The organism is Alphaproteobacteria bacterium (assembly GCA_017308135.1).
In the GTDB taxonomy this organism is placed as follows: Bacteria; Pseudomonadota; Alphaproteobacteria; order CACIAM-22H2; family CACIAM-22H2; genus Tagaea.
In genome coordinates this window covers 250,760-306,464 of sequence record JAFKFM010000007.1, presented here as the reverse complement: position 1 = coordinate 306,464, position 55,705 = coordinate 250,760, and the positions used below count along the sequence as shown (strand labels likewise).

At 65.5% G+C, this 55,705-nt stretch carries 57 protein-coding genes (2 of these 57 cut by a window edge); 30 read left to right on the top strand and 27 right to left on the bottom strand.

Features of this window, described 5'->3' with window-relative positions; all coding sequences use genetic code 11:
• The 8 genes in view from J0H39_05930 to J0H39_05895 are tightly spaced (at most 56 nt apart) and all read left to right on the top strand, a layout consistent with a single transcriptional unit that may run on beyond the window.
• Positions 1–644, top strand: partial view of an ABC transporter ATP-binding protein gene (locus J0H39_05930; GenBank protein MBN9496272.1) — the 3' portion only. 136 nt of this gene lie to the left of the window's left edge; the window shows 644 of its 780 coding nt (coding positions 137–780); its start codon lies off the left edge, out of view; its stop codon occupies positions 642–644.
• Position 645: 1 nt separating this feature from the next.
• Positions 646–1,473: an ABC transporter permease gene (locus J0H39_05925; GenBank protein MBN9496271.1), complete on the top strand. Its 828-nt coding sequence runs from the start codon at positions 646–648 to the stop codon at positions 1,471–1,473.
• A gap of 12 nt (positions 1,474–1,485) precedes the next feature.
• Positions 1,486–2,835, top strand: a complete 1,350-nt coding sequence (locus J0H39_05920; GenBank protein MBN9496270.1) for an FAD-dependent oxidoreductase — start codon at positions 1,486–1,488, stop codon at positions 2,833–2,835.
• 56 nt (positions 2,836–2,891) lie between these two features.
• Positions 2,892–3,986, top strand: a complete 1,095-nt coding sequence (locus J0H39_05915) for a CoA transferase (GenBank protein ID MBN9496269.1) — start codon at positions 2,892–2,894, stop codon at positions 3,984–3,986.
• The gene (locus J0H39_05910) at positions 3,986–4,762 is read left to right on the top strand and encodes an enoyl-CoA hydratase/isomerase family protein (protein MBN9496268.1); all 777 of its coding nucleotides are present in this window, start codon (positions 3,986–3,988) and stop codon (positions 4,760–4,762) included. Before J0H39_05915 ends, J0H39_05910 begins: the two co-directional genes overlap by 1 nt.
• Positions 4,762–5,088 carry a ferredoxin family protein gene (locus tag J0H39_05905; GenBank protein MBN9496267.1) on the top strand — a complete coding sequence of 109 codons (327 nt, stop codon included), beginning with the start codon at positions 4,762–4,764 and terminating at the stop codon, positions 5,086–5,088. Before J0H39_05910 ends, J0H39_05905 begins: the two co-directional genes overlap by 1 nt.
• Positions 5,089–5,097: 9 nt before the next feature.
• On the top strand, positions 5,098–6,003 hold the full coding sequence (locus tag J0H39_05900) for a LysR family transcriptional regulator (GenBank protein ID MBN9496266.1): 906 nt from the start codon (positions 5,098–5,100) through the stop codon (positions 6,001–6,003).
• Positions 6,000–7,424 carry an amidohydrolase family protein gene (locus tag J0H39_05895; GenBank protein MBN9496265.1) on the top strand — a complete coding sequence of 475 codons (1,425 nt, stop codon included), beginning with the start codon at positions 6,000–6,002 and terminating at the stop codon, positions 7,422–7,424. The genes J0H39_05900 and J0H39_05895 overlap by 4 nt, the downstream gene beginning before the upstream one ends.
• A gap of 9 nt (positions 7,425–7,433) precedes the next feature.
• Here J0H39_05895 and J0H39_05890 read toward each other — a convergent pair whose 3' ends face one another.
• The 3 genes from J0H39_05890 to J0H39_05880 are packed head-to-tail and all read right to left on the bottom strand — an operon-like array spanning position 7,434 to position 9,595.
• Positions 7,434–8,666, bottom strand: coding sequence for a CoA transferase (locus tag J0H39_05890; GenBank protein ID MBN9496264.1), 1,233 nt, complete (start codon positions 8,664–8,666; stop codon positions 7,434–7,436).
• Between the two features lie 24 nt (positions 8,667–8,690).
• Positions 8,691–9,155: a MaoC family dehydratase gene (locus J0H39_05885; protein ID MBN9496263.1), complete on the bottom strand. Its 465-nt coding sequence runs from the start codon at positions 9,153–9,155 to the stop codon at positions 8,691–8,693.
• On the bottom strand, positions 9,155–9,595 hold the full coding sequence (locus J0H39_05880) for a hypothetical protein (protein ID MBN9496262.1): 441 nt from the start codon (positions 9,593–9,595) through the stop codon (positions 9,155–9,157). Before J0H39_05880 ends, J0H39_05885 begins: the two co-directional genes overlap by 1 nt.
• 257 nt (positions 9,596–9,852) lie before the next feature.
• Between J0H39_05880 and J0H39_05875 the strand changes: the two genes are divergently transcribed.
• Complete coding sequence (locus J0H39_05875) at positions 9,853–10,809, top strand: LysR family transcriptional regulator (GenBank protein ID MBN9496261.1); 957 nt, start codon at positions 9,853–9,855, stop codon at positions 10,807–10,809.
• Here the strand turns inward: J0H39_05875 and J0H39_05870 are convergent.
• Together J0H39_05870 and J0H39_05865 are read right to left on the bottom strand one after the other, a co-directional pair.
• Positions 10,784–11,737 carry an aldo/keto reductase gene (locus J0H39_05870; protein ID MBN9496260.1) on the bottom strand — a complete coding sequence of 318 codons (954 nt, stop codon included), beginning with the start codon at positions 11,735–11,737 and terminating at the stop codon, positions 10,784–10,786. The genes J0H39_05875 and J0H39_05870 overlap by 26 nt on opposite strands.
• A gap of 13 nt (positions 11,738–11,750) precedes the next feature.
• The gene (locus J0H39_05865) at positions 11,751–12,353 is read right to left on the bottom strand and encodes a glutathione S-transferase N-terminal domain-containing protein (GenBank protein ID MBN9496259.1); all 603 of its coding nucleotides are present in this window, start codon (positions 12,351–12,353) and stop codon (positions 11,751–11,753) included.
• 342 nt (positions 12,354–12,695) lie between these two features.
• On the opposite strand from J0H39_05865, the gene J0H39_05860 reads away from it, so the two are divergent.
• The 5 genes from J0H39_05860 to J0H39_05840 all read left to right on the top strand — a co-directional run bounded on the left by J0H39_05860 (position 12,696) and on the right by J0H39_05840 (position 17,314).
• Positions 12,696–13,730, top strand: coding sequence for an extracellular solute-binding protein (locus J0H39_05860; GenBank protein MBN9496258.1), 1,035 nt, complete (start codon positions 12,696–12,698; stop codon positions 13,728–13,730).
• Positions 13,731–13,792: 62 nt separating this feature from the next.
• Positions 13,793–14,869, top strand: a complete 1,077-nt coding sequence (locus J0H39_05855) for an ABC transporter ATP-binding protein (protein MBN9496257.1) — start codon at positions 13,793–13,795, stop codon at positions 14,867–14,869.
• Between the two features lie 4 nt (positions 14,870–14,873).
• Positions 14,874–15,713, top strand: a complete 840-nt coding sequence (locus J0H39_05850; GenBank protein MBN9496256.1) for an ABC transporter permease — start codon at positions 14,874–14,876, stop codon at positions 15,711–15,713.
• Positions 15,710–16,531: an ABC transporter permease gene (locus tag J0H39_05845; protein ID MBN9496255.1), complete on the top strand. Its 822-nt coding sequence runs from the start codon at positions 15,710–15,712 to the stop codon at positions 16,529–16,531. Before J0H39_05850 ends, J0H39_05845 begins: the two co-directional genes overlap by 4 nt.
• Before the next feature lie 36 nt (positions 16,532–16,567).
• Positions 16,568–17,314 (top strand): SDR family oxidoreductase, encoded by a 747-nt coding sequence (locus tag J0H39_05840; GenBank protein MBN9496254.1) that lies wholly within the window; start codon positions 16,568–16,570, stop codon positions 17,312–17,314.
• A gap of 12 nt (positions 17,315–17,326) precedes the next feature.
• Here J0H39_05840 and J0H39_05835 read toward each other — a convergent pair whose 3' ends face one another.
• Positions 17,327–18,490, bottom strand: a complete 1,164-nt coding sequence (locus tag J0H39_05835; protein ID MBN9496253.1) for a beta-lactamase family protein — start codon at positions 18,488–18,490, stop codon at positions 17,327–17,329.
• A gap of 144 nt (positions 18,491–18,634) precedes the next feature.
• Between J0H39_05835 and J0H39_05830 the strand changes: the two genes are divergently transcribed.
• The 5 genes from J0H39_05830 (at position 18,635) to J0H39_05810 (ending at position 23,558) form a co-directional block, all read left to right on the top strand.
• Entirely contained in the window at positions 18,635–19,759 is a 1,125-nt protein-coding gene (locus J0H39_05830; GenBank protein ID MBN9496252.1) for a Gfo/Idh/MocA family oxidoreductase, read from the top strand.
• A gap of 117 nt (positions 19,760–19,876) precedes the next feature.
• Positions 19,877–20,728: an aldo/keto reductase gene (locus J0H39_05825; GenBank protein ID MBN9496251.1), complete on the top strand. Its 852-nt coding sequence runs from the start codon at positions 19,877–19,879 to the stop codon at positions 20,726–20,728.
• Between the two features lie 31 nt (positions 20,729–20,759).
• A complete protein-coding gene (gene dctP / locus J0H39_05820) occupies positions 20,760–21,779 on the top strand; it encodes a TRAP transporter substrate-binding protein DctP (GenBank protein ID MBN9496250.1) in 1,020 nt (339 codons plus the stop codon).
• Entirely contained in the window at positions 21,776–22,261 is a 486-nt protein-coding gene (locus J0H39_05815) for a TRAP transporter small permease subunit (protein ID MBN9496249.1), read from the top strand. Before dctP ends, J0H39_05815 begins: the two co-directional genes overlap by 4 nt.
• A gap of 1 nt (position 22,262) precedes the next feature.
• Positions 22,263–23,558 (top strand): TRAP transporter large permease, encoded by a 1,296-nt coding sequence (locus J0H39_05810; GenBank protein ID MBN9496248.1) that lies wholly within the window; start codon positions 22,263–22,265, stop codon positions 23,556–23,558.
• On the opposite strand, the gene J0H39_05805 is transcribed toward J0H39_05810, so the two are convergent.
• Together J0H39_05805 and J0H39_05800 are read right to left on the bottom strand one after the other, a co-directional pair.
• Entirely contained in the window at positions 23,537–24,694 is a 1,158-nt protein-coding gene (locus J0H39_05805) for a CoA transferase (GenBank protein ID MBN9496247.1), read from the bottom strand. The two genes, J0H39_05810 and J0H39_05805, sit on opposite strands and share 22 nt — an antisense overlap.
• A 7-nt stretch (positions 24,695–24,701) precedes the next feature.
• Positions 24,702–25,133: a nuclear transport factor 2 family protein gene (locus tag J0H39_05800; GenBank protein MBN9496246.1), complete on the bottom strand. Its 432-nt coding sequence runs from the start codon at positions 25,131–25,133 to the stop codon at positions 24,702–24,704.
• Between the two features lie 269 nt (positions 25,134–25,402).
• Here J0H39_05800 and J0H39_05795 point away from each other — a divergent pair, with 269 nt between their 5' ends.
• The 3 genes from J0H39_05795 to J0H39_05785 all read left to right on the top strand — a co-directional run bounded on the left by J0H39_05795 (position 25,403) and on the right by J0H39_05785 (position 28,424).
• Positions 25,403–26,380, top strand: a complete 978-nt coding sequence (locus J0H39_05795) for a tripartite tricarboxylate transporter substrate binding protein (GenBank protein MBN9496245.1) — start codon at positions 25,403–25,405, stop codon at positions 26,378–26,380.
• Between the two features lie 80 nt (positions 26,381–26,460).
• Complete coding sequence (locus J0H39_05790; GenBank protein ID MBN9496244.1) at positions 26,461–26,916, top strand: tripartite tricarboxylate transporter TctB family protein; 456 nt, start codon at positions 26,461–26,463, stop codon at positions 26,914–26,916.
• A 20-nt stretch (positions 26,917–26,936) separates the two neighbouring features.
• Entirely contained in the window at positions 26,937–28,424 is a 1,488-nt protein-coding gene (locus J0H39_05785; GenBank protein ID MBN9496243.1) for a tripartite tricarboxylate transporter permease, read from the top strand.
• Between the two features lie 15 nt (positions 28,425–28,439).
• Here the strand turns inward: J0H39_05785 and J0H39_05780 are convergent, their stop codons facing one another.
• From J0H39_05780 to J0H39_05770, 3 genes are all read right to left on the bottom strand, one after another.
• Positions 28,440–29,195 (bottom strand): SDR family oxidoreductase, encoded by a 756-nt coding sequence (locus J0H39_05780; protein MBN9496242.1) that lies wholly within the window; start codon positions 29,193–29,195, stop codon positions 28,440–28,442.
• A 3-nt stretch (positions 29,196–29,198) separates the two neighbouring features.
• Positions 29,199–30,284: a Gfo/Idh/MocA family oxidoreductase gene (locus J0H39_05775; protein MBN9496241.1), complete on the bottom strand. Its 1,086-nt coding sequence runs from the start codon at positions 30,282–30,284 to the stop codon at positions 29,199–29,201.
• A gap of 103 nt (positions 30,285–30,387) precedes the next feature.
• Positions 30,388–31,146, bottom strand: a complete 759-nt coding sequence (locus J0H39_05770) for an enoyl-CoA hydratase/isomerase family protein (protein ID MBN9496240.1) — start codon at positions 31,144–31,146, stop codon at positions 30,388–30,390.
• 147 nt (positions 31,147–31,293) lie between these two features.
• On the opposite strand from J0H39_05770, the gene J0H39_05765 reads away from it, so the two are divergent.
• Genes J0H39_05765 through J0H39_05750 form a run of 4 tightly spaced genes read left to right on the top strand, consistent with a single transcriptional unit; the run spans position 31,294 to position 35,363 of the window.
• Positions 31,294–32,064 (top strand): enoyl-CoA hydratase/isomerase family protein, encoded by a 771-nt coding sequence (locus J0H39_05765; protein MBN9496239.1) that lies wholly within the window; start codon positions 31,294–31,296, stop codon positions 32,062–32,064.
• A gap of 4 nt (positions 32,065–32,068) precedes the next feature.
• Positions 32,069–34,018 carry an enoyl-CoA hydratase/isomerase family protein gene (locus J0H39_05760; GenBank protein MBN9496238.1) on the top strand — a complete coding sequence of 650 codons (1,950 nt, stop codon included), beginning with the start codon at positions 32,069–32,071 and terminating at the stop codon, positions 34,016–34,018.
• A gap of 26 nt (positions 34,019–34,044) precedes the next feature.
• On the top strand, positions 34,045–34,323 hold the full coding sequence (locus tag J0H39_05755; protein MBN9496237.1) for a hypothetical protein: 279 nt from the start codon (positions 34,045–34,047) through the stop codon (positions 34,321–34,323).
• 53 nt (positions 34,324–34,376) lie between these two features.
• Positions 34,377–35,363 (top strand): tripartite tricarboxylate transporter substrate binding protein, encoded by a 987-nt coding sequence (locus J0H39_05750; protein ID MBN9496236.1) that lies wholly within the window; start codon positions 34,377–34,379, stop codon positions 35,361–35,363.
• Positions 35,364–35,431: 68 nt separating this feature from the next.
• On the opposite strand, the gene J0H39_05745 is transcribed toward J0H39_05750, so the two are convergent.
• From J0H39_05745 to J0H39_05715, 7 genes are all read right to left on the bottom strand, one after another.
• Positions 35,432–36,937 carry a tripartite tricarboxylate transporter permease gene (locus J0H39_05745; GenBank protein MBN9496235.1) on the bottom strand — a complete coding sequence of 502 codons (1,506 nt, stop codon included), beginning with the start codon at positions 36,935–36,937 and terminating at the stop codon, positions 35,432–35,434.
• Positions 36,938–36,945: 8 nt separating this feature from the next.
• Entirely contained in the window at positions 36,946–37,410 is a 465-nt protein-coding gene (locus tag J0H39_05740) for a tripartite tricarboxylate transporter TctB family protein (protein ID MBN9496234.1), read from the bottom strand.
• A gap of 25 nt (positions 37,411–37,435) precedes the next feature.
• Entirely contained in the window at positions 37,436–38,374 is a 939-nt protein-coding gene (locus tag J0H39_05735) for a hypothetical protein (protein MBN9496233.1), read from the bottom strand.
• Between the two features lie 151 nt (positions 38,375–38,525).
• Positions 38,526–39,275, bottom strand: coding sequence for an SDR family oxidoreductase (locus J0H39_05730; GenBank protein MBN9496232.1), 750 nt, complete (start codon positions 39,273–39,275; stop codon positions 38,526–38,528).
• A gap of 25 nt (positions 39,276–39,300) precedes the next feature.
• On the bottom strand, positions 39,301–40,797 hold the full coding sequence (locus J0H39_05725; GenBank protein MBN9496231.1) for a tripartite tricarboxylate transporter permease: 1,497 nt from the start codon (positions 40,795–40,797) through the stop codon (positions 39,301–39,303).
• 9 nt (positions 40,798–40,806) lie between these two features.
• Positions 40,807–41,259 carry a tripartite tricarboxylate transporter TctB family protein gene (locus tag J0H39_05720; GenBank protein ID MBN9496230.1) on the bottom strand — a complete coding sequence of 151 codons (453 nt, stop codon included), beginning with the start codon at positions 41,257–41,259 and terminating at the stop codon, positions 40,807–40,809.
• Between the two features lie 28 nt (positions 41,260–41,287).
• Positions 41,288–42,253: a tripartite tricarboxylate transporter substrate binding protein gene (locus J0H39_05715; protein MBN9496229.1), complete on the bottom strand. Its 966-nt coding sequence runs from the start codon at positions 42,251–42,253 to the stop codon at positions 41,288–41,290.
• Positions 42,254–42,404: 151 nt separating this feature from the next.
• On the opposite strand from J0H39_05715, the gene J0H39_05710 reads away from it, so the two are divergent.
• Positions 42,405–43,070, top strand: coding sequence for a GntR family transcriptional regulator (locus J0H39_05710; protein ID MBN9496228.1), 666 nt, complete (start codon positions 42,405–42,407; stop codon positions 43,068–43,070).
• A gap of 23 nt (positions 43,071–43,093) precedes the next feature.
• Here the strand turns inward: J0H39_05710 and J0H39_05705 are convergent, their stop codons facing one another.
• From J0H39_05705 to J0H39_05695, 3 genes are read right to left on the bottom strand one after another with little or no spacing between them, the layout of a single operon-like run.
• Entirely contained in the window at positions 43,094–44,569 is a 1,476-nt protein-coding gene (locus J0H39_05705; protein MBN9496227.1) for an NAD-dependent succinate-semialdehyde dehydrogenase, read from the bottom strand.
• Between the two features lie 16 nt (positions 44,570–44,585).
• A complete protein-coding gene (locus J0H39_05700; protein ID MBN9496226.1) occupies positions 44,586–45,812 on the bottom strand; it encodes an iron-containing alcohol dehydrogenase in 1,227 nt (408 codons plus the stop codon).
• A 22-nt stretch (positions 45,813–45,834) separates the two neighbouring features.
• Positions 45,835–46,845, bottom strand: coding sequence for an Ldh family oxidoreductase (locus tag J0H39_05695; protein ID MBN9496225.1), 1,011 nt, complete (start codon positions 46,843–46,845; stop codon positions 45,835–45,837).
• A 234-nt stretch (positions 46,846–47,079) separates the two neighbouring features.
• Here J0H39_05695 and J0H39_05690 point away from each other — a divergent pair, with 234 nt between their 5' ends.
• A complete protein-coding gene (locus J0H39_05690; GenBank protein ID MBN9496224.1) occupies positions 47,080–47,991 on the top strand; it encodes a 3-keto-5-aminohexanoate cleavage protein in 912 nt (303 codons plus the stop codon).
• A gap of 140 nt (positions 47,992–48,131) precedes the next feature.
• Positions 48,132–49,058 (top strand): helix-turn-helix domain-containing protein, encoded by a 927-nt coding sequence (locus J0H39_05685; protein MBN9496223.1) that lies wholly within the window; start codon positions 48,132–48,134, stop codon positions 49,056–49,058.
• A 22-nt stretch (positions 49,059–49,080) separates the two neighbouring features.
• Here J0H39_05685 and J0H39_05680 read toward each other — a convergent pair whose 3' ends face one another.
• Genes J0H39_05680 through J0H39_05670 form a run of 3 tightly spaced genes read right to left on the bottom strand, consistent with a single transcriptional unit; the run spans position 49,081 to position 51,512 of the window.
• Positions 49,081–49,542, bottom strand: coding sequence for a nuclear transport factor 2 family protein (locus J0H39_05680; GenBank protein ID MBN9496222.1), 462 nt, complete (start codon positions 49,540–49,542; stop codon positions 49,081–49,083).
• 19 nt (positions 49,543–49,561) lie between these two features.
• Positions 49,562–50,344: an aldolase gene (locus tag J0H39_05675; protein ID MBN9496221.1), complete on the bottom strand. Its 783-nt coding sequence runs from the start codon at positions 50,342–50,344 to the stop codon at positions 49,562–49,564.
• Between the two features lie 10 nt (positions 50,345–50,354).
• A complete protein-coding gene (locus J0H39_05670) occupies positions 50,355–51,512 on the bottom strand; it encodes an exo-alpha-sialidase (GenBank protein ID MBN9496220.1) in 1,158 nt (385 codons plus the stop codon).
• Between the two features lie 182 nt (positions 51,513–51,694).
• On the opposite strand from J0H39_05670, the gene J0H39_05665 reads away from it, so the two are divergent.
• Positions 51,695–52,225 carry a gamma carbonic anhydrase family protein gene (locus J0H39_05665; protein MBN9496219.1) on the top strand — a complete coding sequence of 177 codons (531 nt, stop codon included), beginning with the start codon at positions 51,695–51,697 and terminating at the stop codon, positions 52,223–52,225.
• A gap of 259 nt (positions 52,226–52,484) precedes the next feature.
• On the opposite strand, the gene J0H39_05660 is transcribed toward J0H39_05665, so the two are convergent.
• The 3 genes from J0H39_05660 to J0H39_05650 all read right to left on the bottom strand — a co-directional run.
• Complete coding sequence (locus J0H39_05660; GenBank protein ID MBN9496218.1) at positions 52,485–53,705, bottom strand: alpha-hydroxy-acid oxidizing protein; 1,221 nt, start codon at positions 53,703–53,705, stop codon at positions 52,485–52,487.
• 72 nt (positions 53,706–53,777) lie between these two features.
• A complete protein-coding gene (locus J0H39_05655) occupies positions 53,778–54,803 on the bottom strand; it encodes an alcohol dehydrogenase catalytic domain-containing protein (protein ID MBN9496217.1) in 1,026 nt (341 codons plus the stop codon).
• Positions 54,804–54,814: 11 nt separating this feature from the next.
• Positions 54,815–55,705, bottom strand: the 3' portion of a protein-coding gene (locus J0H39_05650; protein MBN9496216.1) for a dihydrodipicolinate synthase family protein. 69 nt of this gene lie beyond the right edge of the window; 891 of the gene's 960 nt are visible here — the last part of the coding sequence; the start codon falls outside the window, past its right edge; its stop codon occupies positions 54,815–54,817.

Here is a 55,705-nt window from a genome sequence, read left to right as displayed (position 1 = left end):
GGCCGTCGGGTTGCGGCAAATCCACGCTGCTGCGGGTCGTCGCCGATCTCGTCAACGCATCGGAAGGGGCGTGCGACGTGCTCGGCGGCAGCCCGGAAGCCGCCCGGCGCGAGCGCAAGCTCGGCTTCGTGTTCCAGGATGCGGCGTTGCTGCCCTGGCGCACGGCGATTCAGAATGTCGAACTGCCGCTGGAAGTCGGCGGCGGCATCAAACGCGGCTCGTCACCAACCCCGCGCGAATTGCTGCGTCTCGTCGGCCTCGAAGGCTGGGAGAACGCGTTTCCGCACGAACTTTCGGGCGGCATGCGCCAGCGCGTGTCGATCGCGCGCGCCTTGCTGGGCTCGCCCCAAATCCTGCTGATGGACGAACCGTTCGGCGCGCTCGACGAGATCACGCGCGACCGTTTGAACGAAGAACTCCTGCGTATTTGGCAGGAGACCAAGACGACGATCCTGTTCGTGACCCATTCGATCTACGAAGCCGCGTTCCTGGGCCAGAAGGTCCTGGTCCTCGCCGCCAATCCCGGCCGCGTGCGCGAAATGGTCGATATCGACCTGCCCGCCGACCGCAATCTCGCGATGCGCGACAGCGAAGCTTTCGTACGCATCGCCGCCCATCTGCGCGCGTTGTTGGGGAGCTGCTGACATGGCCGACGGCACGATCCCCAATGCCGGCGTCGCCGCCGCCGAAGCGGCCTTCCGCGCCGCACAGCAGCGCAAGAAATGGCGCCGCCGTTTGCTGCCGCTTGCCGGTGTCGCCGCGTTCCTGCTGAGCTGGGCCTTCCTGGTCGAAGTGCTGCAAGTGCCGCCCTTCGTGGCGCCCTCGCCGCAAGCGGTGATCGCCACGCTGGTCGCCAAATTCGACATGCTGATGCGCAACCTCGCCGTCACCGCGATGGAAGCGCTGGCGGGTTTCGCGCTCGGCAATCTCGCGGCCATCGCCATCGCCACGGTGTTCGTCCACAAAAAATCGGCCGAAGAAGCGTTCTTCCCCGTCGTCGTGCTGATCAACACCGTGCCCGTCGTCGCCAAGGCGCCGATCCTGGTGCTGTTGCTGGGCAACGGCATGGAACCCAAGATCGCCATCGCCGCGCTGATCTGCTTCTTCCCCACGCTGGTCAACATGGTGCGCGGCCTCGAATCCGTGAACCCGCAAGCGATGGAGTTGATGCGCGTGCTGTCGGCCAGCCCGCGCGAGATCTTCTTCAAACTGCGCGTCCAGAACTCGCTGCCCTATCTTTTCTCGGCCCTCAAAATCGCCGCGTCGACCGCCGTGATCGGCGCCATCGTCGGCGAATGGATCGGGTCGACCGTGGGCATCGGCGCGCTGATCATCCAAGCGACCTATAATTTCGACACGGCGTTGCTTTACGCGACCGTCGTCGTCGGGTCGTGCTTCTCGGTTCTGTTCTTCTTCGCGATTTCGCTGCTCGAAAGAATGGTCGTGCGCTGGCAAGCGCCGGTCGTCGGTTAAGGGAGGTTGCCCATGTCCACCGAACGCATCGCCGAATCCGGCGGCAGCGTGCCCGTCGCGGCGCGCGCCGACGTCGTCGTCGTCGGCGGCGGCCCGGCCGGTTTCTCGGCCGCCGTGTCCGCCGCGCGTATGGGCGCGAAGACCGTCCTGCTCGAACGCTACTCCTATCTCGGCGGTCTCGCGGCCGGCGGCATGGTCCTCGTCCTCGACGACATGACCAACGGCCAGGAAATCACCGTCACCGGCACCTGCATGGAAATGATCGACCGCATGGCCAAGCGCGGCCACGCGATCTATCCGCCCGAGGAAGACCGCGTGGCGAGCTGGGAAGCGTGGCGCAAATGGTCGCGCTGGGGCGCCCAGGATTTCCGCGCGCAATCGAAGCCACAGCCGATCGTCTTCGCCGCCGCCTTCGATCCCGACGGCTGGAAGCGCGCGTCCAACGAAATGGTCGCCGAGGCCAAGATCGACGTGCGCCTGCATTCCTGGTTTTCGCGCGCGATCGTCGAGGACGGCCGCGCCAAGGGCGTGGTCTGCGAAACCAAATCTGGCCGCGAGGCGATTCTGGGCGACGTGATCGTCGATGCGACCGGCGATCTGGACGTCGCGGCGTCGGCGGGTGCGCCCTTCACCAAGGGCAATTACATCGTCACGACCGTGTTCCGCCTGGGCGGCGTCGACACGGTCGAGGCCGAGCGCTTCCAATACGAGGAGCCCGAAGCCTTCGCCAAGATCGACCGCCAAGCCAAGCGCGTGATGGGCGGCAGCTGGGATTATTGGTGGCTGAAAACGCCGCTGCCCGGCATCGTCTGGTGCAATTGCCCGCATATGCCGGGCTTCGACGCGCTGTCGGTCGTCGACCAAACCCGCGCCGATTTCGAAGGCCGCAATCGCATCTACGCGCTGGTCGATTTCGTGCGCGCCAATATGCCCGGCTTCGCCAATTGCTTCGTCGTCGACGTCGCCCCGCAGCTCGGCGTGCGCACCACGCGTCTGCTCGACGGCGAATATGTCGTGACGAAGGAAGACGTGATGGATCGCGTCCACTTCGCCGACACGGTCGCGCGCGGGCGCGACTACTACACGCCCTATCGTTCCATGCTGCCCAAGGGCGTCGACGGATTGATCGTCGCCGGCCGCCATTATTCGGCGACCGAGGCCGCGCAGAAGCTGTCGCGTGAAATCCCGCCTTGCATGTCGATGGGCCAAGCAGCCGGCGTCGCCGCGACCTTGTCGCTCGATCGCGGTGTCGCGTTGCGCGATGTCTCGCCCGCCGAAATCTGCCGCGCCGTGCGCGCGCAAGGCGGCGACCCCGGCGACAAGCCGTCGGCCAACGCCCGTATGTTGGAGGTCCAGTCTTGAGCCCGAAGTCCCCCCTGCCGCTCGACGGCATTCGCGTCATCGACTTCACCCAGGTGATGATGGGCCCGTGTGCCACGCAGATGCTGGGCGATTACGGTGCCGACGTGATCAAGATCGAACGCCCGGGTGCGGGCGATCTGTCGCGCACGGCCTTCCCCAACGATCCCGCCGGCCTGCAAGGCCCGGTCTTCTGCTCGCTCAACCGCAACAAGCGTTCAATCGCGCTCGATTTGCGCAAGCCCGAAATGCGCGAGGTCGTGCTGCGCCTGATCGACGGCGCCGACGTCGTCGCCAACAACTTCCGTGCGGGCGTGATGGAACGCATGGGCTTCGGCTATGAAGACCTCGCCAAGCGCAATCCGCGTTTGATCTACGCGGTGGGCACGGGCTACGGCCTGACCGGCCCTTATGCGCATAAAGGCGGCCAGGACGTTCTGGCCCAGGCGATGAGCGGCACAATGATGCGCCGCTCCGATGAATCGCTGCCGCTGTCGATCTACCCGACGACCTTCGCCGATTATTCGGCCGGTATGCATATGGTCCAAGGCGTGCTGCTGGCGCTGCTGCAGCGCGCGCGCACCGGGCGCGGCCAGCTCGTCTCGGTCTCGCTGCTCGATTCGATGATCGCCGCCCAGATGCAGGAAGCGACGGCGCATATGATGCGCGGGCGCGAAGTGAATTGGGGCGCGATGCCGCTCTCGGGCGTGTTCCCCACGACCGACGGCGCCGTGGTGCTGGTCGGCGCGTTCAAGGCCGATCCGCTGCGCGACATCGCCAACGCGCTCGAAATTCCGGCCCTCGCCGACGATCCGCGCTTCGCCACCCACGAATTGCGCGTCGCCAATAAGGCGGCCTTGCACGACATCTTCCGCAAGCGCTTCGCGAGCTATACGACCGCACGCTTGTTGGAGCGGTTGGAAGAACAGGATCTGCTCTGCGCGCCGGTGCGCACCTTGGCGACGGCGCTCGCCGACGAGCAAACGGCGATCAACGGCATGGTGCTGGAGGCGCAAGGTCCGACCGAGAAGATGCGCGTCGTCGGTTCGCCCGTGCATCTCTCCGATGCGCCGGTGACGATCCGTATCGTGCCGCCGGGCTTGGGCGAGCATACCGACGAAGTTCTCGCCTCGCTCAAGGCGGAAGCGGTCTGATGCCGATCCGCTTCGACCTCGCCGATCACGTCGCGCGCGTCACGATCGACCGGCCGGAAGTCCTCAACGCCATCGACGCGGCCGCCGAGGCCGAGTTGCAGGCGATCTGGGCGCGCATCGAAGCGGACCGGAACGTGCGCTGCGTCGTGCTGACGGGTGCGGGCGATCGCGCCTTCAGCGCCGGCGCCGACATGAAAGGCAATTCCGGCAAATCGGGCCTGGAATATTGGGCGCAGGAACGGCCCGGCGGTTTCGGCGGCATCGCATTGCGTCAAACTTTGGACGTGCCGGTCATCGCGCGGGTCAACGGCCATGCGCTGGGCGGCGGATTCGAGATGGTGCTCGGCTGCGATATCGTGGTTGCGGCGGCGGAAGCGAGTTTCGGCCTGCCCGAAGCGCGCGTCGGGCGCTTGCCGCTCGACGGCGGCATGACGCTGCTGCAACGCCAAATCCCGTTCCGCCAAGCGATGGGCGTATTGCTCACGGGGCGGCGCATTCAAGCGGCCGAAGCCTTGAGCATGGGTATCGTCAACGAGGTTGTGCCGCGCGCGGAACTCGACGCGGCCGTCGAACGCTGGATCGCCGAAATTCTGGTTTGCGCGCCGTTGTCCGTGCGCGCGATCAAGCAAACCGTGCGGCGGGCTGCGCATCTCACGGCCGTCGAGGCGCAGGCGCTGCGTCTACCCGCCGTCGTCGAGGCGTTGACCTCCCAGGATAGCGAAGAAGGTGTCGCCGCCTTCCGCGAAAAGCGCAAACCGGTCTGGAAAGGCCGCTGATGCCCTTCGTCATCGCCTCGCCCTGCATCGACGTGAAGGACAAGGCCTGTTTGAAGGTCTGTCCGGTCGATTGCATCTACGAAGGCGGGCGCACGCTCTATATCCACCCGACCGAATGCATCGATTGCGGGCTGTGCGAGACCGTGTGTCCCGCCGACGCGATCCATGCCGACGACGCGCTGCCGGAGGCCGAGAAGCCGTTCCTGGCCGTAAACGCCGAGTTCTTCGGCGCGGAAGTCACCGGCTGGGGCTCGCCCGGCGGCGCCGACGCCAAACACACGACCGAGCGCGATCATCCGCTGGTCGCGGCGTGGCCGCGCCGCTAACATCGCGCGATGCATGCGGCCGTCCTTCGATATTTCCGCGAAATCGCGCGCCACGGCTCGATCCGCCGCGCCGCAAGCGCGTTGCATGTGGCGCCCAGCGCCGTTGACCGCCAGCTTTTGAAGCTCGAAGCCGAACTGGGCGTGCCGGTCTTCGACCGATTGCCCGGTCGCATGCGCTTGAACCGCGCGGGCGAAATCCTGCTCCAGCATGTTTCCGGCACGCTCGCCGATTTCGACCGCGTGCGCGCGGAGATCGACGACCTCAGCGGCGTGAAGACCGGCCATGTGACCATCGCCGCCGTCGACTCGTTGCTGGTCGAATTCCTGCCCCAGGCGCTGGGCCGTTTCCGCGCCGATTTCCCGGCGGTCAATTTCACCATGCTGGCGGTCGAGCCCGCGCGCATCCCGGGCGACGTCGCGGCCGGCCGCGCCGATCTCGGCCTCACCTTCGTCTCCGACCCGCCGGCGGGCACAAAATTCGTCGCGTCCTTCGCGGCCCCCATCGGCGTGATCATGGCCGCGGGGCATCCGCTCGCCCGCAAACGCGCGGTGCGCTTCGACGAGGCGCGCGGCTTCCCCTTCCTGGGCCAGCAAGGCCCGCTGCCGAAAAGTGCCGACATCGATCCGAATTTCGCGGCGTTCCGCGACGGTTTGGAACCCACGCTGATCTCCAACGCGATCCCCGTGTTCAAACACGTGATCCGCGAAGGCTGGGGCATCGCCTTTTTCACGCGCTTCGGCTTCCTGCGCGAGATCGCCGATGGCGAGCTGGCGTGGCGGCCCTTCGCGTCGCGCCGCATCAACACGCTGAAGCTCGGCCTGATCGTGCCCGAAGCGCGCAAACTGCCCTCGGTCGCGCAATCGCTGGCCGAGCGTTTGATCGACGAGCTCAAGCGCCTGGAAAGCACGCCATGAGCCTGTGCATCGCCAATGCCGATATCCTGATCGACGCCGCGTTCCGGCGCGGCGCCGTTTTGATCGAGAAGGGCCGCATCGCCGCGATCGGCTTTGGCGGCGACGCGCAAGCGCTGAAGGCTCGCGCCGCAACGGCGACGGATGCGAACGGCCTCGCGCTCATTCCCGGCTTCGTCAACGCGCATCACCATTCCTATGCGAACGCGTTGCGCGGCACGCAGAACGCGCTGCCGCTGGAGCTGTGGGCACTTTACACCGTCGCCTATGGCCGCAATATCGACGAGAAACTGCTGCGCCTCGCGATCCTGACGGGTGCCGCGGAAATGCTGCGCCATGGCGTGACCGGCGTGATCGACCATTCGCCGCCGGTACGGCGCGGCCCCGCCTCCTTCGCGGCGCATGTCGAAAGCGGCATGCGCGTGGCTTTCGCGCCGTTTTTCCACGACACGCACGACCACGATTTGCTCGGCTTCGAACTACCCGCCGCCTTGCGCGCGGGCGTCGAAGGACTCGGATTTCCGCAAGCCGATCTGGTCGTCGATGTTTTCGCGCAGCTTGCCGCCGCGAATGGCGCCGGCCGCGTGCGCGTGTTGCTCGGCCCCAACGCGCCGCAGCGCTGCTCGCCCGGCCTGCTCGATCTCTGGGCGCGATTGCGCGAGCGGCACGGCTTCGGCAGCCATACGCATTTGCTGGAAACCCGCGCGCAAGCGATCGCCTGCGCGCGGCACTGGCCCGACGGCATCGTCGTCGAGATGGATCGACGTGGGCTTCTCGACGATCGCTTGGCCGTCGCGCATGGCGTGTGGCTCACGCCCAAGGAACGCGATCTGTTGGCCGCGCGCGGCGTCACGGTCGTCCATAATCCCGCCAGCAATCTGATGCTCGCCTCCGGCATTCTGCCCGCGTCCGATCTGCGCCAGCGCGGCGTGCGAATGGCGCTCGGCAGCGATTCCGCCAATACCGGCGGCTCCGCCGACCCGTTCGAATTGATGCGCTTGGCAACGATGATCGGCCGTGTGGGCACCGACTGGGAATCGTGGCTCGACGCGGAAACCGCTTTCGCGATGGCAACGACAGGCGGTGCCGCCGCGATGGGGCTTGGCGGCGAGATCGGCAAGATCGAAACGGGTCGCATCGCCGATCTCGTCCTGGTCGACATGTCCGGCACCACCTCGACCGAACCACCATGCGTCGAAACGCTGGTCCGCCATTGCGGGCCCGCGTCGGTGCGCGCCACGATGGTCGGCGGTGCTTGGGTCTATCGCGACGGCAAGGTTCTGGCCTTCGACGAAGCGGCGATACGCCGCGATCTCATCGACGCGGCCGCCGAATTCCGCGAACGCTGCGCGGCCGAGCTTGCCATCGCGCGCGAAGCGCATCGCGTTTTCGACCCGCAACTGCGCGCGTTGTTAGATGTGTAGTACCGCCGCCTAGGCTTTCGTCCCGGTCTTGCGCGCGGGCGCCGGCGCGCCGAAAGCGCCGTTGGCCGCGAGCTTCGCGATCTCGTCGCCGCCATAGCCGAAATCGGCGAGCACTTCGTCACGATGTTCGTCGAGTTGCGGGGGCGCACGGTAGACCTGCGTGGGCGTGCCTTCGAGGCGGAACGGGCTCGACACCGCCTTCACGGTCTCGCCGCCGAACTCGAACGACGCCACGCCGCCCGCGGCTTGAAGCTGCTCGTGCTCGGCCGCTTCGCCGATATTATTGAGCTTGGCGACGTTGACCTTTACGGCGCCCAGGCGCGCGACGATCTCGTGGCTCGGCAAACGCCGCGTGACGGAGGAGATCGCCTCGATCACTTCGGCGCGGCGCGTCTGGCGATCGCGCACGGTTTTGTATTCGGGCCGGTCGAGCAGGCCCGCATCGAGGGCGCGTGCGCAGCGATCCCACATCGCGTCGCTCGGCGCGATGATAACGACATTGCCGTCGGCGGTCGGGAAAACCTGATTGGGCACGCTCAGATGATTCGCCGTGCCCATCGCCTTGCGCACGACGCCGTCGATCCAATATTCGGAATAAAAATAATTGACCAGATGCGCGGAGCTGAGCAGCAGCGAGGCTTCGACGCGCTGCCCCTTGCCGGTGCGTTCGCGGCTGAGCAGCGCCGCCAGCACGGCGCTGACCATCGCGAGCGAGCCGTGCAGATCGATGATGGCGCTGCCCACGCGCACCGGCGGACGGTCGGGTTCGCCCGTCAGACTCATCAACCCGCTATGCGCCTGCAGGGCCAAATCGTTGGCGCCGAAATCGCGCAACGGACCGGTCGGGCCATAGGCGAAGAACTCGCCATAAACCAGGCGCGGATTGCGGGCACTCATCGCCGGATAATCCATGCGCCATTTCGTCATGGCGCCGGGGCGGAAATTATGGAGCAGCACGTCCGACTTCTCGATCAGACGGCACGCCACGTCGCGGCCCGCAGGCGTTTGCAGATCCAGCGCGATGCTGCGCTTGTTGCGATTCAGCGCCAGAAACGACGCGCTCACGCCCAAACGCGGATCGGTGCCTTCGGTCAAACCCAGATGGCGGGCTTCGTCGCCGCCGATCGGCGTTTCGATCTTGATCACGTCGGCGCCCAAATCGCCGAAAATCTGCGCCGCCGCAGGGCCTGCGAAGACCCGCGAGAAATCCAGAACCTTGATACCGTCGAGTGCGCCGACCACGTCATTCACCCCGATATTGTCGCTTCACGCTGCCGGCGCGTAGACGAGCGCTTCGCCGACGGTCAGCTTTTTGCCTGTATCGTCTTCGCACCACACGTCGAACTGATAGGCCGTCTCGCCCGCCTCGTTGCGCGCCTTGGCCGTGACCTTGGCGACGCAGATGACGATCTGATCCTCGTAGATCGGCGCGATGTATTTCGTGCGCAGGCGGCCCTTGCGGGCGAGCGCGCGGCCGAACACGTCGAACAGCAAACCTTGGATCCAGTTCGTCGACACCATGCCGTCGGCGATGATGCCGGGCAGGCCCTGCTTCTTCGCATAGGCGTCGTCGTCGTGGATCGTCGGCGGCTGGGTATGGATGCGGCCGTCGTCGATCGCGACGGTCGGCTGCGCGTCGACGTAGCGGCGCATGCGCTCGCGCGTCATCGGCCGCGGGGCGGAGCGCAATTCGGCGCCGATCTTGAGGTCGACGATGGAAGCGCCGCTCATCACTTCTTCTCCGATTTCTGCGCGTAGGCCAGGATCGACGTGTCGCGATAGGCGATCAGCAGCGCGTTATCCGTCGCGCGGCGCAATTCCATCTCCATCACCACGTATTCGCGCCCGCGCCGCTCGTAGCGTTCGCTGACCACGCCCGAAACGCTGAGCTTGTCGCCCACGCGCACTTCACCATGGACCGTTGCGTCGTATTCGTAATGGATGCGCGCACTCGGCCCCGTGCCCTTCGGGCAGCCGTGGCGATAGAGGCGCAGCTTGTCGAGATGGATCAGCGTGGGCGGCGCCAGCGGATCGTCGATGCCTTGCAGGAAATCGTGATGCAGCTCGTTGGCGTGGGAATATTCGCGCACGACGAACGCGCTCATCGTGTACTCGACCGGACCGATCCGATCGCCGACTTCCAAGTCGCAGACATAACCGCCGATCGCCAAAACGCATCCCCTCCCGTTCGTGTTGCCTCAATCGCGAAATAACAAGACGGGGCCTTCGGGATAAGCCGTAACCGGCGATTAGGAACTTTTCACCGCCCGCAAACGATCCGTAAGGCTTTCGAGTTCAACGCGTTTCCGGAACGCCGCCAACGGCGCCGCGGCGCGGAACGCGGACGATTCGGTATTTCAATCCCTTGCCGCTTCGTGGCCGGATCGCTAGCCTTCGTTGCAACAGAGGAAAAGATCAGGAGGAAGCGATGGAATGGCTGCGCGCCGCCGAGTTGTTCGTGAACGTCGTCCAATTGGGCAGTCTTTCCGCCGCCGCACGGCGTTGCGGCGTGTCGCCCGCGACCGTTTCGCGCATCATCCATTCGCTGGAGGAGGATGTCGGCGGAAGGCTGCTGAACCGCACCAGCCGTAAGCTCAACCTCACCGAAGCGGGCGAGTTCTATTACGGCCGGATCGATCAGATCCTGCATCAAATCCAAGAAGCCAACGACAGCGTCGCGCGATTGCAGGCCAATCCGCGCGGCACGCTGCGCGTCCATTCGCGCATGCTGGTCGGCAATCAATATATCGCCCCGGCACTCCCCGAATTCATGCGCCGCTTCCCCGAGATCAGCGTCGATCTGACGCTGTCGAACTACGCGATCGATTTGATCGCGCAGAATGTCGATGTCGATATCCGCATCGGCAAGTTGGAGGATTCGTCGCTGGTGGCGCGCAAGCTAGCGAGCGCGCATCGCATCGTGTGCGCGGCACCGTCTTACTTGAAGAACTGCCCGCCGCTCGAAAAGCCGCTCGACCTGACGAACCACAACTGCTTGACCTACCGGATCAATCTGGGCCGGCCGGTGTGGCGCTTCATCGACAAGGCCGGCAAGCTGCTGGAAGTGCCGGTCGCGGGCACGCTGCAATCCGATAACGGCCCGGCTTTGCTCAGCGCCACGCTGGCGGGCGTGGGCGTTTCGGTCATGCCCGATTGGGCGGTGAAGGACGACATCGCCGCCGGGCGGCTGGTCAGCGTTTTGCCCGGCTATCAGGCGAGCCATATCGAATTCGACAACGGAATCTACGCCGTGTTCCAGCACGCGACGCAGATCCCCAGCAAAGTGCGCGTCTTCGTCGACTATATCGCCGCCCATTTCAAGGAACGGCTGGGCGAGCCCGCACGGCGCGCCGAACCGGTTATGGAACTGGCGGCGGCGGGATGATCTTGTCGATCTCGGCGAGCTCGGCCGCCGAGAGCGACCACGCGGCGGCGGCGGCGTTGGCATCGACCTGTTCGGGCTTCGTGGCCCCGGCGATGACGCTGCCGACGATCGGCTGGGCGAGCAGCCACGCGAAAGCGAGATCGAGCAGCGTTTTTCCGCGCGCCTTGCAGAACGCCTCCAGCTTTTCGATCGCGTCCCAATTGGCGCCGGTCATGTAGCGCTCGGCGAGTTTGGGCGTGCTGGAAAGCCGCGCGCCTTCGGGCATCGGGCCTTTGCGCGAATACTTGCCCGACAGCAAACCGCCAGCGAGCGGATAGAAAGGCAGCAAGCCGACGCCCTTGCTTTGCGCGGCGGGGATGAGATCGCTTTCCACGCGGCGATCGAGCAGGCTGTATTCCGCCTGCACCGAAATGAATTCCGACACGCCGGCGTTCTTGGCCGTCCACGCCGCATCGACCAAGCGCCAGCCGGTCGTGTTCGACCAGCCGACGTAACGCACCTTGCCCTGGCGGACGAGATCTTCGAGCGCGCGTAAGGTTTCCTCGATCGGCGTCAGCTTATCGGTGACGTGGAATTGGTAGAGATCGATCCAATCGGTCTTGAGACGGCGTAAACTCGCTTCGACCGCCGACATCACATAGCGGCGCGAGCCGCCTTTCAACACGCCGACATCGTCCATCGGCCAGCCGAATTTGGTGGCCAGCACGATCGCGTTTCGGCGTGCACCCAGCACTTCGCCCATCAGCGTTTCCGAGCCGCCGCGATTGCCGTAACCGTCGGCCGTATCGAACAAAGTGATGCCGCGTTCGATCGCGCGATCGATCACCGCGCGCGTCGCGTCGAGGCCGATTCGCCCGCCGAAATTGTTGCAGCCCAAGCCGACGGCGGAGACGCGCAGGCCCGAAGCCCCGAGATTTCGTAGATTCATGGAAGCGTGATCCTCAGGCGGGTTCGGTGGCGGCGATGGACGGGCGCTGCAGCAGGCGCTGGCGCAACGCGCTCAGGCCCGGATGGGACGTCGCAAGACCTTCGAACTCCGGCAGGCGGCGCGGCACATAACCGAGCACGCAGGCGACCGCGATCGTGCCGAGGTCGAAGTTTTTGTCGAGACCGGCGGCCTGGGATTCCAGCTCCGCCATCGTCCGCTTCACCTTGTCGAGGTTCCAGGCGATGAAATCGGCCGATTGCTGGGCCGCCGGACGCAAACGCTCGTTGCGCACCAGGATCGACGCTTCGATGATTCCGTCGCAATCGGCGATCCGGGTCAGAGCTTTCCAGCGCGCGAGGCCGCTGCGCGCCAACAGCTTGGCGCCGCCGAATTCTGCGTCAAGATATTCGGCGATGACCGGGCTGTCCTTGATCGCCGTGCCGTCGTCGAGCACCAAAATGGGGATTTTCCCCAATGCGCTAACGGGGATCACCGCTTCGGGTTTCTGACGCGGATTGACGTCGACCAGCGCGACCTTGTCGGCCAAGCCGTGCTCGTGAATCACCACATGGACCTTGCGGCCATAGGGCGACATGGCGTTTCCGAAAAGGCGCATCCCGTCCGATTCCTCCCTGACGTGGCGGCGCGACACCGTACTCCCGCCGCCGGAGAGATCACTACCGGGCGGCGGGCCGGGAAGCCACCCCGGCGGCGAATAAGCAGCTTTCCGGTCCGTGCAACCCTCCCCCGCTCCCGGCGCGTTTTCTTCGCACTTGCGTCCGCTACCGGGCCGGACGACCTTGCACGGAATGTAATCCGTGCCGTCGCATGCGCTTCGCGCTTACGTCGCGCGAAAAACTGGTTTGCGTCCCCCCGGCATTTGCGGCGTCGATACCCGGGAATATGGTCGCGCATGGTTCGCGCGATCGCGCAGGGCCGATCCGGGAGGAACGCAAAGATGAAATCAATCGGGAATTTGGGCCGCGCCGCCGTACTGGGCGGGGCCATGCTGTTCTCGAACGCGGCGATGGCCCAGCAAACGGTGGTCGTCGCCTCGTTCGGCAGCCTTTGGCAGGAAGTCCTCGAAAAGGCGCTGGCGCCGTTCGAAAAGGAAAACAACGTCAAGGTCCGTTTCACCGCCGGCAGCTCCGCCGATAACGTGACGCGCGCCATCGCCGCGAAGGACCGCCCCGACGTCGACGTCGTGATGGGCGAGGAAATGACCTTCGCCCAGGGTCTTCAGGCCGGCATTTTCACCAAGCTCGACCCCGCTTTGATCCCCAACCTCGCCAAGGCCGTGGGCCCGGCGAAGATGGGCGACGGCACGGGCGTGGGCGTCATCATGCAGAGCATCGGCCTGTTCTATCACACGGCCAATTTCCAGAAGGCCGGATTGCAGCCGCCGACTTCGTGGATGGACCTGGTCGATCGCAAGCTGTGCAATCGCGTCGGCTTCATGCATCCCAGCGTCTCGTTCAGCTATTACGCGCTGATGATGTTGGGCGGCGGCAAGCCCGCGGACATTCCCAAGGGCATCGACAAGGTCGTCGAGTTCAAGAACTGCATCGAAACGGTCGATCCGTCGGGCGCCAAGCATGTCGAACGCGCGCAGCTGGGCGATTTCGACATCGGCGTTCTGGCCCATCAACTCGTCGTCTCGCTCGCCGATCGCGGCGCACCGCTGAAGTTCGTGACGCCCAAGGAAGGCGGCATCCTTCAGTTCACGACGATGGCCGTGGCCAAGAACAGCCCGAACCCCACGATGGCGCAGAAGGTCGTCAACGAATTGCTGTCCGAACGCGTGCAAGCGATGTTCGTCGAGCAGTTCAAGGCGAGCCCGGTCGTCACCGGCGTTACCGTGCCGCCCGCGTTGATCGCAGCGGGCGCGCCCGATCCGGCCGATGTTTCCAAATTCATCGGGATCGACGGGGCCCAGCTTCTGCCCGATCGCGCCCGCCTGACGCAGCAATTCGTCCGGGCGATGGCGCAGTAACTTTCGAACGAAGCGACGATCCGGCGGCCATGCATGGCCGCCGGATCCATTTCGAGGACGGCATGACTTCACTTTCCGCGACCGACGCCCAGTATTTGCGCCTTTCCGGCATTACGAAACTCTATGGCGGCATCCCCGTCGTCAACGACGTGACCTTCGGCGTGACGCGCGGCGAGGTTCTGACCATTCTGGGCCCGTCGGGTTGCGGCAAAACGACGACGTTGAAGATGATCGCGGGGTTCCTCGCGCCCGATCAGGGATCGATTGCGATCGACGACAAACGCGTGGACACGCTGTCCAGCCACCAGCGCGGGGCCGCGATGGTGTTCCAGAACTACGCTTTGTTCCCGCATATGACCGTGCGCCGCAACGTCGCGTTCGGCCTGCGCATGCAGAAACTGCCAGCGGCACAGATCGCGCGCGAGGTCGACGAGATGCTGGCGCGCGTGCGCCTCGACCCCTATGCCGAGCGTTACCCCAAGGAATTGTCCGGCGGCCAGCAGCAGCGCGTGGCGCTCGCGCGCGCGCTGATCATCAAGCCCAAGATCCTGCTGCTCGACGAGCCGTTCTCCAGTCTCGACGCCAAGCTGCGCAAGCAATTGCGCGTCGAGTTCCTGGAAGTGCATCGCGCCTTCGGCATCACCTCCATTTTCGTGACCCACGATCTGGAGGAAGCTTTCGCGATTTCCGACAAGGTCGCGGTGATGAATGGCGGCCTGCTCGAGCAGATCGGCTCGCCGGTCGAGATCTTCGCGCGGCCGCGCTCGCGCTTCGTCGCCGATTTCGTCGGCCACAAGAATTTGATTTCGGGCGATGTCGCGAACGGCGTGCTGACCGCCGGCGCGCTATCGATGAAAATGCCCGCCGGAACGGCGAATGGCCCGACGCAAGTCACCGTGCCCGTCCATCGCGTGCGCATTTCGCGCGGGCCCGTTTCCGGCGACAACGCCTACACCGCCGCCGTCTCAAGCGTCACGTTCCTCGGCCCCGCGATGCAGATCGGACTCGAAATCGCCGGGACGGCATTCGAGGTCTATTCGCCGTCGACCGCCGAGCTCGCCGATCTCGCCATCGGCGATCGCGTCAACGCGGCGTGGGATGCCGGTGACGTGACGGCGATTCCGTCGAGCCGGAGCTAGAGCGATGGATCGCGCCACAACCCGCGCCGCTTGGCTTCTCTGCCTGCCGATGCTCGTTTTTCTCGGCGTCTTCTTCATCGTGCCCGTCGGCCAGATGCTGGGGCTGGCGCTGTCGCCCAAGGGCGACGGCTATTCCTTGGACCTGATCGCGAATGTCGTCGCCGACCCGTTCTATCAGCGCGTCGCGATCCGCACGCTGCGCATCAGCCTGATCACGACGGTGATCAGCGTCATCATCGCCTATCCGGTGGCGCTGCATCTGCGCAACGTGGGCCCGCGCTGGCAATCGGCGATCATCCTGGTGATGGTCTCGCCGCTGCTGACCAGCGTGGTCGTGCGCACCCTCGCCTGGGTCGTGCTGCTGTCGCAGCGCGGCATTCTGAACCAAGCCTTCACCGGTGTGGGCCTACCGCCGATGCGCATGCTTTATGTCGAAGGCGCGGTCATTCTCGGTCTCGTCCATGTTTTCTTCGGCTACATGGTCGTGTCGCTGATGACCTCGATCCGCAAGATCGACGAAAATCTCTACACCGCCGCCGCCAATCTGGGCGCCAGCCGCTGGCGCCAGCATCTGGAAATCACGCTGCCGTTGAGCCTGCCGGGCGTCCTGACCGGCGCGCTGCTGGTCTTCATCCTCAGCGCCAGCGCCTACGCCACACCGTCGCTCCTCGGCGGGTTGCGCATCAGCATGCTGGCGGTCGAGGTATTCAACCAAGCCATCACCTATTTCAACTGGCCGGAGGCGGCGGCGATTTCGATCGCGTTGTTCGTCGTCATCGCGGCGATCGTCTGGCTGGTCACGCGCGTGGCCGAAGGCGGCAAGCGCAAGGTGATCTTCCAATGATCCCGAACGCCGAACGCTTGATCCTGGGCGCTTGGACGGCGCTGATCTGCGTGTTCATGCTGGGGCCGCTGGTCGTGATGTTCGCGATCTCCGTCACCGCTTCGGGCTATATCAGCCTGCCCTACGAGGGCATCAGTCTGCGCTGGTATCACGACATGCTGCGCCAGACCGTGTTCATCGACGCGGCGATCAACAGCGTCGTCCTCGCCCTCCAAGCCACGGCGATTTCCGTCGTCCTCGGCACGGCCACGGCGATCGCGGTCACGCGCTATCGTTTTCCGGGACGCGGCATCATCCTGATGCTGGCGGGCGCGCCCTTGTTCGTGCCGCTGGTGATGACGGGCCTCGCCATCCTGATCTTCTTCTCCGCGATCGGCATCGGCGGCCCTGCGGAACGCCTGCTCGTCGCCCATATCTGCCTGACGCTGCCCTACATCGTGCGCATGGTCAGCGTGTCGCTCGCCGGTTTCGACTGGAACCAGGAAGCGGCCGCACTCAATCTCGGCGCGTCGCGCTTGCGGGCATTCGTCGAAGTGACGCTGCCGCAAATCCTGCCCGGCGTGATCGCGGGGGCCGCCTTCGCCTTCATCATCTCGTTCGACGATGTCGGCATTTCGATCTTCCTGACGGGGGCCGCCTACAAGACGCTGCCGGTCGAACTCTACGCCTTCGCCGCGTTCGACCTGACGCCGATGATCGCCGCCGTGTCGGTCGCGATGATCCTGTTCTCCGCCGCTTTCGTGCTGCTGATCGAACGTCTGTTCGGCGTGCAGAAAGTGCTGGCGGGCGAGGTCGGGACCAAAAACCCGGCCGCCTGACATTCGACAACCTCAACAATCGGACAAACACGCGCCATGAACCAGATCGATCTGAAGAACCGTATCGCCATCATCACGGGGGGCTCGGGCGGCATCGGCTTCGCCACCGTCGAGCGTTTCATCGCTTCCGGCGCCACGGTCGTGATCTGGGATCTCGATCAAAAGACCATCGACGAAGCCGTCGCCAAGGCGCCCGGCGCCACGGGCATCCGCGTCGACGTGACGGACGAGGACTCGGTCAAGGCGGGCGTGGCGGAAGTGATTCGCCGTCACGGCAAGATCGACATTCTGGTGAACGGCGCGGGTGTGACCAACCCGCGCACGCTGGTCGTCGACTATTCGCTGGCCCTGTGGCGCAAGATGTTCGACGTCAACATGACCGGCACCTTCCTGTGCAGCCGCGAAGTCGTGCCGCATATGCAGAAGGCCAATTACGGCCGCATCGTCAATTTGGGCTCGGTCTCGGGCAAGGAAGGCAATCCGTTCTCCTCGGGCTATTCGGCCTCGAAGGCGGCGGTGCATTCCTTCACCAAATCGCTGGGCAAGGAACTCGCGGCGACCAATATCCGCGTCAACGCGGTCGCCCCGGCGATCATCGCGACCAAGAATCTCTTCCACGACATGCCGGAAGAGATGAAGAAGCTGTGGGTGTCGCGCGTTCCCATGGGCCGCGCGGGCTTGCCCGAGGAAGTCGCCGCGATGATCACGTGGCTGGCGTCGGAGGACGTGTCGTTCTCGACCGGCGCCACGTTCGATATCTCGGGCGGCCGCGCGACCTACTAATGCAGGACCGGTTCAGCGCGCGGCATAGACCGCGCGTTCGAACCGGTCGAACACGTCCAGCACCTGCTTGTCGGCGAAGGGCAGGATCTGGGTCAGCAGCACGCCCGCCACGCCGCTGGCCGGATCGATCCAGTAATAGCAATTGCTGAGCCCGGCCCAGGCGAGGCTGCCCGCCTTGCGGGCTCCCGGCACATCCTCGAAATTCACCATGAAGCCGAGCCCCCAGCCCTTGCGAATACCGGGCAGGAAATCGGCGGCGTTCGACAATTCCGGCAAGGCCGGATCGAGCTTCGACACCGGCAGCGTGCCGGTCTGATTCTCCGGCAGGCGGCGCACCGTTTCCGGCTTCAAGAATTGCCGGTCGCCGACGCGGCCCTCATTGAGGATCATCCGCGCGAAGGCCAGATAGTCGTCGAGCGTCGAGTTAAGGCTGCCGCCGCCCGGCCAATACTCACGGCCTTGGACGGGCGAACGCTGGAACGGCGTCAAACGCCCGTCGGCTTCGCGCCGATGCGCGGTCGCCATCCGCGCCTGCTGGACTTGCGTCAATTCGTAGCCCGAATCCGACATGCCCAGCGGCGCGAAGACATGATCGCGCAGATAGGCGTCGATCGTTTGACCGCTGACGCGTTCGATGAACTGCCCAACCCAGTCGTGGCTGATGCCGTATTGCCAGACCGTGCCCGGATCGCCGACCAAAGGCAGGTTCAGCGCGGCGCGCTTGGCCGTGCTGGTCGGCGGCGTGCCGCTCGCGGTGAGGTAGCGCAGCGTATCGGCGTGCCAGACATGTTCGGGAAAACCCGACGAGTGGGACAGCAACTGGCCCAGCGTGATGGCGCCGCGCGCGGGGCGCAGCTTGGGCTTTCCCGAAGCGTCGAAGCCTTCGAGCACTTGCGGATTGGCGAGTTCCGGCAGGATGCGCGCGATCGGTTCGTCGGTGCGCACGACGCCCTTTTCGACCAGCCCCATCGCCGCGATCGAGGTGATCGCTTTGGTCATCGAGGCGATCCAGAAAATATTGTCCGGGGTCATCGCCGCGTCGCCGCCGGCGGCGACCTTCCCCGCGGCCGAACGTAAAACAGTGCCCTCGCGCGTGGTGATCCCCGCGACGATTCCCGAAGCCGCGTTGGTCGCGACCGCTTCATTCAGCAATTCTTCGATTTTCTTCAAGCCCATTGGCGCCTCGGCGATGATCGGGAAGCGAGTATAAGCCCGGGCTGGCTTGCGCGCGCGAACAGGCAGCTTCCCGCCCGCCGAAACGATCCGGCCCCCGCGACGTTGCTACACTCGCGGGCGTACAACGGACGAAAGACGGGTGACATGGCGCAAGGCGAGCGGATTTACGGCGTGGGCGTGGTGGGGGCGAGCCCCGAGCGTGGCTGGGCCTTGGCGGCGCATTTGCCGGCGCTGCGCGCCCTAGCGCGTTACGACCTCGCCGCCGTCGCGACGACGCGCCTGGAAACCGCCACGCTCGCCGCCGAGAAATTCGGCGCCAAGCGCGCTTATGGCGATTGGCGCGAATTGGTCGCCGATCCGGCGGTCGATATCGTCGCGATTTGCGTCAAGGTCGCGCATCACCGCGAAATCGCGCTTGGCGCTATCGCCGCCGGCAAGCATCTATTCTGCGAATGGCCGCTCGCTTTGACGACCAGCGAGGCCGAAGAAATCCGCGATGCCGCCGCCAAGCGCGGCGTGAAGGCGATCGTGGGTTTGCAGGGCCGCGCCTCGCCCTATCTCAACGCCATCCGCGATTTGGTCGCGAGCGGCGCCATCGGCCAGGTGATTTCGACGACGCTGGTTTCCTCGCTCAATAATTGGGGGCCGCGTCTGCCGGCGGCCGAAGCCTATCGCACCAAGCGCGAAAGCGGCGCCACGGGCCTGACCGTGCCCGGCGGGCATTCGCTCGACTCGTTCTGCCATTGCGTCGGCCCGTTCGTCGAACTGGCGGCCGTGGTGACGACGCAGCATACGAAATGCGAGATCGTCGAGACGGGCGAGATCATGGACGTGACCGCCCCCGACCAAGTGCTGGTCAGCGGCCGTCTGGCGAGCGGCGCGGTCGCCTCGGTCCACGTAAAGGCCGATATGGCCAACCCGACCGGCGTGCGCTTCGAAATCAACGGCACCGATGGCGATATCGTCGCCATCACCCGCCCGCCGGTCGGCGTGGCGCCGGTCGGCATCCAGCGCGTCGAACTCGACGTTTCGATCGCGCGGCGGCGCAAGAAGCCGTTCGAGCCGGTCGCGGTCGAAACGCGCGATCCGCGCCTGCCGGAAACCCTGACCGGCCCGCCCTTCTATACCGCGCAACTTTACCTGCGCCTGCTCGACGCGCTGGACGGCGGCAACGCCCCCGCCCCCGATTTCGCGGATGCGGCGAAAACCCATCGCCTGCTCGCGGCGGTGCAAACGGCGTCGGATACGGGCATCCGGCAGCGCCTTTAGCCCGGGTTGTTTTCACCGGCGGAGAAGATGGCGTTCGACTCCTGTCCGTTCAGCGTCGGTTGAGCGCGGTCTAGCATCGCGCGCAATCGCCGATTCAACGGGAGTGGTACGCCTTACATGCTTTATCAAACGATCAACGGCGCGCGCGTGCCGGTCCTCGGTTTCGGCACCTGGCATTTGCGCGGCGATTCCGGCCGCGACGCCGTGCGCTATGCGATCGACGTGGGCTATCGCAGCATCGACACCGCCTCGCGCTACGAGAACGAAGTCGAAGTCGGCCAAGCCATCGCGGCCTCGGGCTTGAAGCGCGGCGAACTCTTCGTCGCGACAAAAATCCGCTATCTCGAACTCGAGCCCGACAAGATCGAAGCGCGGATGCGCGAAAGCCTGGATCGCCTGGGGCTCGATTACGTCGATCTGATCATGCCGCATTGGCCGAGCCCGACCTTTCCGATCGCCGACGTGATGAAGGCGCTGCGCGCCGTTCAGGAAAAAGGCTGGGCGCGGCAAGTCGGCATGAGCAACTTCCCCGTCGCCGTGATGCGCGAGGCGGTCGCCGCTTTCGGCGCCCCGCTTTTCGGCAACCAGGTCGAGTACCACCCCTATCTCGACCAATCGGCCGTCCTGGCCGAACTGCGCAAGACCGGCATGCTGCTGACCGCGTGCATTCCGCTGGCGCGTGGCGCCATCGAAGGCGATCCGGTGCTGACCGCGATCGGCGCCAAATACGGCAAGACGGTCGCGCAGGTCACCTTGCGCTGGCTGATCCAGCAACGCGGCGTACTTGCGATACCCAAATCCGGCCAGCACCCGCGCATCAAAGCGAATTTCGAGATCTTCGACTTCGCGCTCGACGCCGACGAAATGGCGCGCATCGGGAGCTTGCGCGGCGGCAAGCGTCTCGTCAGTCCGGATTGGGCACCGGTCGTGTGGGATCAGCCATGGGCCGAACCCGCCGCCATCGTCTGATCGATAACCAATCAAACCGGGAGGAACCTCTATGAAGAATTCGATTTTGAAAACGCTGCTCGGGGCCGGCGCCGCTTTGGCGCTAAGCTGCGGGATCGCCGCCGCCCAACAGGCGCAGAAGGTCAACATCGCCTATGTCGTGCCCGACGCCGATATCCTCGGCCAGTCGATGTACATCATGGCCGATTACATGAAGCGCTCGCTGCCCGGCCGCTTCGACATCGCCATCCACGGCAACAGCTCGCTGTTCCCGCAATCGCAACAGATCCCCGCCATGCAGCGCGGCAATCTGGATATCGGCTTCGTCAACATGTTCGACGTGTCGCCGCGCGTGCCCGAAGCGTCGATCCTGACGGCCGGCTATCTGGTGCGCGACGTCGAACACCACTGCGTCATCCTCAACTCCGAATTCGGCCGCAAGGTGCGCGCCGACATCGAGTCGAAGATGAACATCGTCACGCTGAACCAGGCGCTGATCGGCTACCGCACGCTGGTGCTGCGCAAGAAGAAGGACGTGCGCACGCCGGCGGATCTCTCCAACATCACGATGCGCGAAGTCGGCAACGAAGCGTTCCAGTTCCTGGCCGAGGCATTGGGCGCCAAGCCGACGCCGATCGCGTTCGGCGAATTGTATCTGGCGCTGCAGACCGGCACGGTCGACGCCTTCGCGGGCTTCTCGACCGCGATGAAGTCGACCAAGTTCAACGAAGTGACCGAGCAGCTCGTGCAGACCAACCATCTGCTGGGCGTCGATCTGATCGCGGTCTCCAAACGCTTCTGGGACTCGCTCAACGATCAGGAAAAGCAGGTCGTGCGCGAAGCGGCCAACGCCGCTTCCGATTTCACGATCGCCAACCGCAAGCGCGCCGAAGCCAACGCCGTCGCCGAACTGACCAAGGACGGCATGACGGTGACGACGCCCGACGTGACGCCCTTCCGCGCGCATATGCGCGAGAAGTATCTCGCGTCGAAATTCGCGCAATCCTGGCCCGCCGGACTCTACGACCAGATCGCGGCGATGCCGTCCGATCCGGATTGCCGGATCAAGTGAGTTTCGCGCGTTTGATGCGAAAGGCGGCGCTCGCGGCCGATTGGGCCGCGGGCGCCGCCCTATTCGTGGTCTTTGCGGCGCTGCTGGCGCAGACCGTGATGCGCTACGCGCTGCGCTCGCCGCTTTCGACGTCCCAGGAACTGGCGATGATCGCCTTCATCTGGTTCGTCTTCTGGCTCGCGGGCACCACGATTTCGCTGCGCGAGCATATCCGCTTCGACGTGTTCTACAACGCGCTTCCCGAACAAGGGCGCCGCGCGGTCTCGATCCTGGTCAATCTCGTCTATCTCGGTATCTTCGCTTGGGCGATGCGCGCGACCTGGGAATATTTCCAGTTCCTGGAGTTCGAGAAAACCGCGTCGCTCGCGATCTCCTACCAGATCGCCTTCTTCCCCTATTTCATCTTCTTCGCCGTGTTCCCCATCAAGATTGCCGTTGCGATCCTGAGCCTGCTGGGCCGCGACTGGCGGGAAAATCTCTGACATGTCCGACGCGTTGATTTGGATGCTGGTCGCCCTCGCCATCACCACTGTGATGAGCTTTCCCGTCGGCCTGTCGCTGTTCGGATCCGGTATCCTCTATTTCATCCTGAGCGGACAGGACCCCAGCCAGGCGGGCGAGTTGATCCTGCACGGATTGTTCGCGTCGTTCATGCTGCTGGCCGTGCCGCTCTTCGTGCTGGCCGCGCGGTTGATGAACGACGGCGGCATCACCGAGCGCCTTTTGCAGCTGTGTATCGTGCTGGTCGGGCGGCATCGCGGCGGTCTGGCCCAGGTGAACGTCCTGACCGCCCTCATCTTCTCGTCGATGAGCGGCTCGGCCACCGCCGACGCGGCGGGCGTCGGCCGCATGCTGATCCGCATGATGACAGGCAGCGGCGCCTATTCGCGCGGCTTCGCGGCGGCCGTCACCTCGGCCTCGGCGACGATCGGGCCGATCTTCCCGCCGTCGATCCTGATGGTGCTTTACGCGTTGGCGAGTTCGACCTCCGTCGGCGGCTTGTTCATGGCCGGCGTTCTGCCGGGCATTCTGATGGCCGGCATGATGATGATTCTGGTCGCGTGGATCGCTCGGCGGCGCAACTACCCCACCATCGAGCGCCCGCCGGCCGCGGAGATCTTCCGCATCGTACGCCGGTCGATCCTGCCGTTGCTGATGCCCGTGGTCATGTTGGGCGGCATCTATACCGGCGTATTCACGCCGACCGAAGCCGCCGCCGTCGCCTGCGCCTATGCGCTGATCCTGGCCGGGCTGATCTACCGGATGCTCGGCTTGAAGGAGATCGTCGACGCGCTGGTCGATTCCGCGCGCATCACCGCGACGGTCGCCTGCGTGTTCTTCGGCGCCTTCGTATTCAGCTACATCCTGACGGTCGAGCGCATCCCCATGGCGATCGCCGCCTTCCTCGACGGCAAGGACATTTCCGCGAACATGTTCCTGTTCGCGGTCAATATCCTGTTCCTGTTGCTGGCGAGCGTGATGGACGAAGCCGCGATGATCCTGGTCGTCATCCCGCTCCTGATGCCCACGGTCCAGGCATTGGGCATCGACCCGATCCATTTCGGTCTGGTCGTCACCTTCAACGCGACGATCGGCCTGATCGCGCCGCCTTACGGCATGGTGCTGTTCGTGGTCAGCGGCGTGAACAAGATCCCGGTGCGCGAGATTCTGGCCGAAATCTGGCCGTTCATCGGCATTCTGCTGGTGACGCTGGCGATCGTCACCTACGTCCCCTGGCTGTCGCTGGCGCTGCCGACTTATTTCGGCTTCGTGCGCTGATCGCCCGGCGCCGATAGCCAAGCGCGAAGCGCGTCGCTGTCCTCGCCCAGCACGGGCGGCGGCGCGAAGCTTTCCGGCGCGCCGGCGAAACCGATCGGATTGCGGATCCCGCGCACCTCGCCTTCGAGCGGATGGGTCGCGCGCTGTTCGAGGCCGATATGCCGCGCCTGGGGATCGTCGACGACTTCGGCCAGCGAGAGCACGGCGGCGTGGGGCACGTCGTGGCGGGTTAGCAATTCGATCCATTCGCCGCGCTTCTTGGCGGCAAACGTCGCGGCAAGTTCGGTTTCCAGCGCCGCGTAATTGTTCACGCGGTCCATGCGGCCGGCGAAACGCGGATCGGCCGCAAGATCGGGACGGCCCGTCGCCGCGATCAGCCCTTCCCAGAATTTGACCGGCGAGGACAGATGCACGGCGAGCAACGCGCCGTCGGCGCAGGCGAAGGCGAAGGATTGGGATATCTGCGAGCGGTGCACCGGGGCGGGCACCACGCCGCGCGTGAAGTAATGCTGATAGGGCTCGCTGGCGAAATGCGCGACGGCCGCCATCATCGGCACGTCGAGCACGCGGCCCTTCCCCGTGCGCTCGCGCGACAGCAACGCGCCCAGCACGCCATAGGCGGCGTAAAGCCCGGTCACCGCGTCGGCGGCGGCGGGGCCTTTGATCGTCGTGTCGCCGGGCGCGACGAACAGGCTGAGATAGCCCGACGCCGCTTGCGCCACCGTGTCGTAGGCCGCCATACCCGCGGACGGCCCGTCGGGGCCGAATCCGGTGATCGAGCAATAGACGAGACGCGGATTGAGCGCCGTCGCGGCACCCGCATCCAAACCCAGGCGCGCCATCACGCCCGGCCGGTAATTCTCGATCAAGGCGTCGGAGCGCCGAACGAGCTCGGCCAGCAGCTTGCGATCGGCCTCGGTCGTCAGATCGAGCACGAGACTTTTTTTGTTGCGGTTGAATGCCTTGAATTGCGGCCCGTAGAGCCCGCTTTCGAAATTGCGGAACGGATCGCCGCCGCCGGGGCGTTCGACCTTGATCACTTCGGCGCCAAGATCGCCCAGCAGCATCGCGGCGAAAGGTGCCGTGATGAAACTGCCCAGATCGATGACGCGGAAGCCGTCGAGAAGCCCGGGGATCATCGCGTTAGGCTTTTGGCGCGTCGCGCACGAAGACGCGCTTGATTTCGAACGACGACAGGCGCCAGCCGGCCGGCGTGTTGACGAACGCGCAATGCCATTCGCCGATGCTGAAAGGCTGCGCCATGGCCAGCGGCAGGGCCGCACCGCGCGCGTTGTAGACCATGTAATAGGCCAAGGCCGTCGCGCTGTTTTGGTCGCGCACCTGGACCGAGACCGTCGTGACCATATGGCGCATCACCAGATCGTCGGGCCGCTGGCCGATGATCTTCGGGATTTCGGCGGGGCCGGTCAGCACCGTATCGCCCCGGCGCAGCACGCCGTCTGCCGCGAACATCGCCGCCATCGCGGCGCCGTCGCCCTTGTCGACCGCGACCGCGTAATCGGCAAGCAACGCCCGGCATTCCGCTTCGATTTCCCGCCGTACCGATCCGTCCATGGTCCCTCCCGTAATTTGGGTCGGAAGTGCCATGTGCGGACCGGATCGTCACGACGGCGGTCGCGACAAGCTGATTTGCATTCGGCGCAACATGTACCCGCCAAATTGCGTCGTTGCGGTGCGGCAAAACGGCCTTCCTTTGCGCAGCGCGCAACGGACGTTTGACGGGACCAATAAAATTCGCGTGTTAGCCTGCCGGCGGTCTCGACGTGAATTTGTATGCCGTCCCACGGAACAACGCGGGCGGAGAAATCCCGGGAGGAGCTATCATGAAACGTTTTGTCACCGCGGCATTTGCCGCGATCGCCGTCACGGCGGCCGGTTTGTCCGGTGCGGTCGCGCAGGAATGGCCCAAGGCCGGCCCGATCACCATCATCGTTCCGTTCGCGCCAGGTGCGGGCAACGATTTGCTGGGCCGGTTGACGGCCGAGTATTTCACCAAGCGTTTGGGCCAGCAGGTCGTGGTCGAGAACGTCGCCGGCGGCGGCTCGGCGATCGGCCTCGACCGCGCCGCACGCGCCAAGCCCGACGGCTACACTCTGTTGTGGTCGCCGTCGGACGGCATGAGCGTGCTGCCCGCCGTGCGCAAATCCGTGCCCTATAAGGTACCGGACGATTTCGAATTCCTCGCGCGCATCGTCCACGTTCCTTTCGTGGTCGCGGTGCATCCCTCGGTGCCCGCCACCAACCTCGCCGAACTGATCGCGTTGTCGAAGGAGCGGCCCGGTCGCGTGCGCTACGGCTCGTCGGGCGTGGGCGGCGCCCCGCATATGGGCACGGTGCTGTTCGGCATGCGCACGGGCGTGCGCCAGACCCATATCCCGTTCAACGGGATCGGCCCGGCGCTGACCGATCTGATCGGCGGCCACACCGAAATGCTGTGGCTGACGCCGACAACCGGCGCGCCGCATGTCCAAGCGGGCAAGATCCGCGCGCTCGCGCAGACCGGGCCGTCGCGCCACCCGCTCTATCCCGATACGCCGACGCTGAAGGAAGCGGGCGTGAACGTCGAACTGACCGTCTATTACGGCATGATGACGCCCAAAAACACGCCGGCGCCGATCCTCGACCGTCTGCGCACCGAGATTCGCGGCATGCTCGAGGATCCGGCCATCGTGAAGCGGTTGAACGAACTCGGTTACACGCCGGCATATCTGGGCGGCGAGGACTTCAAGAAGCTCGTCGTCGACGAATTGAACACCTGGAAGCAAGTCGCCACCGAGGCCAACATCTCGCTGGCGGACTGATCGACGTTGCGCGTCCGCCGGCCCGGCCGGCGGACGCGCTCGACGCACATGGCGTCGCGTAAGGCCAAACGGGGGGCGCGATGCGTATCGCGAACAAGGATTTCATCGGCGGCGTTTCGGTCGCCGTCATCGGGCTCGTCTTCCTCGCCGGCGCGATGAAAATGCGGATCGGCGACGCGATCGAGATGGGGCCCGGCTATTTCCCGATGCTCGCATCGGGTTTCGTCGTCGTACTCGGTATCGTCATCGCCGGCATGGGCTTGATTCGCGCGGGCGTGCGCATGGATCGGCCCGAATGGCGGCCGGTTCTCGCCTCGCTCGGCAGCATCCTCGCCTTCGGCGTCCTGCTCGAACAAATCGGCCTGCTGCCGGCGATCGCGATCGGCATCGTCGTCGGCGCGATGGGTGACCCCGACAGCCGCACGCGCCAAACTTGGATTCTGGCGATCGGCACTGCGCTGCTCGGCTGGCTCGTTTTCCGCGTCGCGCTCGGTCTACAGATGCCCGGCTTCCGTCTGCCGTCGTTCCTGGAGTAAAGCCCGTGGAAGATATCCTCATGGGCTTCAGCGTCGCGCTGTCGTTCCAGAATCTCGCCTACTGCTTTATCGGCGTCACGTTGGGTACGGCGATCGGCGTGCTGCCCGGCATCGGTCCGCTCGCGACGATCTCGATGCTGCTGCCGATCACGTTCTATCTGGATCCCACGCCCGCGATCATCATGCTGGCGGGCGTCTACTACGGCTCGGAATATGGCGGATCGACCGCGTCGATTCTGCTGAATTTGCCCGGCGGGGCGTCCAGCGCCGTCACGTGCCTCGACGGCTATCCGATGAGCAAGCAGGGTCGCGCCGGCGTGGCGCTGTCGATCACGGCCATCGCCTCGTTCATCGGCGGCAGCCTCGGCATCGTCGTGCTGATCGCGCTCAGCCCCGCCATTGTCGCCGTCGCCTTCGCGTTCGGCGCGGCCGAGTATTTCGCGGCGATGGTGTTCGCGTTAATCGCGCTCTCGCTGATGACCGGCGGCTCGCCGTTGAAATCGCTGGCGATGGTCGGCGTGGGCCTGCTGATCGGTCTCGTCGGCACGGACGTGATCAGCGGCGCCAACCGCTACATGTACGGCATCCCCGAATTGTCCGACGGAATCAACGTCGCGGCCGTGACGATGGGCCTGTTCGGCATCACCGAAGTGATCGCCTCGATCCGCAACGCCGACACCGGCGGCGCCAAGCAGAAGATCCCCTTGCGCGCTATGGTTCCCACGCGCGACGACATCAAGCGTTCGGTTTGGCCCACTTTGCGCGGCTTCGGCGTGGGGTCGGCGATCGGTCCGCTGCCGGGCCTGGGCGCCACGGTCGCGTCGTTCATGAGCTACGCGCTGGAAAAACGCGTCGCCAAGGATCCCTCGCGTTTCGGCAAGGGCGCGATCGAAGGCGTCGCAGGCCCCGAATCCGCCAACAATGCCGCCGCGCAAACCGCCTTCATCCCGGTTCTGACGATGGGCATCCCCGCCACCGCATCGACCGCCGTGATGCTCAGCGCCCTGATGATGCAAGGCATCAATCCCGGCCCGCGCTTGATGACCGAACACGCCGACCTGTTCTGGGGCGTGATCGCCAGCTTCTGGGTCGGCAACGTGATGCTGCTGATCTTGAACCTGCCGATGATCGGCCTATGGGTGCGCCTGCTCAGCATCCCGTATCGGCTGCTCTATCCGGTCATTCTGGTGTTGATCTGCGTCGGCGCCTATAGCGTCAAGTTCCAGCTGCTCGACGTGTGGCTGGTGCTCGGAATCGGCGCGCTGGGCTACGCGATGCGCCTGCTCGATTTCGAGCCGACGCCGATGCTGATCGGCTTCATCCTCGGCCCGATGCTGGAGGAGAATTTCCGCCGCGCGATGCTTTCCGCCTTCGGCGATCCGATGGAAATTCTGATGCGCCCGATCAGCGGCACGCTGCTGGTACTGTCCGCGATCATGCTGTTGCTGACCTTCTGGACGGCGATCAAGCAGCCGGCGGTCAAGCCGCCGGTCTTGCGCGAGGAATAATGGGGACGCGGCCGCCTAAGCGATCAGGCGGCCGCCATCGACCGGCAACACGATGCCGGTGACGAATTCCGCATCGTCGGACGCGAGATAGAGGGCCGCCCCCGCGATATCCGAGGGCTTCGACAAACGGCCGAGCGGAAAGGTTTCGACCAGGCGGTCATGCGCCTCGTCGGCTTTTTTCGGGTCTTTGAAGATCGCGTCGAACATCGGCGTACGCCCCACGCCGGGCGCAATCACGTTGACGCGCACGCGGTTTTCCGCGAACTCGCCCGCCATCGATTGCGTGATCGAGATCACCGCCGCCTTGGCCGCGTTGTACCAAGTCATCCCCGGACGCGGACGGATCGCGGTGACCGAGGCGATGTTGATGACCGATCCGCCCCCGCCCGCCACCATGATCGGCAGAATATGCGCGGCGGTGTGGTAGAGCGCCTTCACGTTGACCGCGAAGATCGCGTCGATCTCGGCCTCCGGCAGTTTGGCGATGCGGCGCGGCTGCTGGGAAATGCCGGCGTTGTTGACCAGCACGTCGATGCGGCCGGTCACGGCGGCGGCTTTTTCGGCCAACGCCTTGACCTGCTCCGAACTCGACACGTCGCACGCGGCGGCGTGGGCATTCGCCCCGATCGACGAGGCGACCGCTTGCGCGTTTTCCGCGTTGCGATCGGCGCAGATCACGACCGCACCTTCGCTTGCGAAACGCCGCGCCATCTCCGCGCCGAAACCCGAACCCGCCCCGGTGATCAGGGCCGTCTTGCCTTTCAAACGCATGGATCAGCGCCCCGCCGCCGCGACGAACGGCGCCAGCTGAACCGGCGCGCCGATGCGCTGGCTTTCGATCGCCGCGAAGATCATCGCCGACGTTTGCACGTTGTTCGCGACTTCGGTTTCCAGCGGCGCCCCGCCCACGCGCCATTGCGCGAAGCGTTCGATCAGCCAGTTGTTGATCCATTTGGGCTGGACCAACAGATCGATCTTCTGTCCCTGGCCTTCGCGATGCTGCTGGCGCCAGATATCCTGGCGCATGAACAATTCCACCGTGCGATGGGTCAGGATCGCCGTGCCGTGCTCGCCATCCACACGGATATATTCCTTGTAGAAGGTGTTGAGGCCGGTCGAGTGCGCGCAGGTGCCCTCGTAGACCGCCTTCACGCCGTTGGCAAAACCCAGCACGACCACTGCGTCCGTATCGCCCTTATAGGCGGCGTAGGACGGGCGCCACGTCGTCGCGAAAACGCTTTCGCATTTGTCGCCGGCCAGATCGGCCAGGATATCCATGTGATGGATCGAGCCTTCGATCAGCAGCGGGTGATCCATCTCGTGCCGGAACAGCGAGCTCCACGCCATATGCTGGCGCATATCGCCCTGGAAGCGCATGCCGATCGCGTTGATCTTGCCGAGCTGGCCGGATTTCACGACGCGGCGCAGCGTGGTCTTGTCCTGGTCGTAGCGGTGGCTCATCGTCACCGCCATCTTGCGGCCCGCCGCTTTCACCTTCTGCGCGATGCGCAACGTGGCCGCCATCGTGTCGGCGATCGGCTTTTCGCACAGAATGTCGAGCCCGGCGGCGATCGCCGCGTCGATCACTTCCTCGTGATGCGCGGGCGTGGTCGCGACCGTGCAGAAATCCGCCTTCACCGCCTTGAAGGCTTGGGCCGCATCGGTGAAGCACTGGTCGTCGCGCAGGCCCAACGCGACCTGTCCGGCCTTCAGGTTTTCGGGGTTGCGGTCGACCAAGGCGACGACTTGGATCGTGCCGTCGACCACGTTGCTGCGCAGGAAGTCGCTGCACCAGCGCTTGCCGAAAACGCCGACGCCGACATGGATGACGCGCTGGGGCGCGCGATTTTGCGAGCTCATCTTTTCAAGATCCCGTCTTACGTTGAAATTCCGTCGCTATCTTAAGCGCTTACCGCCGGATTGAAGCCCTGCCGGAAGTGCAAACCTGTTTGTCGTCCGGCAATCAGCTTTTGAGAAATCCGCCGATACCGCTTTTGGCCTCCGGATCGCCCGTACCCGCCTTGGCCAAGCGCGTGGCGAGCGCCACCGCCGCGCGCTGATCCAGGGTTTCGCTGTCCAGCGCGAAACGCTTGATACGCTCCAAGGCGCCCGGCTTGCCCGCCAAAAGTTCCTCGAGGACGCCGGCGAGGCTTGCTTCCAGCGTGCCCGGCGCCACGACGCGGCTGACCAGCCCGTATTCGCGCGCCTCGGGCGCTTCGATCGTCCTTCCCGACAGGATCAGATCCATCATCGCGCGCAACGGCATCACCCGGCGCAAGGTCGGAATGGCGCCATAGGGCGTGATGCCCTTGCGCACCTCGGGAAAACCGAATTTGACGCCTGCCTCGGCGATCGAAATATCGGTCCAGGCGACGATCATCGTGGCGATGCCCAGCGCGTAACGCTCGACCGCCGCGATCAACGGCTTGGGGAAATTCTGCACCGACCAGTGCATCGCCTCCAGCGCGTCGTACATCGCGTCGATTTCCGCCGGCGGCGCTTCCTGCAACGCGCCCAGATCCTTCAAGTCGCGACCGGCGCAGAATACGCCATCCTTGCCGCGCAGCACCGCGACGCGGCATGCGCCGTCGGCGGCCAATTCGTCCATCGCCGCCTTCAGACCGTGAATCATGCGGTTGGACAGCGCGTTCAGCCGCCCCGGATTGCTGAGCCAAACGGTCGCCACCCCGTTCGCGTCGCGCGTGATCTCGATCCCCGACACCCGATCCTCCCTGCTGGAAACGGCGCCATTTTAGGGCGTAGGGCCCCCGCACGACGTTTCATATGCTCGATAGTTGGTTTTCACCGGGCTGGATGGTCCGCCCCCTGGGCCGCTGCTAGTTTTCCCGGCCGCAGCAGGGAGACGCCGATGGATCTCGAACAATTCCGCATCGACCGCAAAGACGGCATCGCCACCGTCACGTTCGACCGTCCGCCGGTCAACGCGCAGAATTTCCGCACGCGCACGGAACTCACCTGGGTGTTCGACACGCTGAGCGACGATCCGGATATCCGCTGCGTGATCCTGACCGGCGGCGGGAAAGTATTCTCCGCCGGTGCGGACATCAAGGAACGGCGGAGCATGACCGCGCAGCGCGGCGACTATATCCGCCACAATCGCGTGACGCGCGAAAGCTTCTACGCGATCCGCGACTGCGCCAAGCCGGTGATCGGGGCGATCAACGGCGCCGCGATCGGCGCGGGCTACGCGTTGATGGCGTGCTGCGACATCCTGCTCGCATCCGAGACCGCCTATGTCCAGATGCCGGAGATCGATGTGGGCCTGGCGGGCGGCGCCAAATTCCTGGAACTGTTCCCGCGCACCAAGGCGCGGATGATGTTCTTCACCGGACGGCGCGTTCCCGCCCAGGAACTCTATCGCCTGGGCATCGTCGAGGAATGCCTGGCCCCCGAAGCGCTCATGCCCGCCGCTTTGGCGATGGCGGCCGAGATTGCGGCCAAGAGCCCCGTGGCTTTGGCGCGCAACAAACACGCCTTCAACACGGTCGAGGAAATGTCGCTGCGCGAAGGCTATCGCTTCGAACAGGGCGTTTCGGCCGAGTTGTCCTTGACCGAGGATACGCGCGAGGCGCAGCGCGCCTTCGCCGAAAAGCGCAAACCCGTTTTCGGCAAGCGTTGATTCGATGACCGACGCCGTCCGTTTGGAACGCGAGGGCAATATCGCCGTCGTGACGATCGACAATCCGCCGGTCAATGCGGGCTCCATCGCCGTGCGCCAAGGCCTGATCGCCGCTTTCGGCAAGGTCGCCGGCGACAAGACCGTGATCGGCGCCGTGCTGATCGGGGCGGGCCGCACTTTCGTCGCCGGATCCGATATCCGCGAATTCGGCAAACCGCTCGCCGATCCGCAACTGCCCGCCGTCATCGCGGCGATCGAAGAATGCCCCAAGCCCGTCATCGTCGCGATCCATGGCGCGGCCTTGGGCGGCGGTTACGAATTGGCGCTGGGCTGCGATATCCGCATCGCCACGCCGGACGCCAAGCTGGGCCTGCCGGAAGTCACGCTGGGGATGATCCCCGGTGCGGGCGGTACGGTGCGCCTGCCGCGCATCGTCGATCCGGCCGAAGCGCTCGACATCGTCGTCACCGGCAAGCGCGTGCCCGCCCCCGAAGCGCTGAAACTGGGCATGATCGACGCGGTGACGACCGGCGATCTGCGCGCGGCGGCGATCGAACTCGCGCGTTCGCCGGCCACCGCCAAACGGCGCTTGCGCGATCTGCCGGTTCGCAACGGCGATCCCGCGCGCTTCGAAACGGGCGCAAACGCCGCCCTCAAACGCAATCCCGGCCGTAAACCGGTCAGCGAAGCGATCGCTTCCCTGCGCCGCGCGCTTGCTTTGCCGTTCGGCGAGGCGCTCGCCCAGGAACGCGCCGCGTTTCAGGAATTGCGCCAAGACGATGAAGCGGCGGCCCTGCGCCATCTGTTCTTCGCCGAGCGCGAAAGCGCCAAGATCGACGGCGTCTCGCCCGACGCCGCGATCGCGGTCCGCCGCATCGCGGTGATCGGGGCCGGCACCATGGGGGCGGGGATCGCCGCCGCCTGCCTTGCCGCCGGCTACGAAGCCCGTTTGATCGATATCGACGCCGCCTCGCTGGCGCGCGGGACCGCGCGCATCGCCGATATCGCAGCCCAAGACGTCGCCAAAGGCCGGATCACGGCCGATGCCGCCGCCGAGCGCACGAATCGGCTGACGGCGTCCACGTCTCTTGCCGATGCCGCCGATTGCGATCTCGCGATCGAAGCGGTGATCGAGGATATGGCGATCAAGCGGCGCGTGTTCGGCGAGTTGGATGCGATCCTGCCCGCGCACTCGATCCTGGCGTCGAACACCTCGTATTTGGATCTCGACGTCATCGCCGCCGCGACAAAGCGGCCGGAATCGGTCGTGGGTCTGCATTTCTTCAGCCCCGCGAACGTGATGCGGCTGCTGGAGATCGTGCGCGGCGCCAAGACCGGCACGGCGGCTTTGGCCACGGCGCTCGCGGTCTCCAAGAAGCTCGGCAAGCTGCCGGTCGTTGCGCGCGTGGGCGAAGGTTTCATCGGCAATCGCATCTATTCGGCCTATCGCCGCGAATGCGAGATCATGGTCGAGGACGGTGCCGCCCCCGCCGAGATCGATGCGGCGTTGACCGGTTACGGCTTCAAAATGGGCCCGTTCGCGGTGTGGGATATGTCGGGCCTGGATATCGCCTGGCATACGCGCCAGCGCCTGATCGCCGAAGGCAAAGCGCCGGCGCGCGCGCTACCATTGCTCGACCGGCTCTATGAAGCCGGGCGCCTGGGTCGCAAGACCGGCGGCGGCTGGTACGATTACCCAGCGGGCACGCCGTCGCCGATCGTCGCGGCGATGATCGACGAACGCCGACGGGAACTGGGCGGCACCACAGCGCCGATCCCGGCCGAAAAGATCGTCGCCCGCGTTCTGGCCGCGATGACCGCCGAGGCCGAAGCCGTCCTCGAAGACGGCATTGCCGTGCGCGCATCCGATATCGATCTTGTGATGGTCAACGGCTACGGCTTTCCCGCGCATAAAGGCGGACCGATGTTCCAGAAGGAATTGTCGCGCCAGTAAGCCGCTAACGAAAAAGGCCCCGGTCGGTGACCGGGGCCTTTATTCGTCGGGGCCGATGGTGGGCGAAGTCGGCGCGAACCTACGACAAGCCGACGAAGAGCCGTCAAGCGACATTGAAATTCCTCGATTTTTCCGCCGCCCGAACCCCATTGAACCTCAAAGGAAATTCGCGGCGCGACGGAAACACGGCCCATCGCCGTATCGACGATGTCGGCGCCCGCACCATCCGCCGTAAAAAAATCGCTGGGTTTCATCGGGCGAAACTGCGCCAAAACCCGGTCGCCGCGATTCCGCCGCTGGCATAGCGTTTTCGCAAGTGCCGACGACTTTCGATCGGCCCAGCCGGGAGGAACCGCCAATGTCCGCAAATTCGCCCCGCTTAACCCGCCGTACCGTTCTGACGACCGCCGCCGCCGCGACTTTGGCGAGCCCCGCTTTGACCCAAGCGCCCGCCTGGCCGGCCCGCGCGGTAACGCTGGTCGTGCCCTACGGGCCGGGTGCGAGCAACGACACCTTCACCCGCGCCATCGCCGAAATCCTGCAGAAGAAACTCGGCCAGCCCTTCCTGGTCGAAAATCGCCCGGGTGCCGGCGGTTTCACCGGCACCAATTCGGTCGCGCGCGCGCAGGCCGACGGCTACACGCTGCTGGAAAGCCCCAGCAGCATCGCGGGCTACAAGCCGATCATGAAAGTGCCGATGGACCCGCTGAAGGATCTGACGCCGCTGTCGATGATCGCACGCTCGCCCGCTGCGATGGTCGTGCCATCGTCCTTGCCGGTGAAGACGGTCAAGGAATTCGTCGAATATGCGAAGGCGAACACCGACAAGGTGTTCTACGGCTTCGCCGGAATCGGCACGACCCAGCATCAGCAGGGCGAGCTGTTCAAGAAACAGACCGGCTTGAAGATCAAGGGCGTGAACTACAAAAGCTCGGCCGACGCGCAGACCGATCTCGTCGCGGGGCGCCTGGGCATGATGATCGTGTCGGTGTCGAGCACGCTGGGCCAGATCACCAGCGGCCAGCTGCGCCTGCTCGCCTATGCGGATTCGAACTATCCGCCGGGCTCGCCCGAGGCGCCGACCTTCGCCCAGGCCGGCGTGCCGGGAATGGAATCCGCGCAATTGTGGTGGTGCTTCTTCGCACCGCCCGGCCTGCCCCGCCCGTTGGCCGAGCGGATCAACGCGGTGCTCAATGAAGCGATCCTGGAGCCGAGTTTCGTCGCCCTGCTCCAGCGCGGCGGCGCCACGCCCGCCCCGGTCTCGATCGAGGAATTCACCAAAGTCCTGAAAACCGAAATCGCGATGGTCGAGGAATTCGCCAAGGAGATCGGCCCGATCAACTGACGAACCTTCGACGCGCTGGCGAAATCGCCCGCGCTTTCCGGTGCCGTCCGGAAAGCGCGGGTTTTTCGTCAGGACTCTTCCGCGAAGATTTCCTCGCGCTTGCGCGAGACGCTGGGCAGCAGGATCGCGATCAGGATCAAGACCGCGCAGACCAAGAACGCGGCGCTGATCGGTTGCGTCACGAAGATGCTAGGATCGCCGTTGGAGAACACGAGTGCACGGCGCATATGTTCCTCGAGCGGTGCCCCCAGCACGAATCCCATCAAGAAGGGAGCGGGCTCGCAGCCGAGTTTCGACAAGAGATATCCGAACAGGCTGAGTCCGGCCAAGACATAGACGTCGAAATCGCTGCCGCCGACCGTGAACACGCCGATGATCGAGAAGGCGACGATCGCGGGCATCAGCAGACGGTAGGGAATGCGCAGCAAGCTGACCCACAAACCGACCAGCGGCAGGTTCAGCACAACCAGCATCGCGTTGCCGACCCACATCGACGCGATCAAGCCCCAGAACAATTCCGGCCGCCGGTCGATCACGTCGGGCCCCGGCGTGATCCCGTGCAGCATCAACGCGCCGATCATCAGCGCCATCAGCGGATTGGTCGGCAGGCCCAGCGTCAGCATCGGAATGAACGAGGTCTGCGCGCCGGCGTTGTTCGCGGCTTCGGGGGCGGCCACGCCTTCGATGGCGCCCTTCCCGAAACGCCACGGGGTTCGCGACAGGCGCTTTTCGAGCATATAGGCGGCGAAGGCCGACAGTATGGAGCCCGCCCCCGGCAGCGTGCCCAAAGCCGAACCGAGGATCGAGCCGCGCGCGATGGGCATGGCGCTGCGGCGCAAATCGTCGCGCGTGGGCATCAATGTGGTGATCTTCGCCATGCCGGACGGTGCGCGTTCGGGATCGTCGAGATTGCGCAGGATTTCGGAGATGCCGAAAATGCCCAGCGCCACGGCGACGATCGACAACCCGTCGGACATCTCGATCATGCCCATATTGTAGCGGAAGGCGCCGCTATCGACGTCGATGCCGATCAGGCCGAACAACATACCCGCGATGATCGTCGCGACCGCCTTCAACATCGAGCCGTGGGCGAGTGCCGTCGACGTGACGAGACCCGTCAGGATCAGCGAGAAATACTCGGCCGGACCGAACTTCAGCGCGATCGACGAAAGCGGCACGGCGACCAGCGCGATCACCAAGGTCGCGAACGTGCCCGCGACGAACGATCCGATCGCGGCGATCGCCAGCGCCTTGCCCGCGTCGCCTTTGCGCGCCATTTGATAGCCGTCGATCGCCGTGACCGACGACGACACCTCGCCCGGCAGATTGACCAGGATCGCCGTCGTCGAGCCGCCATATTGCGAGCCGTAATATATGCCCGCGAGCATGATCAGCGAGGCGACCGGCGTCAGGTGATAGGTCACCGGCAACAGCACCGCGACGGTGGCGGTCGGGCCGATACCCGGCAATACGCCGATCGCCGTGCCGATCAGGGCGCCGAGCAAACAATAAAGCGCGTTGTCGAGCGACAGCGCGGTACCGAAACCGAGCGCCAAATGGTCGATGAGTTCCATATCGGCGCCTATTGCCCCCCGAGCCACGGGCCGATGGTCGCGTAGCGCAGCCCCAGCCCCCAAATGAAGATCGCCACGCAGATGAAGGTCAGCGACAGGCCCAACATCGCCGCCAGCCGCAAATTCACCTGACCGGAGGCGCCGGCGGCGATCATCGTCGCGATGCACAACGACGGCGCGAGGCCGAGGCCGCGCACCGTCGCCGCGAAGAACACGATGGCGGCGATCGTCATCGTCAGGCCGCGCCACGACGTGGCGCCGAAGGGCGCGCGCGCCGCGACCAACGCCTTCAACGCGATCGCGCCGCCCAGCGCCGTCAGCACCCCGCCGAGCAGCAATGGGAAGTAACCCGGCCCCATCGATAGCGCCGACCCGATACGCAGATCGAACCAAGCGCCAAGCGCGAAGAACAAGCCGAGGGCGGCGAACACGCCGCCCGCGGCCAGGTCCTGGAGATTGACGCGCCCCGTCATGTTCGGGCCCGGCGCGCTTCGCCGATCAACCGGGCTTCTGCCAGGACAGCAGCGTTCCGCCGGTTTTGGGTGCGGGCGCGCCTGGCGCCGCCGCCGCATTGGTCGCGGGCAGCGGGTATTCGTCCTCGTTGATCACGAAGCCTTTCTTGGCCGCGAAATCCATGCGCGGCGGGCAGAAGATGTCGTAGAGCGAGGACTCGCCGTCGCCCACGTCGCGGCTGGTGTGCACGACGGTCGCCGGAATGATGATGACCGATGGCGTGCCCATCTCGCCGTGATCGTCCGGCGTCCACGTGTCGAGATCCGAACCCCAATTGTAGCGCATGTGGTGGATCCACTTGCCGCTGAGGGTCAGCGACGCCTGTTCGAAATCGTCGTGCCAATGCGGGCTCAACGCCTTGGTCGAACGGCGCGTCTTGTAGTGGACGAACAGATTGACCAGCATATTGGTCGAGCGGAAGACGCGCGGCTGGATGCGGTCGCCATCCGGCTTGGCGTATTGCGCCAGCGGATAGTAACGCAAACGATAGCCGTCATAAGGCTCCGGCCACAGATCGGGCGGCGCCAGTTCCGGCGCGCCATCGGCATAGTTCGCCGCGTTCGACGCCTTCGCCATGATGTCGTCCGACGCCTTGGAGAAGATGCGCGCGACCAGACCCTTCGTCGTGGCGGTGAGCGTGCTCGCCCCGGGCGGAACGATGGTCAGGGAGTCCGGCTTCGCATCGACCGTGCGCCCACCCGCTTCGATCGTCGCCGACGCCCCGTCGGGCGGCAGGATGATCATGTATTCTTCGGGATTGTTCGCGCGCGACAGAACCGCGCCGGGCTCGACTTCCGAGACGACGACGGCGAAGTTTCCGCCGCGCGTGATCCAAGTCTTCGCCTTGCCGCCGGATTCGACGAGCTGCGGCGGCATTTTGCGGAATTCGGCCTTGGTGGCTTGGCGTGCGGCGATGCCGGACATGGCGGGCGACCTCTTCGACGATGGGGGCTCGGCGGTCCCGGCGGGCTTCGAAAAGCGCCGCCGGTCGAGCCAATGCCCGGATAGTACGAAGGCGCCCCAAGGCGGCCCATTCCTATTCGGCGCTGTTTCAGGCTTTGAAACAGCGCCGCTTTCAGCGTTGCGCGCCCATCACGTTGAGGATCGCGCCGGTGACGAGCGAGGCCTTGTCCGACAGCAGCCAGGCGATCGATTCCGCCACTTCCTCGGGCCGTCCCGCGCGGCCCAAAGGTGTCGCCAATGCCGCGTCCGCCATACGGTCGGCTTGGCCGGTTTTGGCGTGGATGGGTGTGTCGACCATGCCCGGCCGGATGGCGTTGACGCGGATGCCGCAGCGCGCGACTTCGTTGGCGATGCCCAGCGTCATCGAATCCACCGCGCCCTTCGAGCCCGCGTAATGGATGAAGCGGCCCGGCGAGCCGGTCAGCGCGCCGATCGAGGACACGTTCACGATCGCCCCGCCTTTGCCGCCGTTCTTGGTCGACATGCGCTTGACCGCCTCGCGGCAGCAGATCAGCAGCCCCGCGGTGTTGACCGCGAGCACGCCCATCACCTCGTCGAAATCGTAGGTTTCGATCTTGCGATGCGTGGTGTTGGTCGCGGCATTGTTGACCAAACCCGTGACCGGCCCGAACGCCGCGTCCGTCTCGGCGAACATGCGCACGATATCGGCTTGCGAGCCCATATTCGCCTTCACCGCAATCGCCTTGCCGCCCAGCGCCTTCACCTCCGCCACCACGCCTTCGGCGGCTTCGGTGGAGCTGTTGTAGTTGACGACGACGCTGGCCCCTTGCGAACCCAGCAGGCGCGCGGTTGCGGCCCCGATTCCGGTGCTGGCACCGGTGACGATCACGACATCCGACATATTCCGTATCTCCTGTACTTGACGCTCAGTCGTCCTTGAGGACGTCCTCGCGGCCTTTGCGCAATTTCGGAAACAGCGTCGCCGCCAGCATGACGGCCGCCAGCAGCAGCAGCGCGACCGCGATCGGGCTTTCGACGAAGGTGAACCAGTCGCCATCCGCCAGGATCAGCGCGCGCCGGAAATTCGATTCGAGCGAATCGCCCAGCACGAAACCCAGGATCAACGGCGGCGCTTCGAAGCCGAATTTGTAAAGCAGCATGCCGACCATGCCGAACATCGCCATGAAGTAGATGTCTTCGGGCAGGCGATTCACCGAGAACAAGCCGATGCAGCAGAACAGCAGGATCGCGGGATAGAGCAATCGATAAGGCACGCGCAGCAACGAAACCCACAAACCGATCAACGGCAGATTGATGATCAGCAGCATCAGATTGCCGATCCACATCGACGCGACCATGCCCCAGAACAGTTCCGGATACTTGGTGAAGACCTGCGGGCCGGGCGCGATCCCCTGCACGGTCAAGGCGCCCAGGATCAGCGCCATCACCGCGTTGGGCGGCAAGCCCAGCGACAGCAGCGGAATGAAGCAGGTTTGCGCGGCCGCGTTGTTGGCCGCTTCCGGCCCGGCCACCCCTTCGGGCGCGCCTTTGCCGAAACGTTCGGGCGTTTTGGAGATCTTCTTCTCCATCACGTAGGACGCGAAGGGTGCGAGCAACGTGCCCGATCCCGGCAGCAAGCCCAGGATCGAGCCCAGAACCGTGCCGCGCGCGACCGGTGCGGCCGCGCGTTTGAACTCCTCGCCGCTCGGCCACAGCCGGCCGATATGGCGTTCGATCAGCGGACGGGAATGGTGTTCCTCGAGATTGCGCAAGATCTCAGCGACGCCGAACACGCCCATCGCCAGGATCGACACGTTGATCCCTTCGAACAGCGAGCCGATGCCGAAGGTCAAACGCTGCACGCCGGTTTCGATGTCGGTCCCGACGGTCGACAGGATGGCGCCGATCAGCGCCGCGATGATCGCCTTTAGGATCGAACCGCTGGCGAGCACGATGGCGAAGACGAGGCCCAACACGATCAGCGCGAAATAATCCTCGGGGCCCAGCAGAAACGCAACCCGGCCGAGCGGTTCGGCCGCCGCCCCGATGACGATGGTCGCGAACGTGCCCGCGGCGAAGGAGCCGAGGGCCGCGAGCGCCAAGGCGGCCCCGGCGCGCCCGCTTCGCGCCATCGCATTGCCGTCGATGATCGTGACCAGCGAGCTCGCCTCGCCGGGGATGCGCACCAGGATCGCGGTCGTCGAGCCGCCGTATTGCGCGCCGTAATAGATGCCGGCGAGCATGATGATCGAGCCGACCGGCGTGATCCCGAAGGTGAAGGGCAGCAGGATCGAAATCGTCGCGATCGGCCCGACGCCGGGCAGCACGCCGATCAACGTGCCGATCAGACAGCCAAGCAGGCACAGCAGAAGATTGTCGAAACTCAACGCGACCGAGAAGCCGAGCGCCAAATCGGAAAGCATATCGGCCCCTTAGGAAACGAAACCGGGCATGATGAAGAACGGCATGGGCAGCTTCAGCATGTACGTGAAAAGGATTACCGAAAACGCGATCAGCGCGGCGGACATCAGCAGCAACTGCCGCAGTTTCAGATCGGGCGCGCCGAGCCCGCCGATGATCAGCGTCAGCAACCCCGCCGGCGCGTATCCGTAGCGCGGCGCCACCAATCCGAAGGCGACGACGCCCGCGAAGACGGCGAACATCGCGCGCCACGGCGGCAATTTCACCGCGTCGCCGCCGCGCACGATCCCGCGCACGATCAGAACGACACCGCCGGCGATGATCGCGTAGGCGCAAAGCCGTGCGAACAGATCCGGCGGTATCGCCTGATACGAGGTACGCGGAATTTTGGAGAGGGCGACGAGTACGCCGATCGCGAACGCGATCGTGCCGAGTCCCGCGACGATATCTTTCGCCAGCCGCATGTCGTTCCCCCTCCCCGCCGGATTCCGATCAGCTCTTTTGCAGACCGGCCTTCTCGATCATATCCGCCCAGCGCGTCATTTCCGAGCGCACGAAGGCGTCGAACTCGGCCAGCGTCATCGTCGTCGGATCGAGCCCGAACTCCCGCAGACGCTCGCGGATATCTTCGTTCGTGCCGACGATGCGCGTGAACTCCTTGTTCAAACGCTCCAGGATCGGCTTGGGCGTGGCCGCCGGCGCGAAGACGGCGGTCATCGAGTCCGTCACCACGTCGAAGCCGAGTTCCTTCAGCGTCGGGATATCCTGGAAGTAGCTCGGCCGCTTTTCGACGGTCGACGCCAGCACGCGGATCTTGCCCGCTGCCAATTGCGGGCGCGCGCCGATCGTGTCGGTGAACATGATCGGCAAGCGGCCGGCCAGCAGATCGGTCATCGATTCGACGGCGCCCTTATAGGGCACCTTGCGGATCTGCGCCCCGGCGACGCGCCCGAAGGTTTCGCCCGTCACCAGCACGCTCGACTGCCAGAACGGAAAGGCGAGCTTGCCGGGATTGGCTTTGCCGAAGGCGACGACGTCGGCGACCGTTTTGAACGGGCTGTCCGCCGCGACGATCAGCAGCCAGGGCGACCGGCCGATCGTGGCGACCGGCACCAGATCCTTGAGCTGGTCGTAGGGCGGGTCCTTCATCAGATTGGGATTGAGCGAGAAGGTCGAGCTCGCCGTCGCCAGCAGCGTGTAACCGTCCGGCGTCGCGCGAGCCGCGGCGGCCGATCCGATCGCGCCGTTCGCACCCGGGCGCGGATCGACGATGATCGACTGACCCAGTGCCTTTTGCAGCTCGTCGGTCATGCGGCGCATGATCGAATCGACACCGCCCCCGGCGGCGAAAGGCACGACGAACGTGATCGGACGCGTCGGATATTCCTGCGCCCAGCCGAAGCCGGCGGTCGAAACGAGCATGGCGAAAGCCAGGACCATGCGGCGGAAAACAGTCATTTGATCCTCCCTTTGTTGTGAATCCTTATAGGTTTTCGATTTCCTATAGGATATTAAATTTGATCTAGTTTGCGTTCATGTTAGGCACGGCGCCGGGTCAAGGCGGATTCCCCGACACGGAAGACGAGAAGACGTAACGGAGCGGAGCACGATGAGTTCGAGCGGCACATTGCAGCGGCCGGCGGCGCTGACGAGCGAGGTCTACAACGCGATTCTCGATCGCATCACCGGCATGCAGATCGCACCGGGCGCGCGGATCAACGTCGATACGCTGGCGCGCGAATTGGGCGTGTCGCAAACGCCGGTGCGCGAATCGTTGAGCCGGCTCGAGGCCGAAGGCCTGGTCATCAAGACGCATCTGATCGGCCACCGCGCCAGTCCACAATTGACCCGTCCGCAGATCGAGCAGTTGTTCGAGCTGCGCTTGCTGATCGAGCCGGCGGGTGCCGCGATGGCGGCGCGCAATCTCGATGCCGGCGCGCGCGACGCCCTCAACCGGCTTCACGCGGAGATGAGCGGCATGCCCGGACGCGCCACGCCCACCTATAGCGAGTTCGCGCGCAAGGACGCCGAGTTCCACGCGCGGATCGCCGAGGCGAGCGGCAACATGTTTCTGTCGGACTCGCTCGCCAAGCTGCACACGCATGTGCACATCTTCCGGCTGGTCTTCCATACGCGCGTGACGGCCGAGGCGATCGAGGAACACGCCGAGATTCTCGCCGCCCTGCTGCGCGGCGACGCCGCCGCCGGCAAGAAGTCGATGCGCGCGCATATCGCGGCCTCGCGCGATCGCGTGCTGACGCTGCTGCCGGCCTAGGGTTTCGGGGAAGTTCATTTTCCCTACCAATTCGTCGCGATGTATTTGGCTTCGGCGAATTCCAGCAGCCCGTGATGGGCGCCTTCGCGCCCCAGGCCGCTTTGCTTCACGCCGCCGAAAGGGGCTGCCGGGTCGGAGACGAGCCCGCGATTGAGCGCGATCATCCCCGCCTCCAACCGCTCGGCCACGCGCAGGCCGCGCGCGAGATCCTTGGTGTAGACGTAGGAGACGAGGCCGTATTCCGTGTCGTTGGCCATCGCCACGGCTTCGTCTTCGTTTTTGAAGGCGACGAGGGCCGCGACCGGCCCGAAGATTTCGTCGTGCAGCAGCGCCGAATCTTTGGCGACGTCGGTCAGCACCGTCGGCGGATAGAAATAGCCGCGCCGGTCGAGCGCCTTGCCGCCGGTCAATACCTTGGCGCCGCGCTTGACCGCGTCGTCGACGAAGCCCACGACCTTCTCCAGGCTCGCGCGGTTGACCAGCGGCCCGCACGCCGTGGTCGGCAAGCGGCCGTCATCGACGCGCATCGCGCCCATGCGCGCCGCGAGCTTGGCGGCGAACTCACCGTAAACCGCTTCGTGGACATAGAAGCGATTCGCCGCCGTGCAGGCTTCGCCGCCGTTGCGCATCTTGGCGATCATCGCGCCGTCGACGGCGGCGTCGATATCCGCATCCTCGAACACGACGAAGGGCGCGTTGCCGCCCAACTCCATCGAGCAATTGACGACCGACTGCGAAGCTTCGGCGAGCAACCGGCGGCCGACTTCCGTCGAGCCGGTGAAGGAAAGCTTGCGCACGCGCCGGTCGCGCAGCATGGCGCCGATCACCGGGCCGGGCTTCGACGTCGTGACGACGTTCACCACACCTTTGGGCACGCCCGCTTCGGCCAGAATTTCGGCCATCGCCAGTGCTGTCAGCGGCGTTTCGGTCGCAGGCTTCAGGATGCAGGTGCAACCGGCCGCCAACGCCGGGCCGATCTTGCGCGTCGCCATTGCGGCGGGAAAGTTCCACGGCGTAATCAAGACGCTGACGCCGACCGGCTGATACTGCACGACGATGCGGTTCGCCCCGCCCGGCGCCATGCTGATATCGCCGATCATGCGCACCGCTTCTTCGGCGTACCAGCGGAAGAATTCGGCCGCGTAGTTCACCTCGCCTTTGGCGTCGGCCAGCGCCTTGCCGTTCTCGCGCGAAATCAGCTCCGCCAGACCGTCGGCCTTGGCGAGCATCAGGTGGAAGGCCTTCATCAGAATATCGGCGCGCTTGCGCGGCGCGGTCTTCGCCCAATCGGCTGCCGCTTCCGACGCCGCCGCGACGGCGGCGAGCCCGTCCTCGACCGTCGCGTCGGCGATCGTGCCGAGCGATTCCTCGGTCGACGGATCGCTGACCGGAATCGTCTTGCCGCCGGTCGCCTCGCGCCACATGCCGCCGATGAAAAGCCCGCGCGGAATCGCGGCCGGATCGATCGCGGTGGCGCGGGAAGCGGATGAATCGTGCATGGGCGTCGTCCTTCCTTCAGGCGGCATCGGCCGAAAGCCGGCCGGCATAGGCAGCGCGCGTGATGGCCGCGAGTCCCGCGACGTCGAGCTCGCGCGGGTTGTTGCCGACGAGGCGCTGGATCGTCGCCGATTGCTCGACGACCCAGTCGATCTTCGTTTCGGGCAGTCCCAAATCGGCGAGCGTGCGGGGAATGCCGACCGCGCCGAACAACGCGGCGACGCGGCGCACCGCGTCGCGCGACAAATCCTCGGCGCTGCGACCCTGGCGGACCGCCCCCATCGCGACGGCGATTTCCACGAACTCCGCGATGCGGGTTTCGCGGTTGAAATCCATCGCGTAAGGCAGCAGCAGCGCCACCCCCGTGCCGTGCGGCGTGTGGGTAAAGGCGCCGACCGGGTACTGGATCGCGTGCGCGGCACTCGTCCCCGCCGTGCCGAAAGCGAGCCCGGCGAGCAACGCGCCGAGCATCAGATCGTCGCGGGCCTGCGCGTTCGACCCGTCGCGGCACGCGGTTTCCAATGCGCCCGCGATCAAGCGGATCGCCGAGAGCGCTTGCTGATCGGACAGCGCGTTCTTGCCGACGAACACGCGCTCCGCCGACAAGGCCGCCGTCGCCGGCCGGGCGATGGCGGTATAGGCCTCGATCGCATGCGTCATCGCGTCCGCCCCCGACAACGCCGTCAGGCCCGGCGGGCACGTGTCGGTGAGTTCGGAATCGCAGATCGCAACCGCCGAAATGATATGCGGGCTGGCGATGCCGACCTTCATCGTCTTGTCGGGATCGGCGAGCACGGCGACGGGCGTCACTTCCGAACCCGTCCCCGCCGTCGTCGGCAGGCAGATCAGCGGCAGCACCGGGCCCGGCACTTTGAACTCGCCGTAATAGTCGCGGATATCGCCGCCATGGGCGAGCATCACCGCCGCGGCCTTGGCGAGGTCCATGCACGAGCCGCCGCCGATGCCGATCACCATGTCGGGCGCGAAGGGTTTGGCGGCCGCGACGCATTGGGCGACACAGTCGAGCGGCAATTCGGCAACGGTGCGGTCGAACACCAGCACCGCGACGCCGTTTTTCTTCAGATCGTCCATCATCGCGACGAAATGCCGATCGGCGGCGAGCCGCGCATCGGTACACACGAAAGCGCGCGCGCCGAAGCCGCGCGCGACGGCACCCAAAGCGGCGCGCTGGCCGCGGCCGAACAGAATCTTCGCCGGTGTGCGAAGCAGGCCGAAACTGGTCATACGCTTCTCTCGCCTCCGTCCTTCATGCGCGCGCCAGCGCGACGATGTCGTCCCAGACGTTGCCGGCGACGGGAACGCCGTCGCGCAAACGCTCGGCACGCACCGCGTTGGCCCGGTCGCCGGGGATCGCCACGCGCCGAAATCCTTCGGCGGGCGCGTCGTCCCGGATCTCCTCGAGATAGAGCGCGATCGACGCGGCCATCGCTTCCATCTGCGCGGCGCGGACCACGATGAACACGTCGCCCTTGTTGCATATCTCGGTCGCGTCGAGCGTGCCGCGCACCGCGCGGCCCAGTGCCGCCCCGGTCAGCGCCGCCACGAGCACTTCGAAGGCGAGGCCGAGCGCGTAACCCTTCGCCTCGCCGAACGGCGCGATGGCGCCGCCGCACGCGGCCTTCGCGTCGGTCGTCGGCCGGCCGTCGCGATCGAGCGCCCAGCCCAGCGGAATCGGCGCGCCGCGCAGCGCATGATCGTGGATCTGCCCCATCGACACGACGCTGGTCGCCATGTCGAGCACGAAGGGCAACGGTGCAGCGGGCACGCCGATCGCGATGGGATTGGTGCCGAGCATCGCTTTCGTGCCGCCCCAGGCGTGGACGAGCGCCTCGCTGGTCGATAGCGCGATAAGCATGGCCCCGCGCGCCGCCACACGCTCCGCGTAGAAAGCGAGCATGCCGATATGGTTGTTGTTGGCGATGGCGGCGAGCGCCACCCCCGTCGACGCGGCGCGGTCCATCAGCGCATCCAAGGCCGCGCAAGCCACGACCGGGCCCAGCCCGCACTCGCCGTCCACCTGCAACAAGCCATCGCCTTGCCAATCGTGGCGGCCCGACGCGCGCGGATCGGCCACACCGTTGCGGATACGCGCGACGATCCGCGGCAGGCGCAATAGCCCGTGCGAGGCGCGGCCGCGCAATTCCGCCTCGAGCAGCAGATCCACCTGCAGCCGCGCATGGGATTCCGGCGCGCCCGCCCGCAGCAGGGCTGCGGCGCAAAATTGACGGATCTCGCTGGCGGCAATTTTCTGTATCATATCCTATATGATATCGAATCTGAGGTGGCGAGTTCTATTCGGCGCGGCGGTTCCAGTCAAGCGAGAGAGCGCACCCACGGCCGATTCCATGACATAAGAAAACGTGAACCGCCCGCGACTTGCGGCTCTTTTCCGCCCATTGAAATCCGTGCGCGGCCGGGTGGAATCGCCCCCAACACCGTGTGAATCACGTTGGACGTATAGACAGGGAGGAAGACAGTGGCCCGGAAAGTCATGATCACTTGCGCCGTGACGGGTGCCATCCATACGCCGTCGATGTCCCCGCATCTGCCGATCACGGCGGCGGAAATCGCCGAGGCGGCGATCGGGGCCGCCGAAGCCGGGGCCGCCCTCGTCCATGTCCATGCGCGCAACCCCGCCGACGGCCGCCCCGACCAATCGCCCGAGGCGTTCGAGCCCTTTTTGAAGGTCATCAAGCAGCGCTGCGATGCGGTGATCAACATCACCACCGGCGGCGCGCCGACGATGACGATCGAGGAGCGCTTGCGCCCGTGCACCTATTTCAAGCCCGAGGTCGCGTCGCTGAACATGGGCTCGATGAATTTCGGGCTCTACCCGATGCTCGCGCGCCACAAGGAATTCAAGCACGCCTGGGAGAAACCTTACCTGGCCGAATCCGAAGACCGCATTTTCAAGAACACGTTCAAGGACATCGCCGGCATCCTGACCGCCTGCGCCGAGAACGGCACGCGCTTCGAGATCGAGTGCTACGACATCGGGCATCTTTACACGCTGGCGCATTTCGTCGATCGCGGCCTGGTCAAGCCGCCGTTCTTCGTGCAGTCGGTGTTCGGCATTCTGGGCGGGATCGGCGCCCACCCCGAGGACGTGGCCCATATGAAACGCACGGCCGATCGCTTGTTCGGCGACGCCTATCAATGGTCGGTCCTGGGGGCGGGGCGCAACCAGTTGCCCATCGCCGCGCAAGCCGCCGCAATGGGCGGCAATGTCCGCGTCGGGCTGGAGGACTCGCTATGGGCCGGGCCGGGCAAGCTCGCCAAGACCAACGCCGAGCAGGTCGCCAAAGTCCGCCAGATCATCGAAGGGCTGGGGCTGGAGATCGCGACACCGACCGACGCCCGCAAAACTTTGGCGTTGAAAGGCGCCGACAGGGTCAATTTCTGAGCCGCCATCGGACCTTGCGGCGGCGCAAGCGGGCGCGGAAACATACCGCCAGTGGCGCCCGGCCGCCGCAAGGGATAGACTACGCGTCAATGCCGCCAAGCGGCGAGTTCGACCCGAAGTCGAACGCAGGGAGGGACGACGTGACCGAAGCGAGCGCACTCACGCATTCCGTCGCGGACGGCGCCTGGCAAGGCGCTGCGGCGCGATCGCGGTGCCGGACCAATTCCCGCCGCGGCTTTACCGATCCCGAGCAACGCTCCTACGCCCCGGTCGACTCCGTCGGCCGCGCGTTCAAAGTGCTGCGCGCGGTGAACAAGCTCGGTATCGCCTCGATCAACGAGATCTTCGAGGAAACGCGCGTTCCCAAATCGACCATCGTGCGGATGCTGGAAACGCTGATGCACGAAGGCTATGTCGCGCGCGACAACATGTGCGGCGGTTATCACGTCACCTGCCGCACGCACGAATTGACCTCCGGCCTCGACGGCATCGCCCAAATGATCGAGGTCGCGCGCCCCCACGCGCTGGAATTGACCGCGACCACCAAATGCCCGATCGGCATCGGCGTGCTCGACGGCGATGCGATCGCCGTGCGCTACTGGACCGGTGCCGTCAGCCCCCTCGCCCACACCAACACGGTGCTGGGCCAACGCGCGGATCTGCTGCACTCGGCCATGGGCCGCGCCTTCATGGCGTTTTGCCCGCCCGAACAGATGCGCGCGCATGTGGCGCGCATGCGCGCCACGCCCGAACTGCAATTTGGTGCTGCGGAAGAACGCCGCCTGCACGCGCTGCTCGCCGGCATCCGCAAGGACGGCTACGCGATGCGCGATCCGGCGACCAAACCGTTCTGCACGATCACGCTGGCGACGGCGATCAAGATCGGCGACTCCGTCCACGGGCTGATCAGCATCAGCCTGTTCAAATCGGCGATCGAACGCCGGGACCTCGCGGAGAAGATCGTCGGTCCGCTGCAGGCAACAACGGCCGCGATCGGCCGTGCGCTGGCGTTGGTGCGCGACGACGGCCGCACGCGCGCGGCGACGGGCGTCGAGCCGGGGTTTTAATCCCGGCCCGCGCCCGCGACGGTTACTTGTCGTCGAGTTTCGGATTCGTCGTCGGCGTGCCGCCTTCGAACCAGTTTTCGAATTTGCGATGCGCGACGAGCCAGGCGCCGCTCGCGTCGCGGACCATGTGGTCGGTCATATAGGCGATCTGGATCGGCGGATGCGTGGGCAGCGGCGGCTTGCCGTCGGCCGCGTAGAGCATCAGGAACCAGTGGCACAGCGCCTTGTCGTCCCCTTGCGGGATCGCCTGGAAGTTGATGACGCTGTGGACCACGGTGCGGGCACCCCGGTCTTCGCGCCATTTGTAGAATTGGCGGATCTTCTCGCGGCCGGCATAGGACGCCGCCGGACCCTGGAACACGCCGTCGGGCGTGTAGTATTCGGGCGCCTTGCGGCCCCAATTGCTGTCGACTTCGTGCCAATAGTCGACCAGCAGCGCGTGCAACGTGTGCGTCAGCGCGATGCGTTCGGGTGTGATGTGCATTGTCGTACCTTCCGTTGTGCTAGGCGATAGGTGGCGAAAATTCGGCGAGCGCTTGGCGCGCCGCCTGTTTGAGGAAGCCGTGATCGCTGGACACCATGAAGGCGCTCGCCCCGAGTTCGGCCATCGCCTTGGCGTCGGCGCGGTCGGGCGACAGCATGATCACGGGAATACCCGCCTTGCGCGCGGCGGCCATGATTGGCTCCACCACTTTGCGCGTTTCGGGCGAGGTCATCGACGGCGCGCCGAGTGCCGCCGTCAGATCGCCGCGCCCGACGAACCAAGCGTCGATGCCTTCGACGGCGGCGATCTCGTCCAAATGGTCGAGCGCGGACAAATCCTCGATCATCGCCGTGCAGACGACGCGCTGGTCCTGTGCGGCGATATGCCCGGCGAACGAAGCTTCGCCGAAGCCGCCCGCACGCGTGGTGTTCGCGAAGCCCCGGCGTCCGCCCCGATAGCGGCACGCGGCGGCGATATCGCGCGCCTTGGCGGCGCTGTCGACATGCGGCACCAGAATGCCCGCGGCGCCGCAATCGAGCACGGAAAGAATATTGGCGTCGCCCGGATCGCCGACGCGCACGATACCCGCGACGTTCGACGCGCGCGCGGCAAGCACCATCGTGTCGATCTGCCAGCGGTCGAGCGGCGCATGTTCTTGGTCGATGACCACGAAATCGTAGCCGAGCAGGCCGAGAATCTCGATCGCATGCGTGGTCGGCGTTTTGACGAAAGTGCCGAGAACATGCTCGCGCGCGCGCAGGCGGCGGCGGAAATCCTCGTAAGGCGGGCGCGGATTGGTCATGACGTCTCCCCTATTCCGCCGAAAACACGCTGCGCGCGATATGCCGAACGCCGCCGTTGAGCTGGATGGGATCGTCCTTGGTGTTCATGTAGTAGACGCACATCAGCTTGCCTGGTGCGATCTCCGCCACGCGCGGATAGCCGAGATCCCAGCTGCCGCCGTCGTCGCGCAGCACCCATTCGCGCCCCCAGCTGCGGCCGTCGTCCTCGCTGTAGCGCACGCGCACGCCGAATGGCGGCAAGCGATAGCCATAGACGCAGGCGATGCGGCCGTCGGCGAGGCGCACGAGATCGCCGGGCGCGCCCCAATCGTTGACGCGCGACAGGAAACGCCAGGTCAAGCCGCCGTCGTCGCTTTGGAAAATCTCGGTCCATAGCAACGACGTGGGATCGCGCTGGCAACGCAGCGACAGCAGGATGCGCCCGTCCGGCAGCGTAATGCCGCGCGGATAGAAATAGCGATGCGGGCCGAAACGCAGCGGCACGTTACGATCCCCGTCGGCGGCTCCGTCGTCGTGCTTGGACGTGATGACCGACAGGAAGGTCCACGCCGTGCCGTCGTCGATGCTCGCATAGACGATCGGCCGGCGGCCCCAGCCATCGGCGCCGACGGCGGTCAGGAAGACGAGGCTGACGCCGTCGGGGCGCACCAGCGCCGAAGCGTGGCCCGACAGCGACGGCCAGCCGAGATTGGGGGCGAGCAGCGGCGGGCGCCAGCTGTCGCCGCCATCGGTCGATACGCGGATCCAGGCGCGGCTATGCGGCCGGAAATAATCGGGCGTGCCGCCCGAGGCGACCAGCACGTCGCGATTGGTGAAATCGATCGGCGGCAAATCCGCATAATCGGTCCGCGCCTTCGCGAACATCGCGTTCTGATCGGCCGACAGGTCGAACAGCAGCCGCATCGAGTTCGGGTCCCAGCTGTATCCGCCGTCGCGCGACCGCAGCGTGACCATCTGCGGCCCGACCAGGGCGACTTCGTCATGATTCACTTCCGACGCTTCGCGATAGGTGCTCGGCTTCTTCATGAAGGCGACGACGTGATGGCCCTGCGCGGTCGTCCAGAAGCCGCTGACGAAGGGCCAGCCGCAGAACTCCGCGTTGTTGCGATAGACAACGCCGTGATCGGCATCGGCGATACGCATGCGTTGTTCGAAACGCCGGATCATGCTTTTCTCTCCAAGCTGGCCTCTCGAAGCCAGAACCGCGGCGAGTGTCACATCGCCGGGCGCGCGTTGAACACAAGGCCGAGACCCAATTTCAACGCGCGAAATCGTTCCGCATCGCGCGCCATAGGGCGCCGCCGCCGCCGCTAACATCGCGCGGAAAACAAAGCCGCAAGGAGTTCAAGATGCCGATCCATTCGCTCGACGGCGCGACGCCCAAGCTCCCGAAATCGGGCGATTTCTGGATCGCACCGAGCGCGCAAGTGATCGGCAATGTGCGCCTGGGCGAAGGCGTCACCATCTGGTTCGGCGCGGTGATCCGGGGCGACAACGAGGAGATCGTGATCGGCGACGGCGCGAATATTCAGGACAACTCGGTCCTGCATTCCGACGCCGGCGCGCCGCTCACCATCGGCGCGAACGTGACGATCGGCCATCGCGTCACCGCGCATGGCTGCACCATCGCCGACGATTGCCTGATCGGCATGGGGGCGACGATCCTCAACCGCACGCGCATCGCGCGCCATTGCATCGTCGGCGCCGGCGCGCTGGTGACCGAAGGCAAGGAATTTCCCGAAGGCTCGCTGATCGTCGGCGCGCCCGCAAAGATCATGCGTCCGCTGACCGAGCGCGATATCGACATGATCCGCGCCTCGGCGGCGGGTTACGTCGCCAACGGCCGCCGCTATGCTCAAGGCCTCAAGCAAATCGGATGATGCGCACTGTGTCGCGCAAAAAAAGCCCCGGTCGGTGACCGGGGCCTTTATTCGTCGGGGCCGATGGTGGGCGATGTAGGGCTCGAACCTACGACCCGCTGATTAAGAGCTGTCAAGCCGCGTTGATAGTCCTACAGTTTTCCGTCGCCGGAACCCCAAAGAGCCCCATTGAACCCCAAGGGAATTTTGAGGACGACGGAAAGTCGAAAACGACTTCTCAAGACCGAGCCGACGCGTATCTATCGCCCAAGAAGTTGGATCAGGCGTCGGCGGCGATCAGCGCTTTACGATCGAGTTTCGCGATATCGTCGATCCCCAGCATCGCAAGATTTCGATCGACTTCGCCGCGCAGAAGACGGATCGCATGCGCGATCCCCGCTTCGCCATAGGTCGACGCGGCGTAGTTAAACGGCCGGCCGATAAAGACGGCGCGCGCGCCCAACGCAAGTGCCTTGATGACATCGGTACCGCGTCGCACGCCGCCATCCATCATGATCGTCATGCCGCCCGCCTCGGCGACGATCGACGACAACACTTGCATCGGCGCCGCCGCATAGTCGAGCTGCCGGCCGCCATGGTTCGAAACGATCACGCCATCGACGCCCGTCCGTCGCGCTTCGGCAGCATCCGCAGGGCTCAAAATTCCCTTCAAGACGAAGGCGCCTTTCCAGCGGGCACGGATCCGCCGGACATGATCCCAATTGAAATGGGCGCGATTGGAGAAGTCGCGATCGACCTTTGGCGACAGAATCGGCGCGCCACGTTCGGCGAACGAATTCTCGAAATGCGGCATTCCCGTCGTCAACAACGTCCGCAAGAAGGTGCCGCACAGCCAACGCGGCCGGACGATACCATCCCAGGCCAAGCGCAAGGTCGGGCGTAGCGGCGTCGAGAAACCGGCCCGAATATTGTTTTCGCGATTGCCGGCCACGGGAATATCCACGGTCACCACGAGCGTGCGGAATCCCGCCTTCTCGACCCGGTCGAGCAACGCGCCGATCCGCCCTTCGTCGCCCGGCAGATAGGCCTGAAACCAGCTGCCCGGCGCGGCTTGGGCAACGTCCTCCAGCCGCGTCAACGACGATCCGCTCAGCACATAGGGAATGCCCGCAAGCGCGGCCGCGCGCGCGGCGACGCGATCGCCGTCGAACGCGGACAAGGCGGCAAGTCCCATCGGCGCAATGCCGAAGGGCGAAGAATAGGTCGTGCCGAAAAGATCGATGCTCTGGCTGCGCGCCGAAACGTCGCACAGCACGCGCGTGACGAAGCGCCATTTTTCGAACGCGTGACGGCTTGCATCCAGCGCGGCATTGGTTTCCGCGGCACCCGACACGTATCCGAAGATCGGCCGCGGCAGACGCGCGCGCGCCAACGGCTCGAAATCGTTCAACGACAACACGCGGCCTAAGCCGCGTTCGCCCGCCCCGCCGCTAAAGGCTTTCCAGGGATCGACGGCGGGAGAAGCGGATTCCGGTTTCATGGTCGAACGTCACCTTTGCGGACCCATCGCTGCCGCCACTGCAAGAGCGCCGCATTCTGGACCGGAATCCGGTCAAATCGGAAAGACAATCGCCTTCGAGGCCTGCCGCGCATGGGCGGCGGCAAATGCCGCACCGATCTCGGCGAGCGGATAGCGATGCGTGACCATCGGCGCGAATGTCGCCGGCTCGCGCGCCAGCACGGCGATCACGTCCGGCCAGATGGACGCGGGCGAGCTGAAAGCACCGACGATCGAAAGGCGCTTGCGGACCAAGCGCACCATATCGACCTCGATCGGCGCGTGCTGGATCCCGACGGCGACAAGCCGCCCTGTCGGCCGCAGCGCCGCGAACGCCGCATCGAAAGCGGGGCGTGCCCCCGCCGCATCGAAGGCGATATCGAACGAACCGGCGAGCGCGCGAACGGCCGCCGCGTCGGCCCGCCGGGATGTGTCGTAAATGGCACCCGCCGCGAGCCCCTCCAGCACCGACAGCCGGGCCGCGTCGTCATGGCCGACGATCGTCACGTCGGCGCCGGCACGTTTGGCGAGAAGCGCGATCCCTTGCCCGATCGTCCCCGGCCCGAACACGATAACCCGCTCGCCCTTCGCCACGCGGGCGGTGGCGACGGCGTTGAAGCCGACGGCGACGGGTTCCGCCAAAGCGGCGACATCGTCGGGAAGGCTGTCGGGCACCGGGACGCAATTGCGCGCCGGAACGCAGACATAGCGCGCGAAACCGCCGTCGCGCATCACGCCGATTCCGCGCCGATCCTGGCACGAGTCCAGATCGGCACGCATGCAAGCTTCGCATTTGCCGCAAGTCGTGGCCGGAACGACGGCGACGCGCGCACCCGGCATCAGCGACGGATCGCCGGGGGCGGCCACGACGCGGGCGACGAATTCGTGGCCCATCGTCAGCGGCAAGGCCTTCGCGAGATGCCAATATCCCGGCGCCCAGCGATCGATATGCAGATCGCTGCCGCACACCCCGACCGCAAGGACTTCGAGCAACGCCTCGCCGGGCCCCGGCGGGGCCGGCAGCGGGACATCGACAAGCGATACGCCGGGTGCGGGTGCGAGCTTGCGCAGCGCCAGCATGTCGCGCGTCCTTACTCGGCCGCGCGCCCCGCGGAGATCCGACGGCCCGCGGGCAAATACGCGGGATCGTCCAGGCCGTAGCGTTCGAAGCAACGATCGATATCGGCCTTATCGATATCGCTGATTCCCGGCTGCGGCAGACGCGCCGTCGCATGCGCGATCAGTCCTTGGCGAACCAGCGCGTACTTCATGCGCACGCGATAATCGCGCAGCGGCGCCCGCCACGTAATGCGCGCCCAAGGCCCGATCTGGTTCCAGATCGCATAGGCTTCGGTGGCCTTCCCGGCTTGAGCGAGGCGATTCATCTCGACCAGTTTGGCGGTGGCGGTGCCAGCGAAGCCGATCAAGGCGCCTTTGCAGCCCAGCAGCATCGCTTCGAGGATGAAGGTATCGTTGCCGGTCATCACCGCGATATTGGTGCCTTCGGCTTCCTCGACAAGTTCGGCCGTGCGCTCGATGTTGAACGCGGCATCCTTCAGCGCCACGATCGATTTGATCGCCGACAGGCCCTTGATCGTGCCCGGCGGGTAATCGACGAAGGGCGTGTGGAACGCGACGATCGGCACGCCGGTGCCTTCGGCGATCGCGCGGTGGAAATCGACGACGACATCCACGGGCAGCGGCTTGGACACGAAAGTCGGCAACGGCGGGAAGACGACCAGCGCATCCGCCCCCGCCTCGACCAAGCGCTTGCCAAGTTCGATCGCCTTGCTCGTGCTCGCGGCGACAACGCCCGACACGACCGCGCAAGCGCCCCCCGCGGCTTTGCGGGTCCGGCGCATCACTTCGAGCTGCTCGTCGACGCTGAGCGAGCCGCCTTCGCTGGCGGCCATATTCATGGCGATGCCCGAGGGACCGCCGGCGGCGACTTCGGCGAGGTAGGAGTCGAGCGAACGCCAATC

What these genes read in the sequence shown, in the direction of transcription:
- J0H39_05925 (MBN9496271.1), top strand. Translation starts at nt 646, where the DNA reads ATGGCCGACGGCACGATCCCCAATGCCGGCGTCGCCGCCGCCGAAGCG.
- J0H39_05920 (MBN9496270.1), top strand. Translation starts at nt 1,486, where the DNA reads ATGTCCACCGAACGCATCGCCGAATCCGGCGGCAGCGTGCCCGTCGCG.
- J0H39_05915 (MBN9496269.1), top strand. Translation starts at nt 2,892, where the DNA reads ATGATGGGCCCGTGTGCCACGCAGATGCTGGGCGATTACGGTGCCGAC.
- J0H39_05910 (MBN9496268.1), top strand. Translation starts at nt 3,986, where the DNA reads ATGCCGATCCGCTTCGACCTCGCCGATCACGTCGCGCGCGTCACGATC.
- J0H39_05905 (MBN9496267.1), top strand. Translation starts at nt 4,762, where the DNA reads ATGCCCTTCGTCATCGCCTCGCCCTGCATCGACGTGAAGGACAAGGCC.
- J0H39_05900 (MBN9496266.1), top strand. Translation starts at nt 5,098, where the DNA reads ATGCATGCGGCCGTCCTTCGATATTTCCGCGAAATCGCGCGCCACGGC.
- J0H39_05895 (MBN9496265.1), top strand. Translation starts at nt 6,000, where the DNA reads ATGAGCCTGTGCATCGCCAATGCCGATATCCTGATCGACGCCGCGTTC.
- J0H39_05885 (MBN9496263.1), bottom strand. Translation starts at nt 9,155, where the DNA reads ATGAGCGGCGCTTCCATCGTCGACCTCAAGATCGGCGCCGAATTGCGC.
- J0H39_05875 (MBN9496261.1), top strand. Translation starts at nt 9,853, where the DNA reads ATGGAATGGCTGCGCGCCGCCGAGTTGTTCGTGAACGTCGTCCAATTG.
- J0H39_05870 (MBN9496260.1), bottom strand. Translation starts at nt 11,737, where the DNA reads ATGAATCTACGAAATCTCGGGGCTTCGGGCCTGCGCGTCTCCGCCGTC.
- J0H39_05865 (MBN9496259.1), bottom strand. Translation starts at nt 12,353, where the DNA reads ATGCGCCTTTTCGGAAACGCCATGTCGCCCTATGGCCGCAAGGTCCAT.
- J0H39_05860 (MBN9496258.1), top strand. Translation starts at nt 12,696, where the DNA reads ATGAAATCAATCGGGAATTTGGGCCGCGCCGCCGTACTGGGCGGGGCC.
- J0H39_05855 (MBN9496257.1), top strand. Translation starts at nt 13,793, where the DNA reads ATGACTTCACTTTCCGCGACCGACGCCCAGTATTTGCGCCTTTCCGGC.
- J0H39_05850 (MBN9496256.1), top strand. Translation starts at nt 14,874, where the DNA reads ATGGATCGCGCCACAACCCGCGCCGCTTGGCTTCTCTGCCTGCCGATG.
- J0H39_05845 (MBN9496255.1), top strand. Translation starts at nt 15,710, where the DNA reads ATGATCCCGAACGCCGAACGCTTGATCCTGGGCGCTTGGACGGCGCTG.
- J0H39_05840 (MBN9496254.1), top strand. Translation starts at nt 16,568, where the DNA reads ATGAACCAGATCGATCTGAAGAACCGTATCGCCATCATCACGGGGGGC.
- J0H39_05835 (MBN9496253.1), bottom strand. Translation starts at nt 18,490, where the DNA reads ATGGGCTTGAAGAAAATCGAAGAATTGCTGAATGAAGCGGTCGCGACC.
- J0H39_05830 (MBN9496252.1), top strand. Translation starts at nt 18,635, where the DNA reads ATGGCGCAAGGCGAGCGGATTTACGGCGTGGGCGTGGTGGGGGCGAGC.
- J0H39_05825 (MBN9496251.1), top strand. Translation starts at nt 19,877, where the DNA reads ATGCTTTATCAAACGATCAACGGCGCGCGCGTGCCGGTCCTCGGTTTC.
- dctP (MBN9496250.1), top strand. Translation starts at nt 20,760, where the DNA reads ATGAAGAATTCGATTTTGAAAACGCTGCTCGGGGCCGGCGCCGCTTTG.
- J0H39_05810 (MBN9496248.1), top strand. Translation starts at nt 22,263, where the DNA reads ATGTCCGACGCGTTGATTTGGATGCTGGTCGCCCTCGCCATCACCACT.
- J0H39_05800 (MBN9496246.1), bottom strand. Translation starts at nt 25,133, where the DNA reads ATGGACGGATCGGTACGGCGGGAAATCGAAGCGGAATGCCGGGCGTTG.
- J0H39_05795 (MBN9496245.1), top strand. Translation starts at nt 25,403, where the DNA reads ATGAAACGTTTTGTCACCGCGGCATTTGCCGCGATCGCCGTCACGGCG.
- J0H39_05790 (MBN9496244.1), top strand. Translation starts at nt 26,461, where the DNA reads ATGCGTATCGCGAACAAGGATTTCATCGGCGGCGTTTCGGTCGCCGTC.
- J0H39_05785 (MBN9496243.1), top strand. Translation starts at nt 26,937, where the DNA reads ATGGGCTTCAGCGTCGCGCTGTCGTTCCAGAATCTCGCCTACTGCTTT.
- J0H39_05780 (MBN9496242.1), bottom strand. Translation starts at nt 29,195, where the DNA reads ATGCGTTTGAAAGGCAAGACGGCCCTGATCACCGGGGCGGGTTCGGGT.
- J0H39_05775 (MBN9496241.1), bottom strand. Translation starts at nt 30,284, where the DNA reads ATGAGCTCGCAAAATCGCGCGCCCCAGCGCGTCATCCATGTCGGCGTC.
- J0H39_05765 (MBN9496239.1), top strand. Translation starts at nt 31,294, where the DNA reads ATGGATCTCGAACAATTCCGCATCGACCGCAAAGACGGCATCGCCACC.
- J0H39_05760 (MBN9496238.1), top strand. Translation starts at nt 32,069, where the DNA reads ATGACCGACGCCGTCCGTTTGGAACGCGAGGGCAATATCGCCGTCGTG.
- J0H39_05750 (MBN9496236.1), top strand. Translation starts at nt 34,377, where the DNA reads ATGTCCGCAAATTCGCCCCGCTTAACCCGCCGTACCGTTCTGACGACC.
- J0H39_05745 (MBN9496235.1), bottom strand. Translation starts at nt 36,937, where the DNA reads ATGGAACTCATCGACCATTTGGCGCTCGGTTTCGGTACCGCGCTGTCG.
- J0H39_05740 (MBN9496234.1), bottom strand. Translation starts at nt 37,410, where the DNA reads ATGACGGGGCGCGTCAATCTCCAGGACCTGGCCGCGGGCGGCGTGTTC.
- J0H39_05735 (MBN9496233.1), bottom strand. Translation starts at nt 38,374, where the DNA reads ATGTCCGGCATCGCCGCACGCCAAGCCACCAAGGCCGAATTCCGCAAA.
- J0H39_05730 (MBN9496232.1), bottom strand. Translation starts at nt 39,275, where the DNA reads ATGTCGGATGTCGTGATCGTCACCGGTGCCAGCACCGGAATCGGGGCC.
- J0H39_05725 (MBN9496231.1), bottom strand. Translation starts at nt 40,797, where the DNA reads ATGCTTTCCGATTTGGCGCTCGGCTTCTCGGTCGCGTTGAGTTTCGAC.
- J0H39_05720 (MBN9496230.1), bottom strand. Translation starts at nt 41,259, where the DNA reads ATGCGGCTGGCGAAAGATATCGTCGCGGGACTCGGCACGATCGCGTTC.
- J0H39_05715 (MBN9496229.1), bottom strand. Translation starts at nt 42,253, where the DNA reads ATGACTGTTTTCCGCCGCATGGTCCTGGCTTTCGCCATGCTCGTTTCG.
- J0H39_05710 (MBN9496228.1), top strand. Translation starts at nt 42,405, where the DNA reads ATGAGTTCGAGCGGCACATTGCAGCGGCCGGCGGCGCTGACGAGCGAG.
- J0H39_05705 (MBN9496227.1), bottom strand. Translation starts at nt 44,569, where the DNA reads ATGCACGATTCATCCGCTTCCCGCGCCACCGCGATCGATCCGGCCGCG.
- J0H39_05700 (MBN9496226.1), bottom strand. Translation starts at nt 45,812, where the DNA reads ATGACCAGTTTCGGCCTGCTTCGCACACCGGCGAAGATTCTGTTCGGC.
- J0H39_05695 (MBN9496225.1), bottom strand. Translation starts at nt 46,845, where the DNA reads ATGATACAGAAAATTGCCGCCAGCGAGATCCGTCAATTTTGCGCCGCA.
- J0H39_05690 (MBN9496224.1), top strand. Translation starts at nt 47,080, where the DNA reads ATGATCACTTGCGCCGTGACGGGTGCCATCCATACGCCGTCGATGTCC.
- J0H39_05680 (MBN9496222.1), bottom strand. Translation starts at nt 49,542, where the DNA reads ATGCACATCACACCCGAACGCATCGCGCTGACGCACACGTTGCACGCG.
- J0H39_05675 (MBN9496221.1), bottom strand. Translation starts at nt 50,344, where the DNA reads ATGACCAATCCGCGCCCGCCTTACGAGGATTTCCGCCGCCGCCTGCGC.
- J0H39_05670 (MBN9496220.1), bottom strand. Translation starts at nt 51,512, where the DNA reads ATGATCCGGCGTTTCGAACAACGCATGCGTATCGCCGATGCCGATCAC.
- J0H39_05665 (MBN9496219.1), top strand. Translation starts at nt 51,695, where the DNA reads ATGCCGATCCATTCGCTCGACGGCGCGACGCCCAAGCTCCCGAAATCG.
- J0H39_05660 (MBN9496218.1), bottom strand. Translation starts at nt 53,705, where the DNA reads ATGAAACCGGAATCCGCTTCTCCCGCCGTCGATCCCTGGAAAGCCTTT.
- J0H39_05655 (MBN9496217.1), bottom strand. Translation starts at nt 54,803, where the DNA reads ATGCTGGCGCTGCGCAAGCTCGCACCCGCACCCGGCGTATCGCTTGTC.